General features: G+C 57.1%; 64 protein-coding genes and 4 tRNA genes (1 of these 68 running past the window's edge). 13 read left to right on the forward strand and 55 right to left on the reverse strand.

The features are described from left to right. From NN484_RS13150 to NN484_RS13170, 5 genes are all read left to right on the forward strand, one after another. On the forward strand, nt 1–695 hold the 3' portion of the coding sequence (locus tag NN484_RS13150) for an MFS transporter (RefSeq protein ID WP_274659243.1). It extends 508 nt beyond the left edge of the window; only the last 695 of its 1,203 coding nucleotides appear in the window; the start codon falls outside the window, past its left edge; its stop codon occupies nt 693–695. 201 nt (nt 696–896) lie between these two features. After that, complete coding sequence (locus tag NN484_RS13155; RefSeq protein WP_274659244.1) at nt 897–1,823, forward strand: DUF72 domain-containing protein; 927 nt, start codon at nt 897–899, stop codon at nt 1,821–1,823. Further along, nucleotides 1,820–2,617, forward strand: a complete 798-nt coding sequence (locus NN484_RS13160; protein WP_215502251.1) for an endonuclease/exonuclease/phosphatase family protein — start codon at nt 1,820–1,822, stop codon at nt 2,615–2,617. The genes NN484_RS13155 and NN484_RS13160 overlap by 4 nt, the downstream gene beginning before the upstream one ends. Next, nucleotides 2,614–3,888 (forward strand): cardiolipin synthase ClsB, encoded by a 1,275-nt coding sequence (gene clsB / locus NN484_RS13165; protein ID WP_215502252.1) that lies wholly within the window; start codon nt 2,614–2,616, stop codon nt 3,886–3,888. Before NN484_RS13160 ends, clsB begins: the two co-directional genes overlap by 4 nt. Further along, on the forward strand, nt 3,885–4,859 hold the full coding sequence (locus NN484_RS13170) for a lysylphosphatidylglycerol synthase domain-containing protein (RefSeq protein ID WP_215502253.1): 975 nt from the start codon (nt 3,885–3,887) through the stop codon (nt 4,857–4,859). Before clsB ends, NN484_RS13170 begins: the two co-directional genes overlap by 4 nt. Before the next feature lie 114 nt (nt 4,860–4,973). Here NN484_RS13170 and NN484_RS13175 read toward each other — a convergent pair whose 3' ends face one another. From NN484_RS13175 to NN484_RS13185, 3 genes are all read right to left on the reverse strand, one after another. Then, on the reverse strand, nt 4,974–5,732 hold the full coding sequence (locus tag NN484_RS13175; protein WP_127651259.1) for an alpha/beta hydrolase family protein: 759 nt from the start codon (nt 5,730–5,732) through the stop codon (nt 4,974–4,976). Continuing rightward, nucleotides 5,722–6,831: a DUF3182 family protein gene (locus NN484_RS13180; RefSeq protein WP_274659245.1), complete on the reverse strand. Its 1,110-nt coding sequence runs from the start codon at nt 6,829–6,831 to the stop codon at nt 5,722–5,724. The genes NN484_RS13175 and NN484_RS13180 overlap by 11 nt, the downstream gene beginning before the upstream one ends. 276 nt (nt 6,832–7,107) lie before the next feature. After that, nucleotides 7,108–8,109, reverse strand: coding sequence for a GlxA family transcriptional regulator (locus NN484_RS13185; RefSeq protein WP_215502255.1), 1,002 nt, complete (start codon nt 8,107–8,109; stop codon nt 7,108–7,110). Between the two features lie 100 nt (nt 8,110–8,209). Here NN484_RS13185 and NN484_RS13190 point away from each other — a divergent pair, with 100 nt between their 5' ends. The 7 genes from NN484_RS13190 to NN484_RS13220 all read left to right on the forward strand — a co-directional run bounded on the left by NN484_RS13190 (nt 8,210) and on the right by NN484_RS13220 (nt 13,457). Beyond that, nucleotides 8,210–8,758 (forward strand): cysteine hydrolase family protein, encoded by a 549-nt coding sequence (locus NN484_RS13190; protein WP_127651262.1) that lies wholly within the window; start codon nt 8,210–8,212, stop codon nt 8,756–8,758. Between the two features lie 151 nt (nt 8,759–8,909). After that, the gene (locus NN484_RS13195; RefSeq protein WP_127651263.1) at nt 8,910–9,578 is read left to right on the forward strand and encodes a YjfI family protein; all 669 of its coding nucleotides are present in this window, start codon (nt 8,910–8,912) and stop codon (nt 9,576–9,578) included. A 17-nt stretch (nt 9,579–9,595) separates the two neighbouring features. Further along, nucleotides 9,596–10,294, forward strand: coding sequence for a PspA/IM30 family protein (locus NN484_RS13200; RefSeq protein ID WP_097089407.1), 699 nt, complete (start codon nt 9,596–9,598; stop codon nt 10,292–10,294). A 211-nt stretch (nt 10,295–10,505) separates the two neighbouring features. Then, on the forward strand, nt 10,506–11,153 hold the full coding sequence (locus tag NN484_RS13205; protein WP_274659246.1) for a DUF2491 family protein: 648 nt from the start codon (nt 10,506–10,508) through the stop codon (nt 11,151–11,153). A gap of 14 nt (nt 11,154–11,167) precedes the next feature. Continuing rightward, nucleotides 11,168–11,593, forward strand: coding sequence for a DUF350 domain-containing protein (locus NN484_RS13210; protein WP_041074455.1), 426 nt, complete (start codon nt 11,168–11,170; stop codon nt 11,591–11,593). Between the two features lie 17 nt (nt 11,594–11,610). Then, entirely contained in the window at nt 11,611–12,297 is a 687-nt protein-coding gene (locus NN484_RS13215) for a DUF1190 domain-containing protein (RefSeq protein ID WP_127651266.1), read from the forward strand. 2 nt (nt 12,298–12,299) lie between these two features. Continuing rightward, on the forward strand, nt 12,300–13,457 hold the full coding sequence (locus tag NN484_RS13220; RefSeq protein WP_274659247.1) for a glutathionylspermidine synthase family protein: 1,158 nt from the start codon (nt 12,300–12,302) through the stop codon (nt 13,455–13,457). 185 nt (nt 13,458–13,642) lie between these two features. Here NN484_RS13220 and NN484_RS13225 read toward each other — a convergent pair whose 3' ends face one another. Beyond that, entirely contained in the window at nt 13,643–14,161 is a 519-nt protein-coding gene (locus NN484_RS13225; RefSeq protein ID WP_007966163.1) for a single-stranded DNA-binding protein, read from the reverse strand. 9 nt (nt 14,162–14,170) lie between these two features. Beyond that, nucleotides 14,171–15,568 carry an MFS transporter gene (locus tag NN484_RS13230; RefSeq protein WP_127651268.1) on the reverse strand — a complete coding sequence of 466 codons (1,398 nt, stop codon included), beginning with the start codon at nt 15,566–15,568 and terminating at the stop codon, nt 14,171–14,173. A gap of 191 nt (nt 15,569–15,759) precedes the next feature. On the opposite strand from NN484_RS13230, the gene uvrA reads away from it, so the two are divergent. Beyond that, on the forward strand, nt 15,760–18,594 hold the full coding sequence (gene uvrA, locus NN484_RS13235; RefSeq protein WP_127651269.1) for an excinuclease ABC subunit UvrA: 2,835 nt from the start codon (nt 15,760–15,762) through the stop codon (nt 18,592–18,594). Nucleotides 18,595–18,657: 63 nt separating this feature from the next. Here the strand turns inward: uvrA and bfr are convergent, their stop codons facing one another. The 50 genes from bfr to birA all read right to left on the reverse strand — a co-directional run bounded on the left by bfr (nt 18,658) and on the right by birA (nt 55,226). Beyond that, entirely contained in the window at nt 18,658–19,122 is a 465-nt protein-coding gene (bfr, locus tag NN484_RS13240; protein ID WP_025109504.1) for a bacterioferritin, read from the reverse strand. A gap of 150 nt (nt 19,123–19,272) precedes the next feature. Continuing rightward, nucleotides 19,273–20,727, reverse strand: a complete 1,455-nt coding sequence (locus tag NN484_RS13245; RefSeq protein ID WP_274659248.1) for a catalase — start codon at nt 20,725–20,727, stop codon at nt 19,273–19,275. A 240-nt stretch (nt 20,728–20,967) separates the two neighbouring features. Further along, complete coding sequence (rplQ, locus tag NN484_RS13250) at nt 20,968–21,354, reverse strand: 50S ribosomal protein L17 (RefSeq protein ID WP_003176402.1); 387 nt, start codon at nt 21,352–21,354, stop codon at nt 20,968–20,970. A 42-nt stretch (nt 21,355–21,396) separates the two neighbouring features. Further along, the gene (locus tag NN484_RS13255) at nt 21,397–22,398 is read right to left on the reverse strand and encodes a DNA-directed RNA polymerase subunit alpha (RefSeq protein WP_003186012.1); all 1,002 of its coding nucleotides are present in this window, start codon (nt 22,396–22,398) and stop codon (nt 21,397–21,399) included. A 22-nt stretch (nt 22,399–22,420) separates the two neighbouring features. Further along, nucleotides 22,421–23,041, reverse strand: a complete 621-nt coding sequence (gene rpsD / locus NN484_RS13260; protein WP_003176404.1) for a 30S ribosomal protein S4 — start codon at nt 23,039–23,041, stop codon at nt 22,421–22,423. Between the two features lie 18 nt (nt 23,042–23,059). Continuing rightward, nucleotides 23,060–23,449, reverse strand: coding sequence for a 30S ribosomal protein S11 (gene rpsK / locus NN484_RS13265; RefSeq protein ID WP_002555466.1), 390 nt, complete (start codon nt 23,447–23,449; stop codon nt 23,060–23,062). A gap of 30 nt (nt 23,450–23,479) precedes the next feature. Further along, nucleotides 23,480–23,836 (reverse strand): 30S ribosomal protein S13, encoded by a 357-nt coding sequence (gene rpsM / locus NN484_RS13270; protein WP_008374135.1) that lies wholly within the window; start codon nt 23,834–23,836, stop codon nt 23,480–23,482. A gap of 130 nt (nt 23,837–23,966) precedes the next feature. Further along, complete coding sequence (gene rpmJ, locus NN484_RS13275) at nt 23,967–24,083, reverse strand: 50S ribosomal protein L36 (protein WP_002555468.1); 117 nt, start codon at nt 24,081–24,083, stop codon at nt 23,967–23,969. 27 nt (nt 24,084–24,110) lie between these two features. Continuing rightward, nucleotides 24,111–25,439, reverse strand: coding sequence for a preprotein translocase subunit SecY (secY, locus tag NN484_RS13280; RefSeq protein WP_274659249.1), 1,329 nt, complete (start codon nt 25,437–25,439; stop codon nt 24,111–24,113). Beyond that, entirely contained in the window at nt 25,440–25,877 is a 438-nt protein-coding gene (rplO, locus tag NN484_RS13285; RefSeq protein WP_011336169.1) for a 50S ribosomal protein L15, read from the reverse strand. A gap of 3 nt (nt 25,878–25,880) precedes the next feature. Next, nucleotides 25,881–26,057, reverse strand: coding sequence for a 50S ribosomal protein L30 (gene rpmD, locus NN484_RS13290; RefSeq protein WP_003176408.1), 177 nt, complete (start codon nt 26,055–26,057; stop codon nt 25,881–25,883). A gap of 2 nt (nt 26,058–26,059) precedes the next feature. Next, the gene (gene rpsE, locus NN484_RS13295; protein ID WP_003176409.1) at nt 26,060–26,560 is read right to left on the reverse strand and encodes a 30S ribosomal protein S5; all 501 of its coding nucleotides are present in this window, start codon (nt 26,558–26,560) and stop codon (nt 26,060–26,062) included. 3 nt (nt 26,561–26,563) lie between these two features. Further along, the gene (gene rplR / locus NN484_RS13300) at nt 26,564–26,914 is read right to left on the reverse strand and encodes a 50S ribosomal protein L18 (RefSeq protein ID WP_003186037.1); all 351 of its coding nucleotides are present in this window, start codon (nt 26,912–26,914) and stop codon (nt 26,564–26,566) included. A 10-nt stretch (nt 26,915–26,924) separates the two neighbouring features. Next, nucleotides 26,925–27,458, reverse strand: a complete 534-nt coding sequence (gene rplF, locus NN484_RS13305) for a 50S ribosomal protein L6 (protein WP_007966176.1) — start codon at nt 27,456–27,458, stop codon at nt 26,925–26,927. Nucleotides 27,459–27,470: 12 nt separating this feature from the next. After that, nucleotides 27,471–27,863, reverse strand: a complete 393-nt coding sequence (gene rpsH / locus NN484_RS13310; protein WP_007966178.1) for a 30S ribosomal protein S8 — start codon at nt 27,861–27,863, stop codon at nt 27,471–27,473. A 209-nt stretch (nt 27,864–28,072) separates the two neighbouring features. Continuing rightward, nucleotides 28,073–28,378, reverse strand: coding sequence for a 30S ribosomal protein S14 (rpsN, locus tag NN484_RS13315; protein WP_003228726.1), 306 nt, complete (start codon nt 28,376–28,378; stop codon nt 28,073–28,075). A 13-nt stretch (nt 28,379–28,391) separates the two neighbouring features. Beyond that, nucleotides 28,392–28,931: a 50S ribosomal protein L5 gene (gene rplE, locus NN484_RS13320; protein WP_003210069.1), complete on the reverse strand. Its 540-nt coding sequence runs from the start codon at nt 28,929–28,931 to the stop codon at nt 28,392–28,394. 20 nt (nt 28,932–28,951) lie between these two features. Continuing rightward, nucleotides 28,952–29,266 (reverse strand): 50S ribosomal protein L24, encoded by a 315-nt coding sequence (gene rplX / locus NN484_RS13325; protein ID WP_003186046.1) that lies wholly within the window; start codon nt 29,264–29,266, stop codon nt 28,952–28,954. An 11-nt stretch (nt 29,267–29,277) separates the two neighbouring features. Further along, a complete protein-coding gene (gene rplN / locus NN484_RS13330; RefSeq protein WP_002555479.1) occupies nt 29,278–29,646 on the reverse strand; it encodes a 50S ribosomal protein L14 in 369 nt (122 codons plus the stop codon). A gap of 23 nt (nt 29,647–29,669) precedes the next feature. Next, nucleotides 29,670–29,936 (reverse strand): 30S ribosomal protein S17, encoded by a 267-nt coding sequence (gene rpsQ / locus NN484_RS13335; protein ID WP_003194644.1) that lies wholly within the window; start codon nt 29,934–29,936, stop codon nt 29,670–29,672. A 2-nt stretch (nt 29,937–29,938) separates the two neighbouring features. Next, nucleotides 29,939–30,130 (reverse strand): 50S ribosomal protein L29, encoded by a 192-nt coding sequence (rpmC, locus tag NN484_RS13340; RefSeq protein ID WP_002555481.1) that lies wholly within the window; start codon nt 30,128–30,130, stop codon nt 29,939–29,941. Next, nucleotides 30,130–30,543, reverse strand: a complete 414-nt coding sequence (rplP, locus tag NN484_RS13345) for a 50S ribosomal protein L16 (protein ID WP_003228729.1) — start codon at nt 30,541–30,543, stop codon at nt 30,130–30,132. Before rplP ends, rpmC begins: the two co-directional genes overlap by 1 nt. Nucleotides 30,544–30,555: 12 nt before the next feature. Next, nucleotides 30,556–31,242 carry a 30S ribosomal protein S3 gene (gene rpsC, locus NN484_RS13350; RefSeq protein WP_003176422.1) on the reverse strand — a complete coding sequence of 229 codons (687 nt, stop codon included), beginning with the start codon at nt 31,240–31,242 and terminating at the stop codon, nt 30,556–30,558. 13 nt (nt 31,243–31,255) lie between these two features. Then, on the reverse strand, nt 31,256–31,588 hold the full coding sequence (gene rplV / locus NN484_RS13355; RefSeq protein WP_003103908.1) for a 50S ribosomal protein L22: 333 nt from the start codon (nt 31,586–31,588) through the stop codon (nt 31,256–31,258). Nucleotides 31,589–31,599: 11 nt separating this feature from the next. Further along, entirely contained in the window at nt 31,600–31,875 is a 276-nt protein-coding gene (gene rpsS, locus NN484_RS13360; protein WP_003228731.1) for a 30S ribosomal protein S19, read from the reverse strand. A gap of 16 nt (nt 31,876–31,891) precedes the next feature. Then, nucleotides 31,892–32,716, reverse strand: a complete 825-nt coding sequence (gene rplB, locus NN484_RS13365) for a 50S ribosomal protein L2 (protein WP_003228734.1) — start codon at nt 32,714–32,716, stop codon at nt 31,892–31,894. 14 nt (nt 32,717–32,730) lie between these two features. After that, nucleotides 32,731–33,030, reverse strand: a complete 300-nt coding sequence (rplW, locus tag NN484_RS13370; RefSeq protein ID WP_002555488.1) for a 50S ribosomal protein L23 — start codon at nt 33,028–33,030, stop codon at nt 32,731–32,733. After that, entirely contained in the window at nt 33,027–33,629 is a 603-nt protein-coding gene (rplD, locus tag NN484_RS13375; protein ID WP_003228735.1) for a 50S ribosomal protein L4, read from the reverse strand. The genes rplW and rplD overlap by 4 nt, the downstream gene beginning before the upstream one ends. 12 nt (nt 33,630–33,641) lie before the next feature. Continuing rightward, nucleotides 33,642–34,277 (reverse strand): 50S ribosomal protein L3, encoded by a 636-nt coding sequence (gene rplC, locus NN484_RS13380; protein WP_003228738.1) that lies wholly within the window; start codon nt 34,275–34,277, stop codon nt 33,642–33,644. An 80-nt stretch (nt 34,278–34,357) separates the two neighbouring features. Next, on the reverse strand, nt 34,358–34,669 hold the full coding sequence (gene rpsJ, locus NN484_RS13385; protein ID WP_003186070.1) for a 30S ribosomal protein S10: 312 nt from the start codon (nt 34,667–34,669) through the stop codon (nt 34,358–34,360). A gap of 158 nt (nt 34,670–34,827) precedes the next feature. Continuing rightward, nucleotides 34,828–36,021, reverse strand: a complete 1,194-nt coding sequence (tuf, locus tag NN484_RS13390) for an elongation factor Tu (protein ID WP_064361246.1) — start codon at nt 36,019–36,021, stop codon at nt 34,828–34,830. A 31-nt stretch (nt 36,022–36,052) separates the two neighbouring features. Continuing rightward, entirely contained in the window at nt 36,053–38,158 is a 2,106-nt protein-coding gene (gene fusA / locus NN484_RS13395) for an elongation factor G (RefSeq protein WP_064589462.1), read from the reverse strand. A gap of 30 nt (nt 38,159–38,188) precedes the next feature. After that, a complete protein-coding gene (gene rpsG, locus NN484_RS13400; RefSeq protein ID WP_016772941.1) occupies nt 38,189–38,662 on the reverse strand; it encodes a 30S ribosomal protein S7 in 474 nt (157 codons plus the stop codon). Nucleotides 38,663–38,769: 107 nt separating this feature from the next. Then, nucleotides 38,770–39,141, reverse strand: coding sequence for a 30S ribosomal protein S12 (gene rpsL / locus NN484_RS13405; RefSeq protein WP_003186084.1), 372 nt, complete (start codon nt 39,139–39,141; stop codon nt 38,770–38,772). A gap of 215 nt (nt 39,142–39,356) precedes the next feature. Next, complete coding sequence (rpoC, locus tag NN484_RS13410; RefSeq protein WP_127651272.1) at nt 39,357–43,556, reverse strand: DNA-directed RNA polymerase subunit beta'; 4,200 nt, start codon at nt 43,554–43,556, stop codon at nt 39,357–39,359. A 63-nt stretch (nt 43,557–43,619) separates the two neighbouring features. Beyond that, nucleotides 43,620–47,693, reverse strand: a complete 4,074-nt coding sequence (gene rpoB, locus NN484_RS13415) for a DNA-directed RNA polymerase subunit beta (protein WP_027614262.1) — start codon at nt 47,691–47,693, stop codon at nt 43,620–43,622. 221 nt (nt 47,694–47,914) lie between these two features. Further along, nucleotides 47,915–48,280: a 50S ribosomal protein L7/L12 gene (gene rplL, locus NN484_RS13420; protein WP_003228750.1), complete on the reverse strand. Its 366-nt coding sequence runs from the start codon at nt 48,278–48,280 to the stop codon at nt 47,915–47,917. Nucleotides 48,281–48,354: 74 nt separating this feature from the next. Then, nucleotides 48,355–48,855, reverse strand: coding sequence for a 50S ribosomal protein L10 (rplJ, locus tag NN484_RS13425; protein ID WP_008081912.1), 501 nt, complete (start codon nt 48,853–48,855; stop codon nt 48,355–48,357). A 198-nt stretch (nt 48,856–49,053) separates the two neighbouring features. After that, entirely contained in the window at nt 49,054–49,749 is a 696-nt protein-coding gene (gene rplA / locus NN484_RS13430) for a 50S ribosomal protein L1 (RefSeq protein ID WP_003228754.1), read from the reverse strand. Further along, nucleotides 49,749–50,180, reverse strand: coding sequence for a 50S ribosomal protein L11 (gene rplK / locus NN484_RS13435; RefSeq protein WP_003228756.1), 432 nt, complete (start codon nt 50,178–50,180; stop codon nt 49,749–49,751). Before rplK ends, rplA begins: the two co-directional genes overlap by 1 nt. Nucleotides 50,181–50,297: 117 nt before the next feature. Continuing rightward, nucleotides 50,298–50,831: a transcription termination/antitermination protein NusG gene (nusG, locus tag NN484_RS13440; RefSeq protein WP_025113545.1), complete on the reverse strand. Its 534-nt coding sequence runs from the start codon at nt 50,829–50,831 to the stop codon at nt 50,298–50,300. A gap of 9 nt (nt 50,832–50,840) precedes the next feature. Beyond that, on the reverse strand, nt 50,841–51,209 hold the full coding sequence (gene secE / locus NN484_RS13445; protein WP_064589465.1) for a preprotein translocase subunit SecE: 369 nt from the start codon (nt 51,207–51,209) through the stop codon (nt 50,841–50,843). A 45-nt stretch (nt 51,210–51,254) separates the two neighbouring features. Next, a tRNA-Trp gene (locus tag NN484_RS13450) sits at nt 51,255–51,330 on the reverse strand. A 53-nt stretch (nt 51,331–51,383) separates the two neighbouring features. Then, the gene (gene tuf, locus NN484_RS13455; RefSeq protein WP_064361246.1) at nt 51,384–52,577 is read right to left on the reverse strand and encodes an elongation factor Tu; all 1,194 of its coding nucleotides are present in this window, start codon (nt 52,575–52,577) and stop codon (nt 51,384–51,386) included. 84 nt (nt 52,578–52,661) lie between these two features. After that, nucleotides 52,662–52,737 (reverse strand) — tRNA-Thr (locus NN484_RS13460). 26 nt (nt 52,738–52,763) lie between these two features. Next, a tRNA-Gly gene (locus tag NN484_RS13465) sits at nt 52,764–52,837 on the reverse strand. A 24-nt stretch (nt 52,838–52,861) separates the two neighbouring features. Continuing rightward, nucleotides 52,862–52,946: transfer RNA gene (locus NN484_RS13470), tRNA-Tyr, on the reverse strand. Nucleotides 52,947–53,088: 142 nt separating this feature from the next. Then, nucleotides 53,089–53,526 carry a hypothetical protein gene (locus NN484_RS13475; protein ID WP_215502260.1) on the reverse strand — a complete coding sequence of 146 codons (438 nt, stop codon included), beginning with the start codon at nt 53,524–53,526 and terminating at the stop codon, nt 53,089–53,091. A 7-nt stretch (nt 53,527–53,533) separates the two neighbouring features. Then, nucleotides 53,534–54,283 carry a pantothenate kinase gene (locus NN484_RS13480; RefSeq protein WP_215502261.1) on the reverse strand — a complete coding sequence of 250 codons (750 nt, stop codon included), beginning with the start codon at nt 54,281–54,283 and terminating at the stop codon, nt 53,534–53,536. Continuing rightward, nucleotides 54,273–55,226, reverse strand: a complete 954-nt coding sequence (gene birA / locus NN484_RS13485; protein ID WP_215502262.1) for a bifunctional biotin--[acetyl-CoA-carboxylase] ligase/biotin operon repressor BirA — start codon at nt 55,224–55,226, stop codon at nt 54,273–54,275. The genes NN484_RS13480 and birA overlap by 11 nt, the downstream gene beginning before the upstream one ends. Nucleotides 55,227–55,309: the final 83 nt, after the last annotated feature.

Consider the following 55,309-nt stretch of genomic DNA (forward strand, 5'->3'; position numbering starts at 1 on the left):
CCTTCATCGGCAGCCTGCTGTATGTGCCGAACAACATCGCCCACAGCAAACCGGCGTCCTTGCTGCAGCAACTGCAAGTGCTGAAACAACCGCGCCTGCTGCTGGTGTACGCCATGACCGCGATCGGTTACGGCGGCTCGTTCATCGCCTTCACCTTCCTCGCGCCGATCCTTCAGGACATCTCCGGCTTCAGCGCCGGCACCGTCAGCCTGGTGCTGGTGGTGTACGGCGTGTCGGTGGCGGTCGGCAACATCTGGGGCGGCAAACTGGCGGACAAACGCGGGCCGATCAGCGCCCTGAAAATCATCTTCGCCCTGCTGGCGGCGGTGCTGTTCGTGCTGACCTTCACCGCCGGCAATCCATGGCTGGCGCTGGCCACGGTGCTGGTGTGGGGTGCAGTGGCGTTCGGCAACGTGCCGGGTCTGCAGGTGTATGTGGTACGTCAGGCTGAACATCACACGCCGCAGGCGGTAGACGTGGCATCGGGGCTGAACATTGCTGCGTTCAACCTGGGGATTGCCGGCGGAGCGTGGGGCGGCGGACTGATCGTCGAGCACCTTGGCCTGATTCACACGGCGTGGATCGGTGGGGTGGTGGTGCTGGTAGCGTTGGCGCTGACCGCGTGGAGCGGTCGCCTCGACCGCCTCGGCCCGACCTATGCCGAGAGTTCTTCGCGCATCGTCATCGGTCACTGATAAAACCCAGATTCCCCTGTAGGAGCCGCCGAAGGCTGCGATCTTTTGATTTTAAAGATCAAAAGATCGCAGCCTTCGGCGGCTCCTACAGGGTTAATGAGTTCTCCAGACTACCGTCCGTAACACCACCGAAACTTTCCCGAACCGCCCACAGTCATCACCAAATACAGGCTGTACGAGGACTGACAACGGGAGGGCGGCATGGCAACGATTCACATCGGTATTTCCGGCTGGCGCTACGCTCCGTGGCGCGGGGATTTCTACCCGAAAGGGCTGACCCAGAAACGCGAATTGCAGTTCGCTTCACGGGCGGTCAACAGCATCGAAATCAATGGATCGTTCTACGCCCTGCAACGGCCCGAACGTTACGCCCAGTGGTACGCCGAAACACCCGATGACTTCGTGTTCAGCGTCAAGGCGCCGCGTTTCATCACCCATATCCGCCGCTTGCGCGAGATCGAAAAGCCGCTGGCGAACTTCTTCGCTTCCGGGGTGCTGGAGCTCAAGGAAAAGCTCGGGCCGATCCTGTGGCAGTTTCCGCCAAACTTCAAATTCGACCCCGAGCGTTTCGAACACTTTCTCGCCCTGCTGCCCCACGACACCGAAGCGGCAGCCGCCCTTGCCCGCCAGCACGATGCCCACCTGCATGGCCATGCCAGCCTCAACGTCTGGCGCAAAAAACCGCTGCGCCATGCCGTAGAAGTGCGCAACGAAACGTTCATCGATCCCGACTTCATCCGCTTGTTGAAACGCTACAACACCGCCCTGGTGATCGCCGACACCGCCGGCAAATGGCCGTATCGCGAAGACCTCACCAGCGATTTCGTCTACCTGCGCCTGCACGGGGCCGAAGAGCTTTACGCCAGCGGCTACAGCGACTGCGCGCTGAAAAACTGGGCCGAACGCATTGATGCCTGGCATCACGGCAAGCAGCCCGCGGATGCGTACCTGATCGCGCCGCGCCTCAAGCCTCGGGCGCGAAAAACCCGCGAAGTGTTCTGCTACTTCGACAACGACATCAAAGTCCGTGCCCCTTACGACGCTCGCAATCTTCTCCAGCGTTTCGACCTCGACAAACACCTGGCAACCACCCCCGGCGAGCCCGCTGGCGAAGGGGTGCTCGCATGAGTATTCCAGAGCCGGTGGGCTTCACCGATGAAGGCTCGGTCGTCGCGCCGTCGGTGCGCAGTTTCACCGTGCTGACGGTCAACACGCACAAGGGGTTCACCGCGCTCAATCGACGCTTCATCCTCCCGGAATTACGCGAAGCGGTGCGCAGCGTGGCGGCTGACGTGGTGTTTCTGCAGGAAGTCCACGGCACCCACGAGCACCATCCCAAGCGCTACAGCAACTGGCCGACGATGCCGCAGTACGAGTTCCTCGCCGACAGCCTCTGGCCTCAATTCGCCTACGGGCGCAACGCGGTGTACCCGGAAGGTGATCACGGCAATGCGTTGCTGTCGAAATTCCAGATCATCCGCCACGACAACCTCGACGTCTCGATCAGCGGCCATGAGAACCGCGGTCTGTTGCATTGCGTGCTGCGCCTGCCGGGCGACGGTGTCGAGGTGCATGCGATCTGCGTGCACCTGGGCCTGCGCGAAAGCCATCGCAACGCGCAACTGCAATTGCTCGGTCAGCGCCTGGCGGAGCTGCCGAAAGATGCGCCGGTGATCGTCGCCGGGGACTTCAACGACTGGCGCCAGCGCGCCGATGCGCTACTCAAGCCTTGCGGTTTGCGCGAAGTGTTCGCCGAGCATCACGGCAAACCGGCGCGCAGCTTTCCCGCGCGTCTGCCGACCCTGCGCCTGGACCGTATTTACGTGCGCAACCTCAAGGCCAGCCAGCCGAAAGTCCTGGCAAACCGGCCCTGGTCCCACCTTTCCGACCACGCCCCGTTATCGGTGGAGATTGAATTATGAGCAGCGCACCGCTGGAGAAATCCGCCGTGGAACCGGTCAGCATCACCTCGCCGGTACGCGAGCCCGGCCATGTCGATGTCGAGTACGGCTGGCAAGGCAACAACCGCGTCGAGTTGCTGGAAAACGGCGAGTCATATTTCCCCCGGGTGTTCGACGCCATGCGTGCGGCGAAGAGTGAAATTCTGCTGGAGACTTTCATCGTTTTTGAAGACAAGGTCGGCGCAGAGTTGCAGCAGATCCTGATCGACGCCGCACAACGCGGCGTGCGCACCACCGTCAGCCTCGACGGCTTCGGTTGTGGCGAGTTGACCACCGGTTATCTCTCGGCATTGAGCGACGCGGGCGTGCACCTGCAAATCTTCGATCCGGCGCCAAAACGACTGGGCATTCGCACCAATTGGTTCCGCCGCCTGCACCGCAAGATCGTGGTGGTCGACGGGCTGATTGCGTTCATTGGCGGGATCAACTTTTCCGGCGATCACCTGGCCGATTTCGGCCCCGAAGCGAAACAGGATTATGCGGTGCAGGTTCAGGGGCCGGCGGTCGCCGACATCCATCACTTCGCCCTGCTGCAAAGCGGTCGCCCGGGACGCGCACGGTTCTGGTGGCTGCGTCGGCGCCAGCGTCGCGCAGAAATGGCCTTCAGCGATCACGACGGTCAGGTACGCCTGGTCTTTCGCGACAACAATCAGCACCAAACTGATATCGAAGACGTGTACTTGCAGGTAATGCGCCGGGCGAAACGCCGGGTGGTGATCGCCAACGCCTACTTCTTCCCCGGCTATCGCCTGCTGCGCGAGATCCGCAATGCCGCGCGCCGGGGCGTCGAGGTGCGGCTGATCCTGCAAGGCCAGCCGGACATGCTGGTGGCAAAACTGGCGGCGCGCATGACCTACGACTACCTGCTCAGGGCCGGCGTGCAGATTCACGAATATTGCCAGCGGCCGCTGCACGGCAAAGTCGCGCTGGTGGACGAGGAATGGAGCACGGTCGGTTCGAGCAATCTCGACCCGCTGAGCCTGTCGCTGAACCTGGAAGCCAACGTGTTGATCCGTGATCGTGCGTTCAACGCGGAGTTGTTCCAGCGCCTCGAAGACCTGAGCCAGAACCATTGCAAGGCCATGGACCCGAGCAAGTCGCCGCGCGGTCGGATCTGGCACATGACCGTGGGGTTTCTGGTGTTCCACTTCCTGCGGCATTTCCCCGCGATGGCGGGTTGGTTGCCGGCGCACAAACCGCGGCTCAAGCCGTTTCGAGGTGGCACGTCATGAGCCACTCCCACGTGCAATCGGCGCCAGCCACACACTCCCGCTGGAGTCGTTGGAAACGTCCGCTGACCTTGCTGTTCTTCCTCGCGCTGATCGTGTTGCTGACGCTGTTCGCCACGCGCATCGAATGGGCGGAGGTGCTGCAGACCCTGGCCGACTTCAAGGTCCGCACACTGATCATCGCCGCCAGCCTGACCCTGCTGAGCTTTCTGGTGTATGCCAGTTTCGACCTGATCGGGCGCACCTACATTCGCCAGGACCTGACCTGGAAACAGATCCTGCCGGTGGGGATCATCAGCTATGCCTTCAACCTCAATCTCAGCGCCTGGGTCGGTGGCATCGCCATGCGCTATCGGCTGTATTCGCGCCTGGGGGTGAGCAAAGGCAACATCGCCAAAATCCTCGGCCTGAGCCTGGCGACCAACTGGTTCGGCTACATGACAATTGCCGGCGTGGTGTTCAGCAGTGGCCTGGTGAGCATGCCACCGGGCTGGAAAGTCAGCAGCGACGCGTTGCAGGGCATCGGCGTGCTGTTGTTGCTGTTGAGTGCCGGTTACCTCGCTGCGTGCCAGTTTTCGACGCGCCGCGAGTGGTCGATTCGCGGGGTGGAAATCAACCTGCCGTCACTGCGCATGGCCGTTCTGCAATTGCTCCTCGGTGCGCTGAACTGGTCGCTGATGGCGGCGGTGATTTTCACGCTGCTGCCGGGCAAGCTGGATTACCCGCTGGTGCTCGGCGTGCTGTTGATCAGTGCGATTGCCGGGGTCATCACGCACATTCCCGCAGGGCTCGGGGTGCTGGAAGCGGTGTTTGTCGCGCTGCTGCAACACGAGGCTTCACGCGGCAGTCTGGTGGCGGGGCTGCTGGCGTACCGGGCGATTTATTTTCTGCTGCCGTTGTTGATCACGGTGGTGATGTATCTGCTGGTGGAGGCCAAGGCGAAGGCGTTGCGGATTGAGAAGAAACCGTCCTGAGTCTTTTGTTGAACGTGAAATGGCTATCGCGAGCAGGCTCACTCCTACAGGGGAATGCATTCCAAAATGTAGGAGTGAGCCTGCTCGCGATAGCGTCCGAAACAACGACACAGCTCAACTTGACTGAATAATGCTCAACCGCTCACCGACCACCATCTCGGTAATCCAGTCCACCAGAATCGAGGTGTAGGCCTGCTGCGAAACCGGCTCGCTCAAGGCGTGGTCAGCCCCGTCGATGATCCGGTGCGTCAGCGAATGCGTCTGCTGACACGCCGCGCGGTAACTCATGATCGTTGAGTGCGGCACGTAGTCGTCGGTTTCCGATTCCACCAGCAACACATCCCCGGTGAACTGCGAACAGGCGTGCAAGGCGCGATTGCTGTCGGCGCGCACCAGGGTGCCGCGATAGTCACGCAGGTCAGCCTTGTCCAGATCACGCTTGGGCGTGTGCCATTGATCGTCGCGATACAGCGCCGGCACCCGCAGCGCCAGCCAGCGCACCGGGCGCAACGAGGTGAGAATCGACGCCAGGTAGCCGCCGTAACTGGTGCCGACCACCGCAATCGCCGAGGTGTCGAGCGCCGGGTGCGCGAGCAATCGGTCGTAGGCCGCGAGCAGGTCGCGCAGATTGTCTTCGCGGGTCACCCGGGTCAGCGGAATGCCGGTGCCACCGGTGTGGCCGCGCAGGTCGAAGGTCAGGCACACACAGCCAAGCCCGGCGATGCCCTTGGCGCGCTCAAGGTCGCGCTCCTGGCTACCGCCCCAGCCGTGGACAAACAACACGCCGGGGACTTTCGATTTGGGACTGAGAAACGTCCCGCTCATCTGTTCGTCATCAATGTCGATTTGAATGCTTTCGCTTCTAGCCGTCATAGGATTTGACCGTTACGAATTTGAGGAGGAAGTCGCTGTTCTCGGCCGGCCCGCGATAGATTTCGATGGCGTCCGCCGGCAGGGTTTGATCGCTGTAGGTTTCCACCGTCGACACGCGGATCGCCGGCATCTGCGGATCGTTGACGAAGCCTTGCAGCGCGGCCAGTTCAGCGCTGCTGGCACCGCCCATGCGCCAGGATTGTTCGAGCACACCGCTGCGGGGTTTGCCATTGCTGTCCAGGCCTTGGGCAATGTCGTAGTTGCGGCGTGAGGCGTAGAAACCTGGATAGGCCTCATCCGCCGCCCGGTCGAAAATCTGCGCCTGTCCGATGGCCAGACGCACTTCCTCCGGCAGCTCCAGCGCCAGCACCTGCTCGTAACCGCCCTGCACCACCAGCAGATTCGAGCCGCCGTAGACGTCTTCGCCATGGGCATCCTGGGTCAAGTATTGATCACCGCAGTAACTCAGCACCTTGCCGCCGATGAATGACTGGCCGACGCTGTGGGTGAAGACCTTGCTCAAGTCCTGCTCCAGCACCACGCCTTCACGAAACAGTTGAGGGGCGTCCGCACGGGCGAGCACTTCATCGAAGGCATCGAGGCTGTCGATAACTTCCTGGCCGCGACCGGCACAGGCGTGAATCGGCTTCAGACGGATCGGCCCGCTGTACAGCAGATGTTCGGCGGCGGGCCGCGCATCTTCCAGGGCAAACACGGTCAGGCCATCGAGTACCACATCGCGCACGCGCTCGGAGAACAGCGGCGCCCAGCCTTGGGGCGCGTGGGCCAGATGACTGCGCAGGCCGTGACTGATCGCCTTGGTGCAGATGAAATCGTGTTCGACGAATCCGCCCCACAAGTCATCCGCGCTATTGATGCCCAATGCCTGCGCCTGGCTGGCACCGACAATGGTTTGCGTCGGCAACCAGTACAGGTCGCGACCACGGTGTTTTTCCGGGTCGTAGGTGCCGGCGAATTCGAGCCCGAGAATTTGCGCCAGCCAACGGGCCAGCGCCTTGTTGGTCTGCACTTCGTGTTGCGGTGCGCCAGCGCGCACCGAGTGCGCGACGATCATTTTCCTGCTCGGCGTCGGGGTCATGCGTTCCCCTTGCAACGGTTTGGTGAATGTAGTGATGAACGGTGCAGAGATCAGGCCAACGGTGGATTCAGGGAAATGCTCGGTTAATCAGAAACTTGGCGAAAAGGTGCTGGCATCGCGCCTGTTTCAATCTGCACGACGGCCGATAAATCCCCGGCAATTTGCACGATCTCGCAATGCCCCCCCCTGTAGGCATGAGCCGGCTCGCGATAACGGAGGATCAGTCGCTTGGTTTCCAGCTGACAGATTGCAATCGCGAGCAGGCTCACTCCTGCATCAGGTGGTCGGTGTTTTCACGGGCGGGGTCACCCCAAACCGCGCCCGATAATCACTCGGCGCCAACCCGGTGACTTTTTTGAAGATCGCGCGAAACGCTCCCGGGTCCTGATAGCCCACCGTCCAGGCAATGTGGTCGATAGTGCCGTTGGTGAACTCCAGCAGCTCTCGTGCCTTGCCAACCCGCAGATGCTGGCAGTATTCGGTGGGTTTCAACCCGGTCGCCGCGCGAAAGCGACGCAAAAACGTGCGCTCCTCCAGCCCCGCCCGCTCGGCCATCGAGGTCAGCGAAACGTCGGTCGCCCCGGTGCTTTGCAGCCAATGCTGGACCTTCAGAATCGACGCATCGCCATGGCCCAGGATCGGCGCAAAATTGCTGCCGCAGGCACTGGCGCTGTCACTGTGTTCCATCACCAGAAACCGCGCGGTGCCGCTGGCGATGCTCGGCCCGAGCAGGCGATCGACCAGACGCAAGCCCAGCTCCGACCAGGCCATCAGCCCGGCGGTGGTGATCAGGTCGCCGTCATCGACAATCGGTGTATCCGCCTTGAGCCGAATGTTCGGATAACGCTCGGCAAACGTCTTGGTTGAAGTCCAGTGCGTGGTCGCGCTGCGACCGTCGAGCAGGCCGCTTTCGGCCAGCAGCAATGAACCCACGCAGACACCGCCGAGGGTCGCGCCGAGAGCATGCTGATCCCGCAGCCATTGCAGCAACGCCGTTGAAACCCCGGACGCAGAAAACCCGCCGAGGGACGGTGGAATCAGCACCGCCAGCAAACCATTGTCAGCGTCTGGATGACTGTCATAAACCCGCTGCGGCGTCTGCTTCGCGTCGGCTTGCCAATGACTGACGCGCAGCACGGGCAACTGCGCAGCCTGATGCTCGGCAGCTATCCGGTTGGCGACCGCGAACAGGTCGGTCAGACCATGCACCGCCGCCAGCTGCGCGCCCGGGTAAATCAGTACGCCCAGTTCCACCGTAGCGGCTGTTTCTGCGCCCATGTCAGTTTTCCCCTGCTTATTGTCGGTACGGCCAATCCTCGAAACGCCGGCCAACGCCAATACTGAATCCACTTTCAGCCCATGCATCGAGGACACACCCATGACCAGGCAAGCGCTCATCGTAGTCGATATCCAGAACGACTACTTCCCCCAAGGCAAATGGCCGCTGGTGGGGGCTGAAGCCGCCGCCGACAACGCTGCACGGCTGATCGCGGCCTTTCGCGAGACCGGTGATCCGGTGGTGCACATCCGCCACGAATTCGCCTCGGCGGACGCACCGTTTTTCACCCCCGGTTCGGACGGCGCAAAACTGCATTCCAAAGTACTCAATCGCCCGGACGAACCGGTGGTGCTCAAGCACTTCGTCAATTCATTCCGGGAGACCAATCTGCAATCGATCCTCGATGAACAAGGCATCAAGGATCTGGTGATCGTCGGCAGCATGAGCCACATGTGCATCGACGGCATCACCCGCGCCGCCGCGGATCTGGGCTACGGCGTCACGGTGATTCACGACGCCTGCGCCAGCCGCGACCTTGAGTTCAACGGCCTCACGGTGCCCGCCGCCCAGGTTCACGCTGCGTTCATGTCGGCGCTGGGTTTCGCCTACGCCAGCGTGGTGTCGGCCGACGAGTTCCTGCGTCGTTGATCGATCAGGACATACTTGGCAAAACATGCGCCCGCCACGTTGCGGGCGTTTTTTCGCCTGTCATAAAAATCTCACGCGTGAGCCATTGATGGCACTTTGAATTGGTTGTAGTGTGGCTCACGCGTGAGATGTTCATAACGGAGTCATCGCCATGAAAAGCCGCTCCCCCACTGTTGCGTCAGAGAGCCCAAAGGGAGAGCGCTCGAAACCGTCCGCGAAAAAGCCGTCGAGCTTCTACATGAAGCAGATGCGCGCGGGCCTGGCTGCCGCCGGTTATGTGAAACACGAAACTTGGGTGCTTCCGGAAAACCGAAGCTTGCTCAAGCAAATGGAGCAACAGCTACGCCAACCGATTCTGGCTGGCTCATTCATGTCGGAGAATTACATGAGCGCAGGCAACAACTGGAATATCGATAGCCTCTTCAACGCCCTCAAGGCACTGGATGAGGTGGCTTCGCAGGAGATCACACTGTCTCTGATCCAGAGCTCCGAACCCAGCATCAAGCTGGAAATGAACGAATTCGGCGGTCTGCCGATTCACATCGCCGTGGCCGGTGCACAGATCATCGTCGACACCGTGCTGGTGGACATCGATTCGATCACTGACGTGCGCGCCTTCAACGATGCCGTGCTGCGCAGCCGGGAAATGTTCCCGCTGTCGTCGATCGGTATCGAGTCGATGCCCAACGGCCAGACCGTCTACAACATGTTTGGCGCGCTCAGCGCCGACTCGAGCCTGACCAACGTCGTCACCGAGGTGAAAACCCTGGTCGACAACGTGCAGCGCGCGAGCGAAGCCTTCGAACACTTCTTCAAGTAATCAACAGGGAATATCCAATGACTCAGTCCATCTGGAGCAAGTTGTTCACCGCTCTGCGCGGCGGCGCCAATGAAGTCGGCGAAGCGATCGTCGACCAACAGGCCCTGCGCATCCTCGACCAGGAAATCCGCGACGCCGACACCGCGCTGTCCAATGCCCGTCGCGAGCTGGTCACCATCATGGCCAAGCACAAACTGGCTGCCGACCGCGTGAGCGAGTACGACGCCAAGATCAAGGACCTGGAAGCCAAGGCGGTTTCCGCGCTGAACGCCGGCCGTGAAGACCTGGCCATGGAAGTGGCCGAAGCGATTTCGACCCTGACCAACGACCTGACCGCTGAAAAGGCCCAGAGCGACGAGTTCGGCACCTACGCCGAAAACATGCGCAAGGACATCACCAAGGCCGAGTCGCGGATCAAGAGCCTGCGCCAGCAGGTGGACATGGCCAAGGCCCGTGAAAGCGTGCAGAAGGCGCAGGTCAGCGCGTCCATCGCCAGCGGCGGCGCCAACGGCAAACTGGAAACCGCGGTCGGTACCCTGAACCGTCTGCAAGCCAAGCAGCAGCAACGTGCCGCCGAACTGAGCGCCGCCGATGAACTGGCCGACGCTTCGACCGGCAACGATCTGGAACGCAAACTGCGTGACGCCGGCATCACGCCGAACGAAGGCAGCGCCAATGCGATTCTTGAGCGTCTGAAGCAGAAGTCCGCTCAGTAAGCAGCATCGCAAGCCCTTGTAGGAGTGAGCCTGCTCGCGATGAAGCCGGAACATTCAACCTCAGTGTTGTCTGGACCGCCGCCATCGCGAGCAGGCTCACTCCTACATTTTTTATGCTGTGCAAATGCCTCTGCTCGTTCGGCGCCATGCCCGGTACACTAGCGGCGCTTTTTTACGACGAACACCTCCACCCGCCTCAAGGAATGTACCCATGGGATGGTTCAAAGATTTGCTGGGCACCAGCAACTGGCAGGCTGCCGCGTCCGCTCCAGTAGCCGGCGGCCCACTCGGAATGGCACAAGGCAAAGGCGTGCGGTTCGATTCGACCCTGGCATTGCTGCTCGATGGCAGCACTTCGGTGCAGGTTCCGGCGGCAGAAGCAATCTGGAGCGCCGGCTGGATCGACCTCGGCCAATCCAACAAACTGCATCGCTACTACCTCAACAACGAGGAATTCTGGCTGCAGATCCACGTCACCGGTGACGACCAGATCGAGTCGGTTACCCTGTTCAACTACCTCAGCTACGTGACCGTCAACAGTGACGCCGAGCTGCAGCGCCTGGCTGGCCCCGACAGCCTGATCGGCCTGCCGACCTACACCCACGACGGCGTCCAGTACAGCCGCGAATGGGGCACCGAGCAGGGCCAGACCGAACTGGTGCCAATGACCGAACACGTGGTCAACCCGGACGAGAGCTACACCATCGAACATCACTCCATGCTTTACGCGCGCGAGACCGGCCTGACCGATCGCCGTGAATTGCTGCTGTTCTCCGTCGAGCAGGACGAGGAAGGCACCGTCAGCCTGAGCACCTCGCTGGGCATTTCGCTGTACACGACTGATCTGAGCACCATTTAAAAAGGAAGTTTTCCATGCTGGAAGTGCTGGCCGTTTCCCTGAACAAGACCGCGCTGGTCGGTTTCGTCGTCTACCTGATCGGCGCCGTGCTGCTGTTCATGCTGTTTCAGTTCGTCTACACCCGCATCACGCCACACAAAGAGTTCGAGCTGATCCGCTCCGGCAACATCGCCGCCGCCATCGCCCTGTCCGGCGCGATCATCGGCTTTGCGATTCCGGCCAGCAATGTCATCGCGTTTTCGGTCAACGTCCTCGATTTCGTGCTGTGGGCGGTGATTGCCGCCGTGGTGCAATTGCTCGCGTTCCTCGCCACCGGCCTGGTCCTCAAAGGCACCTCCAAGCGTATCGCCAACGGTGAAATCGCCTCGGGCATCTACGTGGCCGCAGTGGCCATCAGCGTCGGCATGCTCAACGCCGCGTGCATGACCCCGTCCAACTGATCGGCAGGAAGCCTTCGATGAAACGCAGCAAGTACGTTCAACTGTCTCTCGCCGCTTCGGTGGCGCTGGCGATTTCCGGCGAGGTTGCCGCGCAGGATCAGCAACGTTTTCAATCTGTCGAGCAGTGCGTCGACGCCGAAGTGGCCGCCGATGTCTGCTCCAACGCCTACGTCGCGGCATTGACCGAGCACCGACGCATCGCGCCGGCCTACGACGACAAGGCCAAGTGCGACGCGGACTTTGCTGCCGACTGGTGCCAGAAAAACGCCGACGGCCGCTTCGTGCCGAAGCTCGGCGGGTTCAAGGTGCCACAGAACGTTGAGGCGCCGCAGGACCTGAATGCGATCGCCAACGCGCAGATGCCTGCCGGTGAAGCAGCCGCCACACAGAACGCGCAAAGCACTTCCCATTCCTCCGGCGGTGGTGGTGGCGGCAACGGTTGGCTCTCGGGCTGGCTGATCGGCAATGCGATGAGCAACAACGCCGACCGTACCGTTTATCGCGACCGCGACACGCGTCAGACCTACAACACCTCGACGCAGTACCGCAAAATCGAATCGGCGCCGGCTACCCGCACCGACACCCGCTACGACAGCTCCCGAAGCAAACCGGTCAACGTCGCTTCGTCGACGTCCCGCGGCGGTTTCGGCAGCCAGTCTTCCGCCCGTAGCGGTTGGGGCGGCTGGGGCAGTTCGAGCAGCTGACCATGAAGAAGATCCACTGCGCCGAGCGCCCCGACTGGAAACAGACCGCCGAAAGCCTCGGCTTTCTGTTCCACACCATCGACAACGAGCCGTACTGGGACGAAAGCGCCTACTACCAGTTCACGCTCGCACAGATTGAAAACGATCTGGAGGATCCGACCACGGAACTGCACGAGATGTGCATGGACCTGGTCGATCGCGTGGTGCACAGCGAAGAGCTGCTGGATCGCCTGAGCATCCCCGCGCCGTACTACGACATGATCCGAACGTCCTGGCTGGAAGGTCATCCGCATCTGTACGGGCGCATGGATTTTTCCTACAGCGGCGATGGCCCAGCCAAGCTGCTGGAGCTCAACTACGACACGCCGACCAGTCTTTATGAGGCCTCCGCGTTTCAGTGGGGCTGGCTGGAACAATGCATCGAGCGCGGGAGGCTGCCGCGTCATGCCGACCAGTTCAACAGCATCGATACCAAGCTGCATCAGGCGTTTACCGAATTGCAGCTCAAGCGGCCGTTCTACTTTGCCTCGATGAAAGACTCGGTCGAAGACCGCGGCACCACTGACTATCTGCGCCTGATCGCGGAAAAGGTCGGCATCGAATCCCGGCACATCGACATCGAGGACATCGGCCTGACCGCCGAGGGCCGCTTCGTCGACCTCGAGGACCGCTGGATCCCGCATCTGTTCAAACTGCATGCCTGGGAATTCATCTTCCACGAACCCTTCGGCGCAGCGATTGCCGAGTGCGATACGCAGTTTTTCGAACCGGCGTGGAAGTCGATTCTGTCGAACAAAGGCGCACTGCCGCTGCTGTGGGAGCTGCACAAGGGACACCCGAACCTGCTCGCGGCGCACCTTGATCCGAATCCGGCCAGCACCGTGCCCAAGGGCTGGGTACGTAAACCGTACTTCTCCCGCGAAGGCGCCAACATCGAGCTGCAAACGGCGGAAGGTCTGATCATCAAGGAAGACGGGCCCTACACCGACGCGCCGTTCATCCTGCAGGAATTCGCGCCGTTGCCGAAGTTCGACGACAGCTACACGCTGATTGGCTCATGGGTGATCGGCGATCAGGCGGCAGGGATTGGTGTGCGGGAAGACAACAGCCTGATCACCAAGGACTCCAGCCGGTTTCTGCCTCACCTGATCCTCGACTGAAACAAATCCCCCTGTAGGAGCTGCCGAAGGCTGCGATATTTTGATCTTGATTTCAAAGATAAAAAGATCGCAGCGTGCCGTAGCGCCTACAAGTGATTGGGGAGGCCGTAAATTTTGCGCGCCACAAAAAAGGCCCGTCGCTTGATGCGACGGGCCTTTTTATTTAGAGCGGATGCAGCGATAGCTTAGAACGGGATATCGTCATCAAAGCTGTCGAAATCCGGAGCCGGTTGCGGCGCAGCCTGCTGTGGAGCCGGGGCCGGACGCTGTTGCGGAGCCGACTGCTGCGGGCGTGGGGCCTGCTGACGTGGGGCTTGCTGCTGGTAGTTGTTGCCACCGCCTTGTTGGTCGCCCTGTTGTGGACGGCCGCCGAGCAGTTGCATGGTGCCTTGCATGTCGACCACGATTTCGGTGGTGTAACGCTTGATACCGTCTTTTTCCCACTCGCGGGTCTGCAGCTTGCCTTCGATGTAGACCTGCGAACCTTTACGCAGGTATTCGCCGGCGATTTCGGCAACCTTGCCGAACATCGAAACACGGTGCCATTCGGTCTTCTCGACCTTCTGACCGGTTTGCTTGTCGGTCCACTGTTCGCTGGTTGCCAGACTCAGGTTGGTCACGGCGTTACCGTTAGGCAGGTAGCGAACTTCGGGATCCTGGCCGCAAGTGCCGACCAATATGACTTTGTTAACCCCACGGGCCATAACGTTCTCCTAGGCTTCGCAAGCAGCCTCGGCCGGGTTGTTCACCAGGCGTTCGAGGGTGTCGCGATCCACTAATTCTTTGTCCAGTTTGATGTAAACAGCCGCTTCATCAGCAACTATCACTGCATCTGTTACCCCTACGAGGGCCTTGAGGCGCTCGACCAGACCCGCTTCGCGGATCGCCTCGGGCGACAACGGCAAGCGCAGGCTCGTCACGTAGGGAGGTTCGCGCATGGTAACAGCAAAGGCCAGCCAGATGGCAGCCAGACCGGCACATCCGAGGAACACAACCGACAGACCGCCATGCTGAAACAGCCAGCCGCCGAGTATCCCGCCGAGTGCCGAACCGAGGAACTGGCTGGTGGAATACACGCCCATCGCCGTGCCCTTCCCGCCTGCCGGTGAAACCTTGCTGATCAGCGACGGCAACGAAGCTTCCAGCAGATTGAACGCGGTGAAGAACACCACCGTGCCGATCACCAGCGCCCGCAAGCTGTCACCGAACTGCCAGAAGAATAGCTCAGTCAGCATCAACGTCAGGACGGCACCGAGCAAAATTCGTTTCATTTTGCGTTTCTTCTCGCCGTAGATGATGAACGGGATCATGGCGAAGAAAGAAATCAGCAGCGCGGTCAGGTAGACCCACCAGTGCTGCTCCTTGGGCAGCCCGGCTTTTTCCACCAACGCCAGCGGCAAGGCAACGAAGCTCGACATCAACATGGCATGTAACACAAAGATGCCCAGGTCCAGGCGCAGCAGATCCGGATGTTTGAGCGTCGGCATCAAGGCCTGACGCGCCACGCCAGACTCGCGATGCTGCAACGGCCCGGTCGAACGCGGCACCATGAACATGATGATGGCGATGCCGACCAGCGCCATGGCACCGGTGGCGAGGAACAATCCCGAGAGACCGAAGGCACGGGTCAGCAACGGCCCGACCACCATGGCCACGGCGAACGACAGGCCGATGGTCATGCCGATCATGGCCATGGCTTTGGTGCGATGCTGTTCGCGGGTCAGGTCCGAGAGCAATGCCATGACCGCGGCGGAAATCGCCCCGGCGCCCTGCAGGATGCGGCCGGCGATCACGCCCCAGATCGAATCGGCCTGCGAGGCCAGGACACTGCCGAGGGCGAACACGATCAGGCCGAGATAAATCACCGGACGCCGGCCGATGCGGTCGGAAATGATCCCGAACGGAATCTGAAATATCGCCTGGGTCAGGCCGTAGGCGCCGATGGCCAGGCCGATCAGGGCCGGAGTCGCTCCCGCCAGATCCATGCCGTAGGTCGCCAGTACCGGCAACACCATGAACATGCCAAGCATACGGAAGGCGAACACCAGAGCCAGACCGCTCGCCGCGCGAGTCTCGCTGCCACTCATGCGTTCGCTGTGGGGATCGTGCATGGAAAAACCTCGTGTGAACCGGCGGCGATTCTACCAGTCCCATCGAAAGACGGGGTATATCGCGACGCTATGACGCGTATAGATGAAACTCTCTTCATGTAAGGTAAAAAACCCTTCGCTTGATAGTGTGCATCCATCCAGTATTTGCCCGTATACTCCTACGTTTTCGACGCCCGCCGAGCGAGGCCACTTTGGACAAGATCCTGATACGTGGGGCCCGTACCCACAACCTGAAGAACATCGACCTGACCCTGCCACGGGACAAACTGATCGTCATCACCGGCCTGTCCGGATCCGGCAAGTCGTCCCTGGCCTTCGACACGCTGTACGCCGAAGGTCAGCGCCGCTATGTCGAGTCCCTGTCGGCCTACGCCCGACAGTTCCTGTCGATGATGGAAAAACCCGACGTCGACACCATCGAAGGTTTGTCGCCGGCGATCTCCATCGAACAGAAGTCGACCTCGCACAACCCACGCTCCACGGTCGGCACCATCACCGAGATCTACGACTACCTGCGCCTGCTTTATGCACGCGTCGGTACGCCGCGCTGCCCGGATCACGACATTCCGCTGGAAGCGCAGACCGTCAGCCAGATGGTCGACCTGGTGCTGGCTCAGCCGGAGGGCAGCAAACTGATGTTGCTGGCGCCGGTGATCCGCGAGCGCAAGGGCGAGCATTTGTCGGTGTTCGAAGAACTGCGCGCCCAAGGCTTCGTCCGCGCGCGGGTCAACGGCCGCATCTGCGAGCTCGATGAGCTGCCGAAACTGGACAAGCAGAAGAAGCACTCGATCGATGTCATCGTCGACCGCTTCAAGGTTCGCGCCGATCTGCAGCAACGTCTGGCCGAATCGTTCGAGACCGCGCTGAAACTGGCGGACGGCATTGCCCTGGTCGCACCGATGGACGATGAGCCGGGCGAAGAAATGATCTTCTCCGCGCGCTTCGCCTGCCCGATCTGCGGCCACGCCATCAGCGAACTGGAGCCGAAGCTGTTCTCCTTCAACAACCCGGCCGGCGCCTGCCCTACCTGCGATGGCCTGGGCGTGAAGCAGTTCTTCGACATCAAACGCCTGGTCAACGGTGAGCTGACCCTGGCCGAAGGCGCGATTCGCGGCTGGGACAGGCGCAACGTCTATTACTTCCAGATGCTCGGTTCACTGGCCGCGCATTACGGCTTTAGCCTCGAGAAGCCGTTCAACCAACTGCCGGCCGATCAACAGAAGTACATCCTGCATGGCAGCGGCTCGCAGAACGTCGACTTCAAGTACCTGAACGACCGTGGCGACATCGTCAAACGCTCGCACCCGTTCGAAGGCATCGTGCCGAATCTGGAACGTCGCTACCGCGAAACCGAATCGGCCAGCGTGCGTGAAGAACTGGCCAAGTTCCTCAGCACCCAGGCCTGCCCGGATTGCCGTGGCACCCGTCTGCGCCGTGAAGCGCGGCACGTGTGGGTGGGCGAGAAAACCCTGCCGGCGGTAACCAACCTGCCGATCGGCGATGCCTGCGAGTACTTCGGCGAGCTGAAGATGACCGGGCGACGTGGCGAGATCGCCGACAAGATCCTCAAGGAAATCCGCGAACGCCTGCAATTCCTGGTCAACGTCGGCCTCGACTATCTGTCGCTGGATCGCAGCGCCGACACCTTGTCCGGCGGCGAGGCACAGCGGATTCGTCTGGCCAGCCAGATCGGTGCCGGCCTGGTTGGAGTGCTGTATATCCTCGACGAACCGTCCATCGGTCTACACCAGCGCGATAACGACCGGCTGCTCGGCACCCTCAAACACCTGCGCGATATCGGCAACACCGTGATCGTGGTCGAGCATGATGAAGACGCGATTCGTCTGGCTGACTATGTAGTGGATATCGGCCCGGGCGCCGGCGTGCATGGCGGGCAGATCGTTGCCGAGGGCACGCCAGCAGAAGTCATGGCGCATCCGGATTCCCTGACCGGCAAATACCTGTCGGGCCGGGTGAAGATCGAAGTGCCGGCCAAACGCACACCACGCAATAAAAAGCTGACGCTGTCGCTCAAGGGCGCGCGCGGCAACAACTTGCGCAACGTCGATCTGGAAATTCCGATCGGCCTGCTGACCTGCGTGACCGGCGTTTCCGGCTCAGGCAAATCGACGCTGATCAACAACACCCTGTTCCCGTTGAGCGCTACAGCCCTCAACGGTGCGACCACGCTGGAAGCCGCTGCGCACGACAGCATCAAGGGCCTGGAGCATCTCGACAAGGTCGTCGATATCGACCAAAGCCCGATCGGCCGTACACCGCGCTCCAACCCGGCGACTTACACCGGGCTGTTCACCCCGATCCGCGAACTGTTTGCCGGCGTGCCCGAGTCGCGCTCCCGTGGCTACGGTCCGGGACGTTTCTCGTTCAACGTCAAGGGTGGTCGCTGTGAGGCGTGTCAGGGCGACGGTCTGATCAAAGTCGAAATGCACTTCCTGCCGGACATCTACGTGCCGTGCGACGTATGCAAGAGCAAGCGCTACAACCGCGAAACCCTTGAGATCAAATACAAGGGCAAGAGCATCCACGAAACCCTCGAGATGACCATCGAGGAAGCCCGGGAGTTCTTCGACGCGGTGCCGGCACTGGCGCGCAAGCTGCAGACATTGATGGATGTGGGCCTGTCGTACATCAAGCTCGGGCAGTCGGCGACCACGCTGTCTGGCGGCGAGGCGCAGCGGGTCAAGCTGTCGCGCGAGCTGTCCAAGCGTGACACCGGCAAGACCCTGTACATCCTCGATGAGCCGACCACCGGCCTGCACTTCGCGGATATCCAGCAATTGCTCGATGTGCTCCATCGCTTGCGCGACCACGGCAACACCGTCGTGGTGATCGAACACAACCTGGACGTGATCAAGACCGCCGACTGGCTGGTGGACCTGGGGCCGGAGGGCGGCTCCAAAGGTGGGCAGATCATCGCCACTGGTACCCCGGAGGAAGTGGCCGAGATGAAGCAATCTCACACCGGTCATTACCTCAAGCCGCTGTTGATTCGCGACCGAGCCTGATCACCGGGCATGAAAAAGCCCCTGTCACTTACACCGTGACAGGGGCTTTTTTGTATCTGGCAATCAGGTGTGGGATTGCAGGTAATTCTCGAGACCGATCAGCTTGATCAGGCCCAACTGCTTTTCCAGCCAGTAGGTGTGATCTTCTTCGGTGTCGTTGAGCTGAATGCGCAGGATCTCGCGACTGACGTAGTCCTTGTGCTGTTCGCACAGCTCGATGCCTTTGCACAGTGCGGCGCGAACTTTGTACTCGAGACGCAGATCGGCTTCGAGCATCTCCGGTACGGTGGTACCGACATCCAGATCGTCCGGACGCATGCGCGGCGTGCCTTCGAGCATCAGGATCCGACGCATAAGCGCATCGGCGTGGCCGGCCTCTTCTTCCATCTCGTGGTTGATTCGTTCGTAGAGCTTGGTGAAACCCCAGTCCTCATACATCCGCGAGTGAACAAAATATTGGTCACGCGCGGCCAGTTCGCCGGTCAGCAACGTGTTGAGGTAATCGATAACGTCTGGGTGGCCTTGCATCGCCCTACATCTCCCTGCTTGAAAGCCTGTAGTTTGAACCAAGCTGACCGGAAGGTCACCCCGTTTCGCGCAATAAAAGCGAAGATATTCTGAGAAAAGCAGCCTAAATAACGCAAAAACCGCCCTAATGAGGGCGGTTCTGCTTCTCGTTTAGACTTCGTTAAGCTGTACGTCGAGCAGCCTTGCGATTGCTTCTCCATACGCCGGATCGGCTTTAAAGAAATGCTGCAACTGACGGTCAACCACATCAGGCGAAACGCCGCTCATGGCACCGGCGATATTGCTGACCAGCAAGGCCTTCTGCTCCTCACTCATCAGTCGGAACAACGCTCCCGCGTGGCTGTAGTAATCGCTGTCCTCACGATGATCGTAACGGTCAGCCGGACCGTTCAAGGCCAGCGCAGGCTCGGCATAACGCGGGGCTTGCTTCGGTGATTCCACGTAGCTGTTAGGCTCATAGTTAGGCGCTGCTCCACCATTGCTGCCGAACGCCATCGAGCCGTCACGCTGGTAGGTGTTCACCGGGCTGCGCGGTGCGTTTACCGGCAATTGCTGGTGATTGGTACCCACGCGGTAGCGGTGCGCATCAGCGTAGGCGAACACGCGGCCTTGCAGCATGCGATCCGGCGACAGACCGACACCTGGCACCATGTTGCTCGGACCGAATGCAGCTTGCTCGACTTCAGCGAAGTAGTTCAGCGGGTTGCGATTCAATTCCAGCTCGCCGACTTCGATCAGCGGAAACTCCTTCTGCGACCAGGTCTTGGTCACGTCGAACGGGTTCTCGTAATGTGCTGCGGCTTGCGCCTCGGTCATGATCTGGATGCACACACGCCATTTCGGGAAGTCGCCACGCTCGATCGCCTCGAACAGATCACGCTGGGCGTAATCCGGATCGGTGCCCGCCAGGCGCGCAGCCTCGGCCGGCGCCAGGTTCTTGATCCCTTGTTTAGTCTTGTAGTGCCACTTCACCCAGCGACGCTCACCTTTGGCATTGATCAGGCTGTAGGTGTGGCTGCCGAAGCCGTGCATGTGACGGTAGCCGTCGGGAATGCCGCGATCCGAGAACAGAATGGTCACCTGGTGCAGCGCTTCAGGCGAATGCGACCAGAAGTCCCACATCATCTGGGCGCTTTTCAGGTTGCTCTGCGGCAGGCGTTTCTGGGTGTGGATAAAGTCGGGAAACTTCAGTGGATCACGAATGAAGAACACAGGGGTGTTGTTGCCAACGATGTCCCAGTTGCCTTCCTCGGTGTAGAACTTCAGGGCGAAACCACGCGGATCCCGCTCGGTGTCGGCCGAACCGCGCTCGCCACCTACAGTGGAGAATCGCAGGAACGTTGGGGTTTGCTTGCCGACAGACTCGAACAACTTGGCGCTGGTGTACTCGGTGATGTCACGAGTCACGGTGAACGTACCGTAAGCACCCGAGCCCTTGGCGTGCACGCGACGCTCAGGAATGTTCTCACGGTTGAAGTGGGCAAGCTTTTCGATCAGATGAAAATCGTCGAGCAGCAGTGGGCCACGTGGGCCGGCGGAGCGAGAATTCTGGTTATCAGCGACAGGTGCGCCACTGGCGGTCGTAAGCGTTTTGATCTGGCTCATACGGTCTTCTTCCTCTGTCAGTCTTGAAACTGCCGGCTAATCGGCTTGCTGGGAAGTATTGATCATCGATGTGACACCCACAAATTCATTAACTTGTAGTCATCGATAGAAAATTACTAACGGAAATACCCTGCACATAGTGCCAACAGAACGATGTCAGAAGCTTGTACGAACAGCGCATTTTCTTGCAGACACAAAAAACCGGGCACTAGGCCCGGTTCTTCGTTTCAGACTGACGTCTTACTCGGCGGATACAGCTTCGCCAGCAGTAGCACGATCAACCAACTCGACGTACGCCATAGGAGCGTTGTCGCCAGCGCGGAAACCGCACTTGAGGATGCGCAGGTAGCCACCCTCACGGGTAGCGTAACGCTTGCCCAGGTCGTTGAAGAGCTTACCAACGATAGCTTTCGAACGAGTACGGTCGAAAGCCAGACGGCGGTTAGCCAGGCTGTCTGTCTTGGCCAGAGTGATCAGCGGCTCGGCAACGCGGCGCAGTTCTTTGGCTTTTGGCAGAGTAGTTTTGATCAGCTCGTGCTCGAACAGCGACACCGCCATGTTCTGGAACATGGCCTTGCGGTGCGAGCTGGTGCGGCTCAGGTGACGCCCACTTTTACGATGACGCATGGTTCATTCCTTACCAAACACTACGTTCGGTGATTACGACGATCAGGCAGTCGCCTTGTCGTCCTTCTTAAGACTTGCAGGCGGCCAGTTGTCGAGGCGCATGCCGAGGGACAGACCGCGGGAGGCCAGAACGTCCTTGATTTCAGTCAAGGATTTCTTGCCCAGGTTCGGAGTCTTCAACAGCTCTACTTCGGTACGCTGAATCAGGTCGCCGATGTAGTAGATGTTTTCCGCCTTAAGGCAGTTAGCCGAACGTACAGTCAGTTCCAGATCGTCAACCGGGCGAAGCAGGATCGGATCGATCTCGTCTTCCTGCTCGACAACCACTGGCTCACTGTCACCTTTGAGGTCGACGAACGCAGCCAACTGCTGTTGCAGAATGGTTGCAGCGCGGCGGATAGCCTCTTCAGGATCCAGAGTACCGTTGGTTTCCAGATCAATAACCAGCTTGTCCAGGTTAGTACGCTGCTCGACACGGGCGTTTTCCACCACGTATGCGATACGGCGAACCGGGCTGAACGAAGAGTCGAGCTGCAAGCGACCGATGCTGCGGCTTTCGTCTTCATCGCTCTGACGCGAGTCGGCTGGTTCATAACCACGACCACGAGCTACGGTGAGCTTCATGTTCAGGGCGCCGTTAGACGCCAGGTTAGCGATTACGTGATCGGGATTAACGATCTCGACATCATGATCCAGCTGAATATCGGCAGCGGTAACCACCCCCGAACCCTTCTTCGACAAGGTCAGCGTAACTTCGTCACGACCGTGCAGCTTGATGGCCAGACCTTTAAGGTTCAACAGGATTTCAATTACGTCTTCCTGTACACCTTCGATGGCGCTGTACTCGTGGAGCACACCGTCAATCTCGGCCTCGACTACTGCGCAGCCGGGCATTGAGGACAACAGGATGCGGCGCAGCGCGTTGCCCAGGGTGTGGCCAAAACCACGCTCGAGAGGCTCGAGAGTGATCTTGGCGCGGGTTGGACTGACAACCTGCACATCAATATGGCGGGGTGTCAGGAACTCATTTACCGAAATCTGCATGGATGCACCTATTTTCTAGCCCTTACTTGGAGTAGAGCTCGACAATCAGGCTTTCGTTGATGTCGGCGGACAGATCACTGCGAGCAGGAACGTTCTTGAAAACGCCCGACTTCTTCTCAGTGTCTACTTCTACCCATTCTACGCGGCCACGTTGGGCACACAGATCGAGAGCTTGGACAATGCGAAGTTGGTTTTTTGCTTTCTCGCGAACTGCGACCACGTCACCAGCACGAACCTGATACGACGGAACGTTTACGGTCTGACCGTTAACGCTGATCGACTTGTGCGATACCAGCTGACGGGATTCGGCACGAGTCGAACCAAAGCCCATACGGTATACAACGTTGTCCAGACGGCATTCGAGCAGTTGCAGCAGGTTTTCACCGGTTGCACCTTTCTTGCCAGCAGCTTCTTTGTAGTAGCCGCTGAACTGACGCTCGAGAACGCCGTAGATACGACGGACCTTCTGCTTTTCACGCAGTTGGGTGCCGTAGTCGGACTGGCGACCGCGGCGTTGGCCGTGGATACCAGGTGCTGCTTCAATGTTGCACTTCGATTCGATCGCGCGCACGCCGCTCTTCAGGAAGAGATCGGTGCCTTCGCGACGAGCGAGTTTGCATTTTGGACCAATGTAACGAGCCATTCTTTACAATCTCCTGGATTACACGCGGCGCTTCTTCGGCGGACGGCACCCGTTGTGCGGGATTGGCGTCACGTCGGTGATGCTGGCGATCTTGTAGCCACAGCCGTTCAAAGCGCGGACTGCGGATTCACGACCTGGACCTGGACCCTTGACGTTGACGTCGAGGTTTTTCAGGCCGTATTCCAGCGCAGCTTGACCAGCACGTTCAGCAGCTACTTGAGCAGCGAACGGGGTGGACTTGCGGGAACCGCGGAAACCCGAACCACCGGAGGTAGCCCAGGAAAGAGCGTTACCTTGACGGTCGGTAATGGTCACGATGGTGTTGTTAAAAGAAGCATGGATGTGGGCGATGCCATCAACCACTGTCTTTTTAACTTTTTTACGAGGACGAGCAGCAGGTTTTGCCATGATTAAATTCCTGTCGATTCGCTGGGGCGATTACTTGCGGATCGGCTTACGCGGACCTTTACGGGTACGCGCGTTGGTCTTGGTACGCTGACCGCGTACTGGAAGACCGCGACGATGACGCAGACCGCGATAGCAACCGAGGTCCATCAAGCGCTTGATTTTCATGTTGATTTCGCGACGCAGGTCACCTTCAGTGGTGAACTTCGCCACTTCGCCACGCAGCTGTTCAATTTGCTCGTCGCTCAGATCTTTGATCTTTGCCGCTGGGTTTACCCCAGTATCTGCACAGATTTTCTGTGCAGTAGTGCGACCAACACCATAGATGTAGGTCAGCGAGATAACAGTATGCTTGTTATCTGGAATGTTAACGCCTGCAATACGGGCCATTCAGTGGGACTCCAATTGACAGCTACCTACGCCCCGGAAGCCAAGAAATAGGGCGCGAGATAATATCGCTGTAATAACAAATAATCAACCCGGCAGCGCACTAGCTGCCGGGCTTGAAGCACAATCACACTCAGCCTTGGCGCTGTTTGTGACGCGGTTCCGCGCTGCAAATTACTCGAACAACACCTTCGCGGCGAATAATCTTGCAGTTACGGCACAGCTTTTTCACCGATGCACGAACTTTCATCACCAACTCCTCGAACCTTATGGGTACTCAGCGCAACAAGCCGCTGCCGTAACCCTTCAGGTTGGCTTTCTTCATCAGGGATTCGTACTGGTGCGAAACGAGGTGCGATTGTACTTGGGACATGAAGTCCATCACAACCACGACCACGATCAGCAACGAGGTCCCGCCAAGGTAGAACGGAACGTTTGCTGCAACCACCAGGAACTGGGGCAACAGGCACACGGCCGTCATGTAAAGAGCACCGAACATGGTCAAGCGAGTCAGAACGCCATCAATATAGCGCGCAGACTGCTCACCTGGACGGATGCCCGGAATAAAGGCACCGGACTTCTTCAGGTTTTCCGCTACGTCTTTCGGATTGAACATCAACGCCGTATAGAAGAAGCAGAAGAAAATAATCCCTGCACTAAACAGCAGAATATTCAACGGCTGACCAGGAGCGATCGACTGCGAGATGTCCTGCAACCAGCCCATACCTTCAGACTGACCAAACCAGGCACCCAACGAAGCCGGGAACAGCAAAATGCTGCTCGCGAAAATAGCCGGAATAACACCGGCCATGTTCACCTTCAGCGGCAAGTGGCTTGTCTGCGCAGCAAAAACCTTACGGCCCTGCTGACGCTTGGCGTAGTGAACAGCAATACGACGCTGACCACGCTCAATGAACACCACGAAACCGATAATCGCTACTGCCAGCAAACCGATGGCAACCAAGGCGAAGATATTGATATCGCCCTGACGCGCAGACTCGAAAGACTGCCCGATTGCTCTCGGAAGACCGGCGACGATACCCGAAAAAATCAACATCGAGATACCGTTGCCTACACCACGCTCAGTAATCTGCTCACCCAGCCACATCATGAACATCGCACCAGCCACAAATGTGGATACCGCGACGAAATGGAAGCCAAAGTCACCAGTGAACGCAACGCCCTGCCCCGCCAGGCCAATGGACATGCCAATAGCCTGAACGAGAGCGAGGACGACGGTGCCGTAGCGGGTGTACTGGCTGATCTTGCGACGGCCAGCTTCACCTTCCTTCTTCAACTGCTCCAGCTGCGGGCTGACGGCGGTCATCAGTTGCATGATGATCGATGCCGAAATGTACGGCATGATCCCCAGTGCAAAGATGCTCATCCGTTCCAGCGCGCCGCCGGAGAACATGTTGAACAAGCTAAGAATGGTCCCCTCATTCTGTCGAAACAGGTCTGCGAGTCGGTCCGGGTTGATACCTGGAACCGGGATGTGTGCGCCTATTCGGTAGACGATAATCGCCAGGAACAGAAAACGCAGACGAGCCCAAAGTTCAGACATACCGCCTTTGCCGAGCGCAGAGAGAGCACCTTGCTTAGCCATTTATTCCTCGAACTTGCCGCCAGCTGCTTCGATAGCCGCACGCGCACCTTTGGTGGCGCCGATTCCCTTGCCGATAGTGACAGCGCGAGCCACTTCACCGGACAGCATGATTTTCACACGCTGTACGTTGACGTTGATCACGTTGGCATCTTTCAGGGACTGCACGGTGACGATGTCGCCTTCCACTTTAGCCAGCTCGGACAGACGCACTTCTGCGCGATCCATGGCTTTCAGGGAAACGAAACCGAACTTCGGCAGGCGACGATGCAGCGGCTGTTGACCGCCTTCAAAGCCTGGAGCAATGGTGCCACCGGAACGGGAGGTTTGACCTTTGTGACCACGGCCACCAGTCTTACCCAAACCGCTACCGATACCACGGCCCGGACGATGCTTTTCGCGACGGGAACCCGGCGCTGGACTCAGATCATTGAGTTTCATCGATTAACCCTCGACACGCAGCATGTAGTAAGCCTTGTTGATCATCCCGCGATTCTCGGGAGTATCCTGGACTTCTACAGTGTGACCGATGCGACGCAGACCCAGACCCTTAACGCACAGTTTGTGGTTAGGGATGCGGCCGGTCATGCTTTTGATCAGCGTAACTTTAACGGTAGCCATGATCAGAAGATCTCCTTGACAGTCAGGCCACGCTTGGCAGCAATGGACTCAGGAGATTGCATGGCTTTCAGACCCTTGAAAGTGGCGTGAACCACGTTTACAGGGTTAGTCGAGCCGTAGCACTTGGCCAGAACGTTCTGAACGCCAGCAACTTCGAGGACAGCACGCATAGCGCCGCCAGCGATGATACCGGTACCTTCAGAAGCAGGCTGCATGTACACCTTCGAAGCGCCGTGAGCGGACTTCATTGCGTACTGCAGGGTGGTGCCGTTCAGGTCAACTTGAATCATGTTGCGGCGAGCAGCTTCCATTGCCTTCTGGATCGCAGCAGGCACTTCACGCGACTTGCCACGGCCGAAGCCAACACGCCCTTTACCATCACCAACCACGGTCAACGCGGTGAAAGTGAAGATACGGCCGCCTTTAACGGTTTTGGCTACGCGGTTAACTTGAACCAGCTTCTCAATGTAGCCTTCGTCGCGCTTTTGGTCGTTATTTGACATAACTTAGAACTCCAGCCCAGCTTCACGAGCAGCATCAGCCAGCGCTTTAACGCGGCCATGGTACTTGAAGCCAGAGCGGTCGAAAGCCACTTGCGAGACGCCAGCGGCCTTAGCACGCGTAGCGACCAGCTGGCCAACCTTTGTGGCCGCGTCGATGTTGCCAGTGGCGCCATCACGCAGTTCTTTATCCAAAGTCGAGGCGCTTGCCAGGACTTTGTTGCCGTCGGCCGAGATGACCTGGGCGTAGATGTGCTGCGACGAGCGGAACACGCAGAGACGCACGACTTCGAGTTCGTGCATTTTCAGGCGTGCTTTGCGAGCGCGACGCAGTCGAGTAACTTTTTTGTCGGTCATTTGCTATGCCCTACTTCTTCTTGGCTTCTTTACGACGGACGACTTCGTCCGCGTAGCGCACACCTTTGCCTTTGTACGGCTCTGGTGGACGGAAGTCGCGGATCTCAGCGGCCACTTGACCTACCAGCTGTTTATCGATGCCCTTGATCAGGATATCGGTCTGGCTAGGAGTCTCAGCGGTGATGCCTTGCGGCAGTTCGTAATCCACTGGGTGCGAGAAGCCAAGAGCCAGGTTCAGCACCTGACCTTTTGCTTGCGCCTTGTAACCAACACCGACCAGCTGGAGCTTGCGCTCGAAGCCTTGGCTTACGCCCTGGACCATGTTGTTTACCAACGCACGCGTGGTACCGGCCATTGCGCGAGTTTGTTGATCGCCATTGCGAGCAGCGAAACGCAGCTCACCAGCTTCTTCAACGATCTCAACGGACGAATGGATGTTCAGTTCAAGAGTACCCTTGGCACCCTTCACCGAAAGCTGTTGGCCTGCGAATTTGACTTCGACACCGGCTGGCAGCTTAACGGGGTTCTTAGCGACGCGAGACATGCTTATCCCCCCTTAGAACACAGTGCAAAGAACTTCGCCGCCGACACCGGCAGCGCGCGCAGCACGATCCGTCATCACACCTTTGTTGGTGGAGACGATAGACACGCCGAGACCGCCACGAACTTTCGGCAGATCTTCAACGGACTTGTACTGACGCAGGCCTGGACGACTAACGCGCTTCACTTCCTCGATGACCGGACGGCCTTCGAAGTACTTCAGCGAGATGGACAACGACGGCTTAGCGTCGGTGGTGATCTGAAAATCCGCGATGTAACCTTCGTCCTTCAGGACTTTTGCTACAGCCACCTTCAGCGTGGAAGACGGCATGCTTACGACAGACTTTTCAGCCATCTGGGCATTACGGATTCGAGTTAGCATGTCCGCTAACGGGTCCTGCATACTCATGGGCTAGACGCTCCTAATACAGAAAAATTAGCCTTGCGGCTACTACTTGTCGCCGAGAAACTCCGGGCATGAAAAACACGGGCTCAGGCGAGCCGGTCATTCTAGACACACCCCAGAAATGAATCAAGCCCCAAAAGGGGCTTGATTTAGATTCAAGGCCACCGATGGTCAGGTTCTTGCAAACCTGAGCATCAAGGCTTTGACAGCGATTACCAGCTGGCTTTAACCAGACCTGGAACGTCACCACGCATTGCCGCTTCACGCAGTTTGTTACGGCCAAGGCCGAACTTGCGGTAAACGCCGTGCGGACGACCAGTCAGGCGGCAACGGTTACGCATGCGCGAAGCGCTTGCGTCACGTGGTTGCTTCTGCAGAGCTACGGTAGCTTCCCAACGCGCTTCTGGACTTGCGTTCAGATCAACGATGATAGCTTTCAGCGCTGCACGCTTGGTGGCGTACTTGGCAACAGTGAGCTGACGCTTCAGCTCACGGTTTTTCATGCTCTTCTTGGCCATTTTCCTACTCCAATCAGTTGCGGAACGGGAATTTGAAAGCACGCAGCAGAGCGCGGCCTTCGTCATCGTTCTTGGCAGTGGTGGTCAGGGTAATGTCCAGACCGCGGAGAGCATCGATCTTGTCGTAGTCGATTTCCGGGAAAATGATCTGCTCTTTCACGCCCATGCTGTAGTTACCACGACCATCGAAGGACTTGGCATTCAGGCCGCGGAAGTCGCGAACCCGAGGCAGGGAGATCGACAGCAGACGATCCAGGAACTCGTACATACGCTCACGGCGCAGAGTCACTTTGACGCCGATCGGCCATCCTTCACGGACTTTAAAGCCAGCGATGGATTTACGAGCGTAGGTCACAACGACTTTTTGGCCGGTGATCTTTTCCAGGTCAGCAACAGCGTGCTCGATGACTTTTTTGTCGCCGATCGCTTCGCCCAGACCCATGTTCAGGGTGATTTTGGTAACGCGCGGAACTTCCATCACGTTCGAAAGCTTAAGTTCTTCCTTAAGTTTCGGAGCGATTTCCTTCCGGTAAATCTCTTTTAGTCGTGCCATGGTCTTCTACCTAGCAGTGTTCAAGCATCAACCGCTTTTTGGGTCGACTTGAAGACACGAATTTTCTTACCGTCTTCTACTTTGAAACCAACGCGGTCAGCCTTGTTGGTTTCGCCATTGAAGATGGCGACGTTGGAAGCGTGCAATGGCGCTTCTTTCTCGACGATACCGCCCTGTACGCCCGACATCGGGTTAGGCTTGGTATGACGCTTGACCAGGTTCAGACCACCAACAACCAGACGGTTGTCAGCAAGAACCTTCAGCACCTTACCGCGCTTACCTTTGTCTTTGCCGGCGATCACGATGATCTCGTCGTCACGACGAATCTTTTGCATGTCGGATCTCCTTACAGCACTTCTGGGGCGAGCGAGACGATCTTCATGAACTTCTCAGTACGAAGTTCACGGGTCACTGGCCCAAAGATACGGGTGCCGATCGGCTCTTGCTTGTTGTTCAGAAGAACAGCAGCGTTGCCATCAAAGCGGATAATGGAGCCATCAGCACGACGTACGCCGTGACGAGTGCGGACTACAACAGCAGTCATCACTTGGCCTTTTTTCACTTTACCGCGAGGAATTGCTTCCTTCACGGTAACTTTGATGATGTCACCGATACCAGCGTAACGACGATGGGAGCCACCCAGCACCTTGATGCACATAACACGGCGAGCGCCGCTGTTATCGGCCACATCGAGCATGGATTGAGTCTGAATCATATAATTTCTCCGACCCCTAGCCCTTAGACTTCCACAGCGCGTTCGAGAACATCAACCAGCGCCCAAGACTTGGTCTTGGCCATCGGACGAGTTTCACGAATAGTGACTTTGTCGCCGATGTGGCACTGATTGGTTTCGTCGTGCGCGTGCAGCTTAGTCGAACGCTTAACGTATTTACCGTAGATCGGGTGCTTAACGCGACGCTCGATCAGAACGGTGATGGTTTTGTCCATCTTGTCGCTGACAACACGGCCAGTCAGCGTACGGACAGTTTTTTCGGCTTCAGCCATGATCACTTACCTGCCTGCTGGTTGAGCACAGTCTTCACGCGAGCGATGTCACGCTTAACTTGCGAGAGCAGATGAGACTGCCCCAACTGGCCAGTTGCTTTCTGCATACGCAGATTGAACTGGTCGCGCAGCAAGCCGAGCAGTTGCTCGTTCAGCTGCTGTGCGGATTTTTCACGAAGTTCATTCGCTTTCATCACATCACCGTCCGTTTAACAAAGGAGGTGGCGAGCGGCAGCTTTGCAGCAGCCAGGGCGAAAGCCTCACGCGCCAGCTCTTCAGAAACACCCTCGATTTCATACAGGACTTTACCTGGCTGAATCTGGGCAACCCAGTACTCCACGTTACCCTTACCTTTACCCATACGAACCTCGAGAGGTTTTTTGGAGATCGGCTTGTCCGGGAATACACGGATCCAGATCTTGCCGCCACGTTTTACGTGACGGGTCAGAGCACGACGCGCTGACTCGATCTGACGAGCGGTGAGACGACCACGAGCAACAGACTTCAGCGCGAACTCGCCGAAGCTGACTTTGCTACCGCGCAGCGCCAGACCACGGTTGTGGCCGGTCATCTGCTTGCGGAACTTCGTACGCTTTGGTTGCAACATTTGGCGTACCCCTTACTTAGCAGCTTTTTTACGAGGCGCTGGTGCTTGTGGCTTCAGCTCTTCTTGGCGACCACCAATTACTTCGCCTTTGAAGATCCAAACCTTTACACCGATCACACCGTAGGTGGTGTGAGCTTCGTAGTTGGCATAGTCGATGTCGGCACGCAGGGTGTGCAGTGGCACACGACCTTCGCGATACCATTCAGTACGTGCGATTTCAGCACCGCCGAGACGACCGCTCACTTGGATTTTGATGCCTTTGGCACCAATGCGCATGGCGTTCTGTACTGCGCGCTTCATAGCGCGACGGAACATTACACGACGCTCCAGCTGCTGAGCTACGCTCTGCGCAACCAGCATACCGTCGAGCTCCGGCTTGCGGATCTCTTCGATATTGATGTGCACAGGCACACCCATTTGCTTGGTCAGGTCCTGACGCAGTTTCTCAACATCTTCACCTTTCTTCCCGATAACGATACCTGGACGAGCGGTGTGGATGGTGATGCGTGCAGTTTGGGCCGGACGATGGATATCGATACGGCTTACGGACGCGCTTTTTAGTTTGTCTTGGAGATACTCACGCACTTTCAGATCTGCGAACAAGTAGTCCGCATAAGTCCGACCGTCTGCGTACCAGACGGAGGTGTGCTCCTTGACGATTCCCAGGCGAATGCCAATGGGATGTACTTTCTGACCCATCTCTTCGACTCCGTTACTTGTCAGCAACCTTGACAGTGATATGGCAAGACCGCTTGACGATGCGATCAGCACGGCCTTTGGCACGTGGCATGATGCGCTTCAGCGAACGCCCTTCGTTGACGAAAACGGTGCTGACCTTCAGGTCATCAACGTCTGCGCCTTCGTTATGCTCGGCGTTGGCTACGGCCGACTCCAGCACTTTCTTCATGATCTCGGCGGCTTTCTTACTGCTGAAAGCCAACAGGTTGAGCGCTTCGCCCACCTTCTTCCCGCGGATCTGGTCGGCGACCAAGCGGGCTTTCTGGGCGGAGATTCGAGCGCCCGACAACTTAGCGGCTACTTCCATTTCCTTACCCCTTAACGCTTGGCTTTCTTGTCAGCCACGTGCCCACGATAAGTGCGGGTACCGGCGAACTCGCCCAGTTTATGGCCAACCATGTCTTCGTTCACGAGAACTGGGACGTGCTGACGGCCGTTGTGTACTGCGATGGTCAGACCGACCATTTGTGGCAGGATCATCGAACGACGCGACCAAGTCTTAATTGGTTTGCGATCGTTCTTTTCCGCCGCCACTTCGATCTTCTTCAGTAGGTGAAGATCAATAAAAGGACCTTTTTTCAGAGAACGTGGCACTGTCGTATCCCTCTATTTACTTGCGACGACGGACGATCATTTTGTCGGTACGCTTATTACCACGAGTCTTCGCGCCCTTAGTCGGGAAGCCCCATGGCGATACCGGATGACGACCACCAGAGGTACGACCTTCACCACCACCATGTGGGTGGTCAACCGGGTTCATGGCAACACCACGAACGGTTGGGCGAACGCCACGCCAGCGTTTGGCACCAGCTTTACCCAGCGAACGCAGGCTGTGCTCGGAGTTCGAGACTTCGCCCAGGGTCGCACGGCATTCAGCCAGGACTTTACGCATTTCACCGGAACGCAGACGCAGGGTAACGTACACGCCTTCACGAGCGATCAACTGAGCCGAAGCACCAGCGGAACGAGCGATCTGTGCGCCTTTACCTGGCTTCAATTCGATGCCGTGTACGGTAGAACCGACTGGAATGTTGCGCAGTTGCAGAGCGTTGCCTGGCTTGATTGGAGCCAGAGCGCCTGCGATCAGCTGGTCGCCAGCACTCACGCCTTTAGGGGCGATGATGTAGCGGCGCTCGCCGTCTGCGTAGCAGAGCAGTGCGATGTGAGCAGTACGGTTTGGATCGTATTCGATACGCTCGACAGTGGCGACGATGCCATCTTTGTCGTTGCGACGGAAATCGACCATACGGTAATGCTGCTTATGACCACCACCGATGTGACGAGTGGTAATACGGCCATTGTTGTTACGACCACCAGTCTTCGATTTCTTCTCGAGCAGCGGTGCGTGAGGAGCGCCTTTATGCAGCTCCTGGTTGACCACCTTGACCACAAAACGGCGGCCAGGGGAAGTCGGTTTGCATTTAACGATTGCCATGATGCACCCCTTCCTTACTCAGCACTGCTGCTGAAATCGAGATCTTGGCCTGGCTGAAGGGAGATAACTGCCTTCTTCCAGTCATTACGCTTGCCCAGACCGCGAGCAGTGCGCTTGCTCTTACCCAGAACGTTCAGGGTAGTGACGCGCTCTACTTTCACGCTGAACAGGCTTTCGACGGCCTTCTTGATTTCCAGCTTGGTTGCATCAGTAGCAACCTTGAAAACGAACTGGCCTTTCTTGTCTGCCAGAACCGTAGCCTTCTCGGAAACGTGCGGGCCAAGCAGAACTTTAAATACGCGTTCCTGGTTCATCCCAGCAGCTCCTCGAATTTCTTCACGGCCGACACGGTGATCAACACCTTGTCGTATGCGATCAGACTAACTGGATCGGAACCTTGCACGTCACGTACATCTACGTGTGGCAGGTTACGAGCAGCCAGGTACAGGTTCTGATCAACAGCGTCCGACACGATCAGAACGTCGGTCAGGCTCATGTTGTTCAGTTTGCCCAGCAGATCTTTGGTTTTCGGAGTTTCAACAGCGAAATCCTGAACCACGACCAGACGATCAGTACGCACCAGCTCAGCAAGGATGGAACGCATTGCTGCGCGATACATCTTCTTGTTCAGCTTCTGGGAGTGATCCTGTGGACGAGCTGCGAAAGTGGTACCGCCGCCACGCCAGATTGGGCTACGGATAGTACCGGCACGAGCACGGCCAGTACCTTTCTGACGCCATGGGCGCTTGCCGCCACCACGAACGTCGGAACGGGTCTTTTGCTGCTTGCTACCTTGACGGCCGCCGGCCATGTAGGCCACGACTGCTTGGTGAACCAGCGTCTCGTTGAACTCGCCGCCAAATGTCAGTTCGGAAACTTCGATCGCTTGAGCGTCATTTACATTTAATTGCATGTCAGCTTCCCCTTAACCGCGAGCCTTGGCTGCTGGACGTACAACCAGGTTGCCGCCAGTAGCGCCAGGAACAGCGCCCTTGACCAACAACAGATTGCGTTCAGCGTCCACGCGCACTACTTCCAGGGACTGCACGGTCACGCGCTCAGCGCCCATATGACCGGACATTTTTTTGCCCTTGAATACACGACCAGGAGTCTGGCACTGGCCGATAGAGCCTGGGACGCGGTGGGATACGGAGTTACCGTGGGTGTTATCTTGCCCGCGGAAATTCCAACGCTTGATCGTACCCTGGAAGCCTTTACCCTTGGACTGACCGGTTACATCAACCAGTTGACCAGCGGCGAAGATTTCAGCGTTGATCAGATCGCCAGCCTGGTACTCGCCTTCTTCAAGACGGAATTCCATGGTAGTGCGACCAGCGGCAACGTTCGCTTTAGCGAAGTGGCCAGCTTGAGCTGCTGTTACACGCGAAGCACGACGCTCGCCGACAGTGACCTGCACTGCACGATAGCCATCGGTCTCTTCAGTTTTGAACTGGGTGACGCGATTCGGCTCGATCTCAATGACCGTGACCGGAATGGAGACACCTTCTTCGGTGAAAATACGGGTCATACCGCATTTACGACCGACTACACCAATAGTCATGTTGTAAACCTCATGAGTGTACGGGGCTTTCACCCGCTATGGCCGCCCATTTCAGAGCGTTACACGACCAAGACCGAGTCTTAGCCGAGGCTGATCTGCACTTCCACACCGGCCGCAAGATCAAGCTTCATAAGAGCATCAACGGTTTTATCCGTTGGCTGGACGATGTCCAGAACGCGCTTATGAGTGCGGATTTCGTACTGGTCACGCGCGTCTTTGTTGACGTGCGGGGAAACCAGAACGGTGAACCGCTCTTTACGGGTAGGCAGTGGAATTGGACCACGCACTTGAGCACCAGTACGTTTCGCGGTTTCCACGATTTCCTGGGTTGATTGGTCGATCAGGCGATGGTCGAAAGCCTTCAACCTGATACGGATTTGCTGATTTTGCATTGGATTTCAGACTCCGGCTGCTATTCCCACCGGGCGCAATACGCCCGTTAAAAGGAGGCGCAATTCTATAGACGCCCCAGATAGGTGTCAACCCAATAAAAAAGCCCCCGCTAAGCGGGGGCTTTTTCAATTCATCAAGCAGACTCTATAAAAGAGAATTACTCGATGATTTTGGCTACGACGCCAGCGCCGACGGTACGACCGCCTTCACGGATAGCGAAACGCAGACCGTCTTCCATTGCGATGGTTTTGATCAGGGTAACAGTCATCTGAATGTTGTCACCTGGCATTACCATTTCAACGCCTTCTGGCAGCTCGCAGTTACCAGTCACGTCAGTGGTACGGAAGTAGAACTGTGGACGGTAGCCTTTGAAGAACGGAGTGTGACGACCGCCTTCTTCCTTGCTCAGAACATAAACTTCTGCAGTGAACTTGGTGTGCGGCTTAACCGAACCCGGCTTAACCAGAACCTGGCCACGCTCAACGTCGTCACGCTTGGTGCCACGCAGCAGAACGCCGCAGTTCTCGCCAGCACGACCTTCGTCGAGCAGCTTGCGGAACATTTCAACACCGGTGCAAGTAGTAACGGTGGTGTCACGCAGACCAACGATTTCCAGCGGATCCTGAACGCGAACGATACCGCGCTCGATACGACCAGTCACAACAGTACCGCGACCCGAGATCGAGAACACGTCTTCGATTGGCATCAGGAACGGCTTGTCGATCATACGAACTGGCTCTGGAATGTAGGCATCCAGAGTCTCTACCAGCTTCTTAACAGCGGTAGTGCCCATTTCGTTGTCGTCTTTGCCTTCCAGCGCCATACGAGCCGAACCGATGATGATTGGAGTGTCATCGCCCGGGAAGTCGTAGGTGGACAGCAGGTCGCGAACTTCCATCTCAACCAGTTCCAGCAGCTCAGCGTCGTCTACCAGGTCAGCCTTGTTCAGGAAAACCACGATGTACGGAACGCCTACCTGACGGGACAGCAGGATGTGCTCACGGGTTTGTGGCATCGGACCATCAGCGGCCGAGCAAACCAGAATAGCGCCGTCCATTTGAGCAGCACCGGTGATCATGTTCTTCACGTAGTCAGCGTGACCTGGGCAGTCAACGTGAGCGTAGTGACGGATCTTCGAGTTGTACTCAACGTGTGCGGTGTTGATGGTGATACCGCGAGCTTTTTCTTCTGGTGCGCTGTCGATCTTGTCGAAGTCAACGATTGCGGAACCGAAAACTTCGGAGCAGACGCGAGTCAGAGCAGCAGTCAGAGTGGTTTTACCGTGGTCAACGTGACCAATGGTGCCAACGTTGACGTGCGGTAGGGAACGATCAAATTTTTCTTTAGCCACGACAATTAACTCCTAGCCTAAAGGGGCTGAATCAGCCTTGTTTTTTGGTTACGGATTCGACGATGTGCGACGGAGCCGTATCGTATTTTTTGAATTCCATAGAGTAGCTTGCGCGACCCTGGGACATGGAACGAACGTCGGTCGCATAACCGAACATCTCACCCAGTGGAACCTCGGCACGGATAACCTTGCCGGACACTGTGTCTTCCATACCCTGGATCATGCCGCGACGACGGTTAAGGTCGCCCATCACATCACCCATATAGTCTTCAGGCGTAACAACCTCTACCGCCATGATCGGCTCGAGCAACTCACCACCGCCCTTCTGGGCCAGTTGCTTGGTCGCCATGGAGGCAGCCACTTTAAACGCCATCTCGTTGGAGTCGACGTCGTGGTAAGAACCATCGAACACGGTAGCCTTCAGGCCGATCAGCGGATAGCCGGCAACAACGCCGTTCTTCATCTGCTCTTCGATACCCTTCTGGATAGCCGGGATGTATTCCTTAGGAACCACACCACCTACAACTTCGTTCACGAATTGCAGACCTTCCTGACCTTCGTCAGCAGGAGCAAAACGGATCCAGCAGTGACCGAACTGGCCACGACCGCCGGACTGACGAACGAACTTGCCTTCGATTTCGCAGTTCTTCGTGATGCGCTCACGATAGGAAACCTGAGGCTTACCGATGTTGGCTTCGACGTTGAACTCACGGCGCATCCGGTCAACCAGGATGTCCAGGTGCAGCTCGCCCATGCCGGAGATGATCGTTTGACCAGTCTCTTCATCAGTCTTAACGCGGAAAGACGGGTCTTCCTGAGCCAGTTTGCCCAGAGCGATACCCATTTTTTCCTGGTCATCCTTGGTCTTAGGCTCTACGGCAACCGAAATAACCGGCTCCGGGAAGTCCATACGAACCAGGATGATTGGCTTGTCAGCGTTGCAGAGGGTTTCACCAGTGGTGACGTCCTTCATGCCGATCAGGGCCGCGATGTCGCCAGCGCGCACTTCCTTGATCTCTTCACGGGCGTTTGCGTGCATTTGCACCATACGACCCACGCGCTCTTTCTTGCCTTTAACCGAGTTGATCACGCCGTCGCCGGAGTTCAACACGCCCGAGTAAACGCGGACGAAGGTCAAAGTACCCACGAATGGGTCGGTAGCGATTTTGAACGCCAGAGCAGCAAACGGCTCGTCATCACTTGCATGACGCTCCATTTCCTCTTCCTCGTTATCAGGGTTGGAACCCTTGATAGCAGGAATGTCGGTAGGAGCAGGCAGGAAGTCGATAACGGCATCGAGAACCAGGGGAACGCCCTTGTTCTTGAACGAAGAACCGCAAACAGCCAGAACGATTTCGCCGGCGATAGTACGCTGACGCAAAGCAGCTTTGATCTCTTCGATCGACAGCTCTTCGCCTTCCAGGTACTTGTTCATCAGCTCTTCGTTGGCTTCGGCAGCAGCCTCAACCATGTTGTTGCGCCACTCTTCAGCCAGCTCTTGGAGCTCGGCAGGAATGTCCTTGCGAACAGGGACCATACCTTTGTCAGAGTCGTTCCAGTAGACAGCTTGCATGTTGATCAGATCGATCTGACCCTGGAAGTTGTCTTCGGAACCGATAGCCAACTGGATCGGCACCGGAGTGTGACCCAGACGCTGTTTGATCTGACCGATCACGCGCAGGAAGTTGGCACCAGCACGGTCCATCTTGTTTACGTAAACAAGACGTGGAACGCCGTATTTGTTGGCTTGACGCCATACGGTTTCCGACTGCGGCTCAACACCCGAAGTACCACAGAACACAACGACAGCGCCGTCGAGTACGCGCAGGGAGCGCTCAACTTCAATGGTGAAGTCTACGTGACCCGGGGTATCGATTACGTTGAAGCGGTGCTCATGCGGGTACTGCTTCTCGGAACCTTTCCAGAAGGCGGTGATTGCAGCAGAAGTAATGGTAATACCACGCTCCTGCTCCTGCACCATCCAGTCTGTGGTCGCGGCGCCATCATGCACCTCGCCCATTTTGTGACTTTTGCCGGTGTAAAAAAGGACGCGCTCGGTGGTGGTGGTTTTACCAGCATCCACGTGAGCGACGATACCGATGTTACGGTAGCGGCTAATCGGAGTAGTACGAGCCATAAAGCCCTCGCAAAATTAGTGAAGCTAAAATTAGAAGCGGTAGTGCGAGAAAGCTTTGTTGGCTTCAGCCATACGGTGCACGTCTTCACGCTTCTTAACAGCAGCACCTTTACCTTCAGCAGCATCCAGCAGTTCGCCAGCCAAACGCAGAGCCATAGACTTCTCGCCACGCTTACGGGCGAAGTCTACCAACCAGCGCATTGCCAGAGCGTTACGACGGGAAGGACGAACCTCGACCGGAACCTGGTAAGTAGCACCACCAACGCGGCGCGACTTCACTTCGACCAGCGGAGCGATGGCGTCGAGTGCTTTTTCGAAGAGTTCCAGGGGATCGGTGCCAGCCTTACGGGCCGCAACGGTTTCCAGGGCACCATAAACGATACGCTCGGCAACGGCTTTCTTGCCGCTTTCCATAACGTGGTTCATGAATTTGGCGAGGATCTGGCTTCCGTATTTCGGATCGTCCAGAATCTCACGCTTTGCTGCTACGCGACGTCTTGGCATGATAAGCCCTCAAGCGGTCTTCAGGTTAGCTCGGGACAGATCCAATGGATGCGTGCCCGACCTTACTCTTATCGACTCAATAAAATGAAAATCTGCAAAACGACCGATTACTTCGGACGCTTGGTACCGTACTTCGAACGACCCTGGTTACGGCCTTTAACGCCGGAAGTATCCAAGGAGCCGCGAACGGTGTGGTAACGAACACCTGGCAAGTCTTTTACACGACCGCCGCGGATCAGTACCACGCTGTGCTCTTGCAGGTTGTGGCCTTCACCACCGATGTACGAGGAAACCTCGAAACCGTTGGTCAGACGCACACGGCATACTTTACGCAGTGCCGAGTTAGGTTTTTTCGGCGTAGTGGTGTACACACGGGTGCACACGCCACGACGTTGCGGGCAGTTCTGCAGCGCAGGTACGTCGGATTTCTCGACGATACGCTTACGCGGCTGACGTACCAGCTGGTTGATAGTTGCCATCTACTAGCTCCACTGTTGTCTTGCGACGCTATTGTCTTGCAAGAAAAGCAAAATGGCAGGAACGGATTCCCGCCAAATTTAGGGGATCAAGAGTCTAAAGAGGATCTTGTCCCCAGTCAAGGCAAGGCCCCGACCTCCCCGCCCATCGAACCTAGACAAGTTGTCTCGATTCGACGAACGGAACGATCAGGGCCTCAGCTCATTTACCGCAGAACTCAGTTACCGCTCGAGTTCAGCGCTTCGGTCAGTGCAGCTTCCACTTCACTGGCGCTTACGCGCAACGGTTTGTCAGCATCACGGCGACGCTTGCGCTCGCTGTGATAAGCCAGACCGGTACCGGCCGGGATCAGACGACCCACAACCACGTTTTCTTTCAGGCCACGCAGGTAATCGCGCTTGCCGGTGACTGCCGCTTCGGTCAGTACGCGGGTGGTTTCCTGGAAGGAAGCCGCCGAGATGAACGATTCGGTGGACAACGACGCCTTGGTGATACCCAGCAGAACGCGAGTGAACTTGGAGACAAACTTGTCTTCTGCACTCAGACGCTCGTTCTCTACCAGAACGTGAGTCAGTTCCATCTGGTCGCCCTTGATGAAGCTGGAATCGCCGGACTCGGAGATCTCAACTTTACGCAGCATCTGACGCAGAATGGTCTCGATGTGCTTGTCGTTGATCTTCACGCCTTGCAGACGGTAAACGTCCTGGATCTCGTTCACGATGTACTTGGCCAGCGCGCTTACACCCAGCAGACGCAGGATGTCGTGCGGATCGCTTGGGCCGTCGGAGATAACTTCGCCGCGGTTTACCTGTTCGCCTTCGAACACGTTCAGGTGACGCCACTTCGGAATCAGCTCTTCGTACGGATCGCTACCGTCGTTCGGGGTAATGACCAGACGGCGCTTGCCCTTGGTCTCTTTACCGAACGCGATGGTGCCGCTGACTTCAGCCAGAATCGACGCTTCTTTCGGACGACGGGCTTCGAACAAGTCGGCAACACGCGGCAGACCACCGGTGATGTCGCGGGTTTTCGAAGTTTCTTGCGGGATACGAGCGATAACATCACCGATCGCGATCTTCGCACCGTCCGCAACACCGACCAGGGCGTTGGCTGGCAGGAAGTACTGAGCGATAACGTCAGTGCCTGGCAGCAACAGATCCTTGCCGTTGTCGTCGACCATCTTCACTGCAGGACGAATTTCCTTGCCGGCAGCTGGACGATCTTTCGCGTCGAGTACTTCAATGTTGGTCATACCGGTCAATTCGTCAGTCTGACGCTTGATCGTGATGCCTTCTTCCATGCCCACGTAGGTCACGGTACCTTTCATTTCGGTAACGATCGGGTGAGTGTGCGGATCCCACTTGGCCACGATTGCGCCAGCGTCGACCTTGTCACCTTCTTTAACCGAAATCACAGCACCGTACGGCAGCTTGTAACGCTCACGCTCACGACCGAAGTCATCAGCGATTGCCAGCTCACCGGAACGGGACACAGCAACCAAGTGGCCATCCACACGCTCAACGTGCTTCAGGTTGTGCAGACGGACAGTACCGCCATTCTTCACCTGAACGCTGTCGGCTGCGGAAGTACGGCTTGCCGCACCACCGATGTGGAACGTACGCATCGTCAGCTGGGTACCCGGCTCACCGATGGACTGGGCAGCGATAACGCCGACCGCTTCACCGATGTTCACCTGGTGACCGCGAGCCAGATCACGGCCGTAGCACTTGGCGCAAATGCCATAGCGGGTTTCGCAGCTGATCGGCGAACGCACGATCACTTCGTCGATGCTGTTCAGCTCGATGAACTCGACCCACTTCTCGTCTACCAGAGTACCGGCAGGAACGATAACTTCCTCGGTGCCTGGCTTGAATACGTCACGGGCGATAACACGACCCAATACGCGCTCACCCAACGGCTCTACAACGTCACCGCCTTCAATGTGCGGAGTCATCAGCAGACCGTGTTCGGTGCCGCAATCGATCTCGGTTACAACCAGGTCCTGCGCCACGTCTACCAGACGACGAGTCAGGTAACCGGAGTTCGCAGTTTTCAACGCGGTATCCGCCAGACCTTTACGAGCACCGTGAGTCGAGATGAAGTACTGGAGTACGCTCAGACCTTCACGGAAGTTCGCAGTAATCGGCGTTTCAATGATGGAACCGTCCGGCTTGGCCATCAGGCCACGCATACCGGCCAGCTGACGAATCTGTGCTGCGGAACCCCGCGCACCCGAGTCGGCCATCATGTACATCGAGTTGAAGGACTCTTGGTCGACTTCGTCGCCGTGACGGTCGATGACTTTCTCTTTCGAGAGGTTGGCCATCATCGCCTTGGAAACTTCGTCGTTCGCCTTCGACCAAAGGTCGATCACTTTGTTGTACTTCTCGCCCTGGGTTACCAGGCCGGAGGCGTACTGGCTCTCGATCTCTTTCACTTCGTCGGTGGCTGCACCGATGATGCGGGCTTTTTCGTCCGGGATAACGAAGTCGTTAACACCGATGGAAACGCCGGAGATTGTCGAGTAAGCGAAACCGGTGTACATCAACTGGTCAGCGAAGATCACGGTCTCTTTCAGACCAACCACGCGGTAGCACTGGTTGATCAGCTTGGAGATCGCCTTTTTCTTCATCGGCAAGTTGACGACGTCGTACGACAGACCTTTTGGCACAACCTGGAACAGCAGCGCACGGCCGACGGTAGTGTCGACGATACGGGTACCGCTCACGCTGTTGCCGTCACGGTCGTTGACGGTTTCGTTGATACGTACTTTAACCTTGGCGTGCAGTGCGGCTTCGCCGGCACGGAACACACGGTCAACTTCCTGCAGATCCGCGAATACACGACCTTCGCCTTTGGCGTTGATCGCTTCACGAGTCATGTAGTACAGACCCAATACAACGTCCTGCGACGGAACGATGATTGGCTCACCGTTGGCTGGCGACAGAATGTTGTTGGTCGACATCATCAACGCACGCGCTTCGAGCTGGGCTTCCAGCGTCAGCGGTACGTGCACGGCCATTTGGTCGCCGTCGAAGTCGGCGTTGTACGCGGCGCAGACCAGCGGGTGCAGCTGAATAGCTTTACCTTCGATCAGTACCGGTTCAAACGCCTGGATACCCAGGCGGTGAAGGGTCGGTGCACGGTTGAGAAGAACCGGGTGTTCGCGAATCACTTCAGCGAGAACGTCCCAAACCTCTGGCAGTTCGCGCTCGACCATTTTCTTGGCCGCTTTGATGGTGGTCGCGAGACCACGCATTTCCAGCTTGCCGAAAATGAACGGTTTGAACAGCTCGAGAGCCATCTTCTTCGGCAGACCGCACTGGTGCAGACGCAGGGTCGGACCTACGGTAATTACCGAACGACCGGAGTAGTCAACACGCTTACCGAGCAAGTTCTGACGGAAACGACCTTGCTTACCCTTGATCATGTCAGCCAGGGATTTCAGAGGACGCTTGTTCGAACCGGTGATAGCGCGGCCACGACGACCGTTGTCGAGCAGTGCATCGACAGCTTCCTGCAACATACGCTTTTCGTTGCGCACGATGATGTCCGGAGCGGACAGATCCAGCAGGCGCTTCAAACGGTTGTTACGGTTGATCACTCGACGATACAGATCGTTGAGGTCGGAAGTCGCGAAACGACCGCCATCCAGCGGGACCAGCGGACGCAGGTCTGGCGGCAGAACCGGCAGAACGGTCAGCACCATCCACTCTGGCAGGTTGCCGGAACCCTGGAAGGCTTCCATCAACTTCAGACGCTTGGACAGCTTCTTGATCTTGGTTTCGGAGTTGGTTTGCGGAATCTCTTCACGCAGACGGCCAATCTCGTGCTCCAGGTCGATAGCGTGCAGCAGTTCACGGACAGCTTCAGCACCCATGCGGGCGTCAAAATCGTCACCGAACTCTTCCAGCGCTTCGAAGTACTGCTCGTCGTTCAGCAGCTGACCTTTTTCAAGGGTGGTCATGCCTGGATCGATAACGACATAGCTCTCGAAGTAGAGAACGCGTTCGATATCACGCAGGGTCATGTCCATCAGCAAGCCGATACGCGACGGCAGCGATTTCAGGAACCAGATGTGGGCAACCGGCGAAGCCAGTTCGATGTGCGCCATGCGCTCACGACGAACCTTGGCCAGTGCAACTTCAACGCCGCACTTCTCGCAGATCACACCACGGTGCTTCAAGCGCTTGTACTTACCGCACAGGCACTCGTAATCCTTTACCGGGCCAAAGATCTTGGCGCAGAACAGACCGTCACGTTCAGGTTTGAACGTACGGTAGTTGATGGTTTCCGGCTTTTTAACTTCACCGAACGACCACGAGCGGATCATCTCAGGCGAGGCCAATCCGATACGGATGGCGTCGAACTCTTCGACTTGACCCTGGTTTTTCAGCAAATTCAGTAGGTCTTTCAAGGCCTTTCCTCCTGGCGGAGCAGAGAGCGGGCAGTCCTGCCCCGCTCTCGATCGCGTCACGTGTTATTCGGTTTCCAGATCGATATCGATGCCGAGGGAACGAATTTCCTTGATCAACACGTTGAAGGACTCGGGCATGCCCGGCTCCATACGGTGATCGCCATCCACGATGTTTTTGTACATCTTGGTACGGCCGTTCACATCGTCCGACTTCACTGTGAGCATTTCTTGCAGAGTGTAAGCGGCACCGTATGCTTCCAGTGCCCAGACCTCCATCTCCCCGAAACGCTGACCACCGAACTGCGCCTTACCACCCAGCGGCTGCTGGGTAACCAGGCTGTACGAACCGGTAGAACGCGCGTGCATCTTGTCGTCTACCAAGTGGTTCAGCTTCAGCATGTACATGTAGCCAACGGTAACTGGACGCTCGAACTTGTTGCCGGTACGGCCGTCAGTCAGCTGCATCTGGCCGCTTTCCGGCAGGTCTGCCAGTTTCAGCATGGCCTTGATTTCGCTTTCCTTGGCGCCGTCGAACACTGGAGTGGCCATTGGAACGCCGCCACGCAGGTTCTTCGCCAGATCCAGGATTTCCTGATCGGAGAAGCTGTCCAGATCTTCGTTACGACCGCCGATCTGGTTGTAGATCTCGTCGAGGAAGGTACGCAGTTCAGCGACTTTACGCTGCTCTTCGACCATCCGGTTGATCTTCTCGCCCAGACCTTTGGCCGCGAGGCCCAGGTGGGTTTCAAGGATCTGACCAACGTTCATACGCGAAGGTACGCCCAACGGGTTGAGGACGACGTCGACCGGGGTGCCATTGGCATCGTGCGGCATGTCTTCAACCGGCATGATCACGGAGACCACACCTTTGTTACCGTGACGACCGGCCATCTTGTCGCCCGGCTGGATGCGACGACGGATTGCCAGGTAAACCTTGACGATTTTCAGCACGCCTGGAGCCAGGTCATCGCCCTGCTGCAGTTTGCGCTTCTTGTCTTCGAACTTGTCGTCCAGCAGACGGCGGCGATCAACGATGTAGGCCTGAGCCTTCTCGAGCTGCTCGTTCAGAGCATCTTCAGCCATGCGCAGTTTGAACCACTGACCATGCTCAAGACCGTCGAGAACTTCGTCGGTGATGTCCTGACCTTTCTTCAGACCGGCGCCGCCTTCAGCCTTGTGGCCTACCAGAGCGGAGCGCAGACGTTCGAAGGTCGCGCCTTCTACGATACGGAACTCTTCGTTCAGATCCTTGCGGATCTCGTCCAGCTGGGACTTCTCGATCGACAGAGCACGAGCATCACGCTCAACGCCGTCGCGGGTGAAGACCTGTACGTCGATGACAGTACCTTTGGTACCGGTAGGTACACGCAGGGAGGTGTCTTTAACGTCGCTGGCTTTTTCACCGAAGATCGCACGCAGCAGTTTTTCTTCCGGAGTCAGTTGGGTCTCGCCTTTCGGAGTGACCTTACCCACCAGGATGTCGCCTGCGCCGACCTCAGCACCTACGTAAACGATACCGGCTTCGTCCAGCTTGTTCAGTGCAGCTTCACCCACGTTCGGGATGTCTGCAGTGATTTCCTCTGGGCCAAGCTTGGTGTCACGGGCCACACAGGTCAGTTCCTGAATGTGGATCGTGGTGAAGCGATCTTCCTGAACCACACGCTCGGACAGGCAGATGGAGTCTTCGAAGTTGAAGCCGTTCCATGCCATGAACGCGATGCGCATGTTTTGACCCAGCGCCAGTTCACCCATGTCGGTGGACGGGCCGTCGGCCATGATGTCGCTACGCTGAACGCGATCACCCTTGCTCACCAGCGGACGCTGGTTGATGCAGGTGTTCTGGTTCGAGCGGGTGTATTTGGTCAGGTTGTAGATGTCGACACCAGCTTCGCCGGTTTCAACTTCGTCATCCGCAACACGAACCACGATACGACTGGCATCAACGGAGTCGATCACGCCGCCACGACGAGCCACGACGCAAACGCCGGAGTCGCGAGCCACGTTACGTTCCATACCGGTACCTACCAGCGGCTTGTCAGCGCGCAGGGTTGGTACAGCTTGACGCTGCATGTTCGAACCCATCAACGCACGGTTGGCGTCGTCGTGCTCGAGGAACGGAATCAGCGACGCTGCAACCGAAACTACCTGCTTCGGCGAAACGTCCATCAGGGTGACGTCTTCCGGCGCCTTGACGGTGAATTCGTTCAGGTGACGTACGGCTACCAGTTCATCGATCAGAACTTTCTGCTCGTTCATGGTTGCCGAAGCCTGCGCGATCACGTGATCGGCTTCTTCAATGGCGGACAGGAACACGATCTCGTCGGTGACCACACCCTCTTTCACCACACGGTACGGGCTTTCCAGGAAGCCGTACTGGTTGGTGCGGGCGTAAGCAGCCAAGGAGTTGATCAGACCGATGTTCGGACCTTCCGGCGTTTCAATCGGGCATACACGACCGTAGTGAGTCGGGTGTACGTCACGGACTTCAAAGCCTGCGCGCTCACGAGTCAGACCACCAGGGCCGAGTGCAGAGACACGACGCTTGTGAGTGATCTCGGACAGCGGGTTGTTCTGGTCCATGAACTGCGAGAGCTGGCTGGAACCGAAGAACTCTTTCACCGCCGCAGCCACTGGCTTGGCGTTGATCAGGTCTTGCGGCATCAGGCCTTCGCTTTCGGCCATCGACAGACGCTCTTTGACCGCACGCTCAACACGCACCAGGCCAACGCGGAACTGGTTCTCGGCCATTTCGCCTACGCAGCGAACACGACGGTTACCCAGGTGGTCGATGTCATCGACGATGCCCTTACCGTTACGGATGTCGACCAGAGTCTTCAGTACCGCAACGATGTCTTCCTTGCACAGCACGCCCGAACCTTCGATCTCGGTACGACCGATACGACGGTTGAACTTCATCCGGCCGACCGCAGACAGGTCATAGCGCTCAGGGCTGAAGAACAGGTTGTTGAACAGGGTTTCGGCAGCGTCTTTGGTTGGCGGCTCGCCTGGACGCATCATGCGATAGATCTCGACCAGCGCTTCCAATTGGTTGCTGGTGGAGTCGATCTTCAGCGTGTCGGAGATGAACGGACCGCAGTCGATGTCGTTGGTGTACAGAGTTTCGATGCGAACAACGCCGGCCTTGGCGATTTTCGCCAGGACTTCGGTCGACAGCTCGGTGTTGCACTCTGCCAGGATTTCGCCGGTAGCCGGATGCACGATGACCTTGGCGGTGGTGCGACCCAGAACGTAGTCCAGAGGCACGTCCAGCTCTTTGATCCCGGCTTTTTCCAGCTGATTGATGTGGCGGGCAGTAATACGACGGCCCTGCTCGACAATCACCTTGCCTTTATCGTCCTGAATATCGAGAACAGCTACTTCACCGCGCAGACGCTGAGGCACCAGTTCCAGGCTCAGGCCTTCGCCTTTAACGTGGAATACGTTGGTGGTGTAGAACGCGTCCAGCACTTCTTCGGTGGTGTAGCCGAGCGCACGTAGCAATACCGAGGCCGGCAGCTTGCGACGACGGTCGATACGCACGAATACGCAGTCTTTCGGGTCAAACTCGAAGTCCAACCACGAACCGCGGTAAGGAATGATGCGCGCGGAGTACAGCAGTTTACCGGAGCTGTGCGTCTTGCCGCGGTCGTGGTCGAAGAACACGCCCGGGGAACGGTGCAGCTGGGAAACGATAACACGCTCGGTACCGTTGATTACGAAGGTACCGTTCTCAGTCATCAATGGGATTTCGCCCATGTAGACTTCTTGCTCTTTGATGTCCTTGATCGCTTTGTTCGACGATTCTTTGTCGAAAATGATCAGGCGCACTTTTACCCGCAAAGGTACGGCGAAAGTTACACCGCGCAATACGCATTCTTTGACATCAAATGCCGGTTCGCCCAGGCGATAACCGACGTACTCCAGCGCAGCATTGCCGGAGTAGCTGATGATCGGGAAAACGGATTTGAAGGCCGCATGCAGGCCCACGTCGCGGAACTGATCTTTAGTCGCTCCCGCTTGCAAGAATTCACGATACGAATCCAGCTGGATGGCCAGGAGGTAAGGCACATCCATGACGTCCGGCAACTTGCTAAAGTCCTTGCGGATACGTTTTTTCTCAGTATATGAGTAAGCCATCAGCGTTCCCCAGCTTGGTCACCTGCTTGTTTGGCCCCTCCCGACGGGAGCAGCCAGAAAATCGTGCAAACCCCATGGTTTGCTCCACCGCATCGGGTGGTTACAGCGCCTTTATCAGCACCGACCCAGTCGGCTGCCAATAACGGAAAAAGGCCGGTGGCAAGAGCCACCAGCCATCAGCCTGTCGCTTGACGCTCGGGCTGGAGGAGCAAAGTCGATACTTATTTCAGTTCGACTTTAGCGCCTGCTTCTTCCAGCTTCTTCTTAGCGTCTTCAGCAGCTTCTTTCGAAACGCCTTCAGCTACAACCTGAGGAGCGCCGTCTACTTTCTCTTTGGCTTCTTTCAGGCCCAGACCGGTCAGTTCACGAACTGCCTTGATCACGTTAACCTTCTTCTCGCCAGCTTCCAGCAGAACAACGTTGAACTCGGTTTGCTCTTCAACAACAGCGGCAGCAGCAGCTGGACCAGCCGAAGCAGCAGCAGCGGTAACGCCGAAGGTTTCTTCCATCGCTTTGATCAGCTCAACGATTTCCACTACGGATTTCTGGCCGATTGCTTCGATGATTTGTTCGTTAGTCAGAGACATGACTCAATTCCTGAATTGGGGGACGGCCTACGCGACCATCGAAATAAACAAAAAACGCGAGAAGTTGACGAGCCTTAGGCTGCGGCAGCTTCTTTCTGGTCGCGAATTGCCGCCAGAGTACGAGCCAATTTGCTGGTAGCGCCTTGAATCACGCTCATCAGCTGAGAAATTGCTTCGTCACGGGTCGGCAGAGTTGCCAGTACGTCGATCTGATTAGCTGCGAGGAACTTGCCCTCGAACGCAGCTGCCTTGATCTCGAACTTGTCCTGACCCTTGGCAAACTCTTTGAAGATACGAGCAGCAGCGCCCGGATGTTCGTTCGAGAATGCAATCAGGGTCGGGCCGGTGAACACGTCGTTGAGGACACTGTATTGAGTGTCAGCAACAGCGCGCTTGAGCAGGGTGTTACGTACAACACGTACGTAAACGCCAGCTTCACGAGCCTCTTTACGGAGTCCGGTCATTGCGCCTACTGTTACGCCACGGGCATCAACCACGACAGCGGACAGAGCGACTTTGGCAGCCTCGTTGACTTCAGCGACGATGGCCTTCTTGTCTTCGAGATTAATTGCCACGGGTTTAACTCCTGCTTGTTACCGTTTCACTCGGTCGAAACCGAATGTCGTTTTGGTGTCTGATTCGGTAAGGAACCGGGAGCACCATCTGCGTAGGCTTATGGTTTAAGACTTGCGTCGCCTACGGTCTTGGATAGCCCCCGCCAGGCAGGGACCCCAATCTTTCAATTGGCGCGATCAACCGCGCCAACCTTTGTCTTACGCGTCCAGCGAGCTCTGGTCGATAACCAGACCTGGGCCCATAGTGGTGCTCAGGGTAACGCGCTTGACATAGATACCTTTCGAAGAAGCTGGCTTGATACGCTTCAGATCAGCGATCAGGGCTTCAACGTTTTCCTTCAGCTTGACGGCATCGAAGCCGATCTTGCCAACGGAAGTGTGGATGATGCCGTTTTTGTCGGTGCGATAACGAACCTGACCAGCCTTGGCGTTTTTGACCGCGGTGGCTACGTCTGGAGTTACGGTGCCGACTTTCGGGTTAGGCATCAGGCCACGTGGACCGAGGATCTGACCCAGTTGACCTACAACGCGCATGGCATCCGGGGATGCGATCACTACGTCATAGTTCAGGTCGCCGCCTTTCATTTCGGCAGCCAGGTCGTCCATACCTACACGGTCAGCGCCGGCAGCCAGAGCGGCCTCAGCAGCTGGACCCTGGGTGAACACAGCAACGCGAACGGTCTTGCCAGTGCCGTGTGGCAGCACAGTAGCGCTACGAACGACCTGGTCGGATTTACGCGGGTCTACACCCAGGTTTACAGCAACGTCGAACGACTCGCTGAACTTGACAGTCGACAGCTCAGCCAGCAGAGCAGCAGCGTCTACAATGTTGTAGGCCTTGCCTGCTTCGATTTTGCCGGCGATAGCCTTTTGACGCTTGGTCAGCTTAGCCATTACACACCCTCCACGTTAAGGCCCATGCTACGAGCAGAACCGGCGATAGTACGCACGGCTGCATCCATATCAGCTGCAGTCAGATCCGCGTTTTTGGTTTTCGCGATTTCTTCCAGCTGAGCACGGGTAACAGTGCCAACCTTAACGGTGTTCGGACGAGCGGAACCGCTGGTCAGACCGGCCGCCTTCTTCAGCAGAACCGAAGCAGGGGTGGATTTGGTTTCGAAAGTGAAGCTACGGTCGCTGTAGACGGTGATGATCACTGGAGTCGGCAGACCTGCTTCAAGACCCTGAGTACGGGCGTTGAAAGCCTTGCAGAATTCCATGATATTCACGCCGTGCTGACCCAGAGCAGGACCAACAGGTGGGCTTGGGTTAGCCTGAGCGGCCTTCACTTGCAGCTTGATGTAAGCGGTAATCTTCTTGGCCATGAGGCACTCCAATTACGGGTTCGAACGCCTCGAAAGGCTCCCCGGTTACTTGCGCGTTTATCCCAGTGACGACAAAACCCCACAGCCTAGGGCTGCGGGGTTGGGATGCTTGTTCAGCTAGACCTTTTCGACCTGACTGAACTCCAACTCTACCGGAGTAGAGCGACCGAAAATAAGCACTGCCACCTGGACACGGCTCTTTTCGTAGTTAACTTCTTCGACAGTGCCGTTAAAGTCAGCGAATGGGCCGTCAGTAACACGAACCACTTCACCTGGCTCAAACAAAGTCTTCGGCTTAGGCTTATCGCTACCATCAGCCACGCGACGCAGAATGGCTTCTGCCTCTTTATCGGTGATTGGCGCAGGCTTGTCGGCGGTACCGCCAATGAAGCCCATCACCCGAGGAGTATCCTTGACCAAGTGCCAAGTACCCTCGTTCATATCCATCTGCACCAGCACATAACCTGGGAAGAACTTGCGTTCGCTTTTGCGCTTCTGGCCATTACGCATTTCAACCACTTCTTCAGTGGGAACCAGAATTTCGCCGAAGCCATCTTCCATGCCAGCCAGCTTTACGCGCTCAATCAGCGAGCGCATGACATGCTTCTCGTAGCCCGAGTAAGCATGCACAACGTACCAACGCTTAGCCACGGGACACCCTTAGCCGACAATCAAGGAAACAAGCCAGCCGAGCAGGGAATCAAGCCCCCACAACAGCAACGCCATAACCAGTACCACAGCCACAACAATCAAAGTGGTCTGCGTGGTTTCTTGGCGAGTTGGCCATACGACTTTACGAATCTCGGTGCGCGCTTCCTTAACCAGTACAAAGAACGACTTGCCCTTTGCGGTCTGCAGGCCTACAAAGGCAGCTACAGCAGCAATGACGAGCAAAGCGAGTACACGGTACAGGATCGGCGAAGCAGCGTAATACTGATTGCCAACAACGCCTACAACCACCAAAGCAACTACTACAAGCCACTTGAGCAGATCGAAGCGAGAGCCTTGAGCTTCAGCCTTAGGAGTCATCTATGAAGATCCTGTGAAAAGAAAGCCAGATACACCGAGTGAATCTGGCAGGTCAGGAGGGAATCGAACCCCCAACCTACGGTTTTGGAGACCGTCGCTCTGCCAATTGAGCTACTGACCTAAAACAAAATCAGGCCGACCATTATGCCGGCCCGAAAAATACATTACAACCGCTTATTCGATGATTTTAGCTACGACGCCAGCACCGACGGTACGACCGCCTTCACGGATAGCGAAACGCAGACCGTCTTCCATCGCGATGGTTTTGATCAGGGTAACAGTCATCTGAATGTTGTCACCTGGCATTACCATTTCAACGCCTTCTGGCAGCTCGCAGTTACCAGTCACGTCAGTCGTACGGAAGTAGAACTGTGGACGGTAGCCCTTGAAGAACGGAGTGTGACGACCGCCTTCTTCCTTGCTCAGAACATAAACTTCTGCAGTGAACTTGGTGTGCGGCTTAACCGAACCCGGCTTAACCAGAACCTGACCACGCTCAACATCATCACGCTTGGTGCCACGCAGCAGAACGCCGCAGTTCTCGCCAGCACGACCTTCGTCGAGCAGCTTGCGGAACATTTCAACACCGGTGCAAGTAGTAACGGTGGTGTCACGCAGACCAACGATTTCCAGTGGATCCTGAACGCGAACGATACCGCGCTCGATACGACCAGTCACAACAGTACCGCGACCCGAGATCGAGAACACGTCTTCGATTGGCATCAGGAACGGCTTGTCGATCATACGAACCGGCTCTGGAATGTAGGCATCCAGAGTCTCTACCAGCTTCTTAACAGCGGTAGTGCCCATTTCGTTGTCGTCTTTGCCTTCCAGCGCCATACGAGCCGAACCAATGATGATTGGAGTGTCATCGCCCGGGAAGTCGTAGGTGGACAGCAGGTCGCGAACTTCCATCTCAACCAGTTCCAGCAGCTCAGCATCATCTACCAGGTCAGCCTTGTTCAGGAAAACCACGATGTACGGAACGCCTACCTGACGGGACAGCAGGATGTGCTCACGGGTTTGTGGCATCGGACCATCAGCGGCCGAGCAAACCAGAATAGCGCCGTCCATTTGAGCAGCACCGGTGATCATGTTCTTCACGTAGTCAGCGTGACCTGGGCAGTCAACGTGAGCGTAGTGACGGATCTTCGAGTTGTACTCAACGTGTGCGGTGTTGATGGTGATACCGCGAGCTTTTTCTTCTGGTGCGCTGTCGATCTTGTCGAAGTCAACGATTGCGGAACCGAAAACTTCGGAGCAGACGCGAGTCAGAGCAGCAGTCAGAGTGGTTTTACCGTGGTCAACGTGACCAATGGTCCCTACGTTGACGTGGGGCAGGGAACGATCAAATTTTTCCTTAGCCATCGATAACACCCTCAACAGAAGAATTAGACGAACGATATCTACCATTAAAACAAAGGCAGATATTTTCATATCTGCCTTGTTATATGGAGCTCTTGAGCGGATTTGAACCGCTGACCTCACCCTTACCAAGGGTGTGCTCTACCAACTGAGCTACAAGAGCGTAACACTTTGCACAACCTGCAAACTTGGAGCGGGTAGCGGGAATCGAACCCGCATCATCAGCTTGGAAGGCTGAGGTTCTACCACTAAACTATACCCGCGGAGCTTGCAGCTCACGCTAAAAATGGTGGAGGGGGAAGGATTCGAACCTTCGAAGTCGTAGACGTCAGATTTACAGTCTGATCCCTTTGGCCGCTCGGGAACCCCTCCTAAGCGAGCCGGCATTCTATACTATGCCGACCTTCTGTCAAGCATTTTCTCATTAAAAACCTGAGGTTAGCTGCGTTGACACTGCTTCACTTTGACAACCTGTTTAGGTGTTCGCTGTGGAGCGGGCGCCATTCTATGCAAACTATTCCAGCGGTGCAACCCCCTCACACAGCATTATTTTATGTTTTAACTCATTGAATTCCTTGGAAAGGTTCTGCAACTGTACATCCCCCAATAAACGCTGGCTTTCGGGCGCAATGCGCAACCAGTAACCTGGCTCTGGAAGATCCTTTTGCGGTGGTTGAGCCTTCACATTCATGGCCAACAGCCGCTGTTGCAGCACAGAAACACTTTCCTCTCGAGTCAAACCACCCAAGAACAGACAATCTTGCCCCGCACGTCGCGCGCCCTGCCCTTCTCGAGAGTCACTACCGGCCTCACTCAGCAAGCGTATGTCTTGCTGGGATCCACGATACATACTGAGAGGCGTGACATCTTTTGCACGCAAGGGCGCTTCCTGCTGATGCCAGACGTAATAGAACACATTGAGAACAACAAGCAGCAGGAACAACCAGCGCATACAAACCTCAAGATAAAGGACACGCCATGGCCAGTCCAACAAAGACCAGATCAGGGACAACTCGTGCGTCAGGCACAACATCTGCAACCAACCCAGCGTCACCACCTGTAATAAAGACGGTAAAGCCCTCTCCCCAATAGGAACGAGCCAGTTCCATCTGGGTCAGGACGAAACCTCTCAACATCAACGAACATCCACGCTCCACCGCTTCAACAGTACTGCGTCCCGGAGCATGACTAGTCAGGGCCCGCTCTGCAGCCAAATCGCCGTAACGGATATTGCGCGTGTGAGTGCGTAATTGATTTCGCATCAATGGCATCCCTGGACAAATGAACCCTCCCAGGTGCTCCCCTTCAGCATCAATAAAATCCGCTGTTACAGCAGTGCCGAAATCCAGGATCAGACATGCGCCTGCTGCCAAGTGAAAACCACCCAGCATTGCCAGCCAACGATCGAGACCTAAACGCTCATAGTCGTCATATCCATTCCGGACACCAGACATTTCACTAGCGGGCTTGGCACACACAACCAATACGCCGAACGTCCGCTCAAGAATCCGAGTCAATGCAGCGGTTTCTTCACTCGTTCTAACACTGACCAACCGACAACTTCGTAGCGATAGACCGTCAAATGTGTGCAAGCTATCCACCAAGGCCTGATCCGAGTCGACAACCCCCTCCGCGAAAAGACCTCCGGCGGCAGTATTCAACACCCGCCATTTGATGAAGCTGTTCCCGCAATCGAGCTCAAGAATCATCACGCAACCTCAGACTGAGCTCACCGCCACTAAATACTTTTTCCACGCCATCCACCCTCAAGCGCAGCGCACCCTGACTGTCAATACCGAGCACTACACCTTCTATATGGCTAGCGCCGGCAATCAACGAAACCGGACGACCTTGCCACACGTGATCCCTTTCCCATTCCCCTTGGAGCGCTGAAAAGCCATCGATCTGATGGCGCTGGATATAGTCGCGCAGCTGCTCGCTCAACTCCGCCACTAGCGCGTTGCGGTCGCAACTTTTGCCCGTCTCAAGCCGCATGGACGTCCATTGCTGATCAACCTCGTCAGCAACCTGCATGTTCACATTAATGCCTATGCCCAGCACCACATGACAAACATCTGCAGGATCGCCTACGAGCTCCAGAAGAATACCTGCAATTTTCCTGCTCCCAACCAATACGTCGTTGGGCCACTTCAATCCAGCACCCGACACTCCGAGCTTTCGCAGGGTATGCATGACCGCCAGACCTACAACAAGACTAAGCCCTTCAAGCTGGCGCATACCGCCCTCAATACGCAGGACCAGGCTGTAATAGAGATTTTCCGCAAAGGGGCTTACCCACTTACGCCCCCTGCGACCTCGACCGGAAATTTGCCGCTCTGCCAACACCAGGAACGGCGCCGTGCGACCTTGACTGATCGCGCGCAGCGCCTCTGCATTGGTGGAGTCAATGGAATCAAAGACTGTCATCGGCCAAACCGGGGCCAAGGCGCCGATACTGAGAGGATCGAGTAGAGTCAGGGGCGCAGCCAGTTGGTAGCCTCGACCCCGGACCTTATTAATGGACAAACCGAGCTCAGCCTCAAGATGCTGCAGTTGCTTCCATACAGCACTTCGACTGATACCCAGGGCTAGCCCCAGAGCCTGGCCAGAATGGAATCGACCATCCTTTAAAAGATTCAACAACGTCAGCATGCAGGTCTCGCCTCACAATGAGGCCCGAATAATAGCCATGAGCCGGGCGATTGCATAGAAATCAAGCAAACCACTTTCCGCCG

Origin of the sequence: Pseudomonas serboccidentalis (assembly GCF_028830055.1) — a bacterium.
In the GTDB taxonomy this organism is placed as follows: domain Bacteria; phylum Pseudomonadota; class Gammaproteobacteria; order Pseudomonadales; family Pseudomonadaceae; genus Aquipseudomonas; species Aquipseudomonas serboccidentalis.

What these genes read in the sequence shown, in the direction of transcription:
- NN484_RS13155 (WP_274659244.1), top strand. Translation starts at nt 897, where the DNA reads ATGGCAACGATTCACATCGGTATTTCCGGCTGGCGCTACGCTCCGTGG.
- NN484_RS13160 (WP_215502251.1), top strand. Translation starts at nt 1,820, where the DNA reads ATGAGTATTCCAGAGCCGGTGGGCTTCACCGATGAAGGCTCGGTCGTC.
- clsB (WP_215502252.1), top strand. Translation starts at nt 2,614, where the DNA reads ATGAGCAGCGCACCGCTGGAGAAATCCGCCGTGGAACCGGTCAGCATC.
- NN484_RS13170 (WP_215502253.1), top strand. Translation starts at nt 3,885, where the DNA reads ATGAGCCACTCCCACGTGCAATCGGCGCCAGCCACACACTCCCGCTGG.
- NN484_RS13175 (WP_127651259.1), bottom strand. Translation starts at nt 5,732, where the DNA reads ATGACGGCTAGAAGCGAAAGCATTCAAATCGACATTGATGACGAACAG.
- NN484_RS13180 (WP_274659245.1), bottom strand. Translation starts at nt 6,831, where the DNA reads ATGACCCCGACGCCGAGCAGGAAAATGATCGTCGCGCACTCGGTGCGC.
- NN484_RS13185 (WP_215502255.1), bottom strand. Translation starts at nt 8,109, where the DNA reads ATGGGCGCAGAAACAGCCGCTACGGTGGAACTGGGCGTACTGATTTAC.
- NN484_RS13190 (WP_127651262.1), top strand. Translation starts at nt 8,210, where the DNA reads ATGACCAGGCAAGCGCTCATCGTAGTCGATATCCAGAACGACTACTTC.
- NN484_RS13195 (WP_127651263.1), top strand. Translation starts at nt 8,910, where the DNA reads ATGAAAAGCCGCTCCCCCACTGTTGCGTCAGAGAGCCCAAAGGGAGAG.
- NN484_RS13200 (WP_097089407.1), top strand. Translation starts at nt 9,596, where the DNA reads ATGACTCAGTCCATCTGGAGCAAGTTGTTCACCGCTCTGCGCGGCGGC.
- NN484_RS13205 (WP_274659246.1), top strand. Translation starts at nt 10,506, where the DNA reads ATGGGATGGTTCAAAGATTTGCTGGGCACCAGCAACTGGCAGGCTGCC.
- NN484_RS13210 (WP_041074455.1), top strand. Translation starts at nt 11,168, where the DNA reads ATGCTGGAAGTGCTGGCCGTTTCCCTGAACAAGACCGCGCTGGTCGGT.
- NN484_RS13215 (WP_127651266.1), top strand. Translation starts at nt 11,611, where the DNA reads ATGAAACGCAGCAAGTACGTTCAACTGTCTCTCGCCGCTTCGGTGGCG.
- NN484_RS13220 (WP_274659247.1), top strand. Translation starts at nt 12,300, where the DNA reads ATGAAGAAGATCCACTGCGCCGAGCGCCCCGACTGGAAACAGACCGCC.
- NN484_RS13225 (WP_007966163.1), bottom strand. Translation starts at nt 14,161, where the DNA reads ATGGCCCGTGGGGTTAACAAAGTCATATTGGTCGGCACTTGCGGCCAG.
- NN484_RS13230 (WP_127651268.1), bottom strand. Translation starts at nt 15,568, where the DNA reads ATGCACGATCCCCACAGCGAACGCATGAGTGGCAGCGAGACTCGCGCG.
- bfr (WP_025109504.1), bottom strand. Translation starts at nt 19,122, where the DNA reads ATGCAAGGCCACCCAGACGTTATCGATTACCTCAACACGTTGCTGACC.
- NN484_RS13245 (WP_274659248.1), bottom strand. Translation starts at nt 20,727, where the DNA reads ATGAGCCAGATCAAAACGCTTACGACCGCCAGTGGCGCACCTGTCGCT.
- rplQ (WP_003176402.1), bottom strand. Translation starts at nt 21,354, where the DNA reads ATGCGTCATCGTAAAAGTGGGCGTCACCTGAGCCGCACCAGCTCGCAC.
- NN484_RS13255 (WP_003186012.1), bottom strand. Translation starts at nt 22,398, where the DNA reads ATGCAGATTTCGGTAAATGAGTTCCTGACACCCCGCCATATTGATGTG.
- rpsD (WP_003176404.1), bottom strand. Translation starts at nt 23,041, where the DNA reads ATGGCTCGTTACATTGGTCCAAAATGCAAACTCGCTCGTCGCGAAGGC.
- rpsK (WP_002555466.1), bottom strand. Translation starts at nt 23,449, where the DNA reads ATGGCAAAACCTGCTGCTCGTCCTCGTAAAAAAGTTAAAAAGACAGTG.
- rpsM (WP_008374135.1), bottom strand. Translation starts at nt 23,836, where the DNA reads ATGGCCCGTATTGCAGGCGTTAACATTCCAGATAACAAGCATACTGTT.
- rpmJ (WP_002555468.1), bottom strand. Translation starts at nt 24,083, where the DNA reads ATGAAAGTTCGTGCATCGGTGAAAAAGCTGTGCCGTAACTGCAAGATT.
- secY (WP_274659249.1), bottom strand. Translation starts at nt 25,439, where the DNA reads ATGGCTAAGCAAGGTGCTCTCTCTGCGCTCGGCAAAGGCGGTATGTCT.
- rplO (WP_011336169.1), bottom strand. Translation starts at nt 25,877, where the DNA reads ATGAAACTCAATGATCTGAGTCCAGCGCCGGGTTCCCGTCGCGAAAAG.
- rpmD (WP_003176408.1), bottom strand. Translation starts at nt 26,057, where the DNA reads ATGGCTACCGTTAAAGTTACGCTGATCAAAAGCATGACCGGCCGCATC.
- rpsE (WP_003176409.1), bottom strand. Translation starts at nt 26,560, where the DNA reads ATGTCAAATAACGACCAAAAGCGCGACGAAGGCTACATTGAGAAGCTG.
- rplR (WP_003186037.1), bottom strand. Translation starts at nt 26,914, where the DNA reads ATGACCGACAAAAAAGTTACTCGACTGCGTCGCGCTCGCAAAGCACGC.
- rplF (WP_007966176.1), bottom strand. Translation starts at nt 27,458, where the DNA reads ATGTCTCGCGTCGCTAAGAACCCCGTTAAGCTGCCAGCCGGTGTCGAA.
- rpsH (WP_007966178.1), bottom strand. Translation starts at nt 27,863, where the DNA reads ATGAGTATGCAGGACCCGTTAGCGGACATGCTAACTCGAATCCGTAAT.
- rpsN (WP_003228726.1), bottom strand. Translation starts at nt 28,378, where the DNA reads ATGGCCAAGAAGAGCATGAAAAACCGTGAGCTGAAGCGTCAGCTCACT.
- rplE (WP_003210069.1), bottom strand. Translation starts at nt 28,931, where the DNA reads ATGGCACGACTAAAAGAGATTTACCGGAAGGAAATCGCTCCGAAACTT.
- rplX (WP_003186046.1), bottom strand. Translation starts at nt 29,266, where the DNA reads ATGCAAAAGATTCGTCGTGACGACGAGATCATCGTGATCGCCGGCAAA.
- rplN (WP_002555479.1), bottom strand. Translation starts at nt 29,646, where the DNA reads ATGATTCAGACTCAATCCATGCTCGATGTGGCCGATAACAGCGGCGCT.
- rpsQ (WP_003194644.1), bottom strand. Translation starts at nt 29,936, where the DNA reads ATGGCTGAAGCCGAAAAAACTGTCCGTACGCTGACTGGCCGTGTTGTC.
- rpmC (WP_002555481.1), bottom strand. Translation starts at nt 30,130, where the DNA reads ATGAAAGCGAATGAACTTCGTGAAAAATCCGCACAGCAGCTGAACGAG.
- rplP (WP_003228729.1), bottom strand. Translation starts at nt 30,543, where the DNA reads ATGTTGCAACCAAAGCGTACGAAGTTCCGCAAGCAGATGACCGGCCAC.
- rpsC (WP_003176422.1), bottom strand. Translation starts at nt 31,242, where the DNA reads ATGGGTCAGAAAGTACATCCCATTGGCATTCGCCTGGGAATCGTCAAG.
- rplV (WP_003103908.1), bottom strand. Translation starts at nt 31,588, where the DNA reads ATGGAAGTAGCCGCTAAGTTGTCGGGCGCTCGAATCTCCGCCCAGAAA.
- rplB (WP_003228734.1), bottom strand. Translation starts at nt 32,716, where the DNA reads ATGGCAATCGTTAAATGCAAACCGACTTCCCCTGGCCGCCGTTTTGTG.
- rplW (WP_002555488.1), bottom strand. Translation starts at nt 33,030, where the DNA reads ATGAACCAGGAACGCGTATTTAAAGTTCTGCTTGGCCCGCACGTTTCC.
- rplD (WP_003228735.1), bottom strand. Translation starts at nt 33,629, where the DNA reads ATGCAATTAAATGTAAATGACGCTCAAGCGATCGAAGTTTCCGAACTG.
- rplC (WP_003228738.1), bottom strand. Translation starts at nt 34,277, where the DNA reads ATGACTATTGGTGTAGTCGGTCGTAAATGCGGTATGACCCGTATTTTC.
- rpsJ (WP_003186070.1), bottom strand. Translation starts at nt 34,669, where the DNA reads ATGCAAAATCAGCAAATCCGTATCAGGTTGAAGGCTTTCGACCATCGC.
- fusA (WP_064589462.1), bottom strand. Translation starts at nt 38,158, where the DNA reads ATGGCTCGTACTACTCCGATTAGCCGCTACCGTAACATCGGTATCGTC.
- rpsG (WP_016772941.1), bottom strand. Translation starts at nt 38,662, where the DNA reads ATGCCAAGACGTCGCGTAGCAGCAAAGCGTGAGATTCTGGACGATCCG.
- rpsL (WP_003186084.1), bottom strand. Translation starts at nt 39,141, where the DNA reads ATGGCAACTATCAACCAGCTGGTACGTCAGCCGCGTAAGCGTATCGTC.
- rpoB (WP_027614262.1), bottom strand. Translation starts at nt 47,693, where the DNA reads ATGGCTTACTCATATACTGAGAAAAAACGTATCCGCAAGGACTTTAGC.
- rplL (WP_003228750.1), bottom strand. Translation starts at nt 48,280, where the DNA reads ATGTCTCTGACTAACGAACAAATCATCGAAGCAATCGGCCAGAAATCC.
- rplA (WP_003228754.1), bottom strand. Translation starts at nt 49,749, where the DNA reads ATGGCTAAGCTGACCAAGCGTCAAAAGGCTATCGCCGGCAAAATCGAA.
- rplK (WP_003228756.1), bottom strand. Translation starts at nt 50,180, where the DNA reads ATGGCCAAGAAGATTACCGCTTACATCAAGCTGCAAGTGAAGGCCGCT.
- secE (WP_064589465.1), bottom strand. Translation starts at nt 51,209, where the DNA reads ATGACTCCTAAGGCTGAAGCTCAAGGCTCTCGCTTCGATCTGCTCAAG.
- tuf (WP_064361246.1), bottom strand. Translation starts at nt 52,577, where the DNA reads ATGGCTAAGGAAAAATTTGATCGTTCCCTGCCCCACGTCAACGTAGGG.
- NN484_RS13475 (WP_215502260.1), bottom strand. Translation starts at nt 53,526, where the DNA reads ATGCGCTGGTTGTTCCTGCTGCTTGTTGTTCTCAATGTGTTCTATTAC.
- NN484_RS13480 (WP_215502261.1), bottom strand. Translation starts at nt 54,283, where the DNA reads ATGATTCTTGAGCTCGATTGCGGGAACAGCTTCATCAAATGGCGGGTG.
- birA (WP_215502262.1), bottom strand. Translation starts at nt 55,226, where the DNA reads ATGCTGACGTTGTTGAATCTTTTAAAGGATGGTCGATTCCATTCTGGC.